Raw genomic sequence first — 57671 nt, 5'->3', positions numbered from 1 at the left:
TCGATCGACGCGGCGGCTCAGGCGCAGGCCGAAGCCGAGTGAGGGGTGGTGGGTCCGCCCCGACGAGGGACGGACCCACCACCCCTCGAAATACGGCTGTCGGCCGGGTGCGGATAAAGGGCAGGGCCCCGGAACCGGCGCAGAGGTTCCGGGGCCCGGTCAGATCGGCGAGGTCCGACGCGCGCGGGGCTCAGACGCGCCGCAGCACCGCCACCACCTTGCCGAGGATCGTCGCGTCGTCGCCGGGGATCGGCTCGTACGCGGAGTTGTGCGGGAGCAGCCAGACGTGGCCGTCCTCGCGCTTGAAGCGCTTGACGGTGGCTTCGCCGTCGAGCATCGCGGCCACGATGTCGCCGTTCTCGGCGACCGGCTGACGGCGGACGGTGACCCAGTCGCCGTCACAGATCGCCGCCTCGATCATCGAGTCCCCGACGACCTTCAGGACGAACAGCTCACCGTCACCGACGAGCTGCCGCGGGAGAGGGAAGACGTCCTCGACGGACTCCTCGGCGAGGATCGGGCCGCCGGCCGCGATCCGGCCGACCAGCGGAACGTACGACGCGGCGGGCTTGCCCGTGGTGTCCGTGGGCTGCACCGAGGCGGCCTGGTCGGAGCCGCGCACCTCGTACGCGCGCGGACGGTGCGGGTCGCGGCGCAGGAAGCCCTTGCGCTCCAGTGCCATCAGCTGGTGTGCGACCGAGGAGGTGCTGGAGAGGCCGACCGCCTGGCCGATCTCCCGCATCGACGGCGGGTAGCCGCGACGCTGCACCGAATCCCTGATGACCTCGATGACTCGGCGCTGCCGGTCGGTCAGTCCCGAGCTGTCGGCGCGGATGCCTGGAGGTCGGCCTGGGAGGGAACGCTTGTGTCCCTCGGGATTCACGGCTTCGTTCATGGCATGCACCGGCTCGAGTCGGCCCTGGGAGCGGTCCTGGGCAGTGATGGTGGCACTGTCTGCGGTGGTGGTCACGTCGGCCCCTCTCGATGGTCTCCCTGCTGGACAACGGTAGTTGCTTTCGAAAGGTTGCGCCAAACACACGTTCGAGTGAAAAACCGCGATTCACCTGACGTGATCATGTGTCTGGGTGTATGGCTAACGCTGCGTCCGGCGGATCGAGAGTCCCTTTGCTGTACTCTTCACCGCCGGGCGACGGCCTCGTGGTGCGTCGCTCCAGTCTGCCATTCGGCGAGTCGTCGGCCGTGACCCGGCCCCCATCTGTGCGGGAGTCCCATGACGCCTCCCTGTGGCGCTCACGGTATCTCCGCATGCGTCACAGCGGTACGGCTGTGCGCGTCCGTGTTGCCGCGGAAGGCGCGGTCCGGCGGTGCCGGCGGCGCGTCGAGAGCTCCGGACCCTTGAGGTCCGGGTGATGTGGGCCGGAGCGGTGGACACGCAGAGGTGCGACACGCGCGCATGGCGTGGATGTGTGAGCCAATCACCACATCTAGTGGTTGGATTGCGGCAGCAGCCCAGAAGTTGTGGTCCCCCGGGTCTCCGGGCCCCCGGCCGTGGCCTATGCTTGAGGCTGCTTCGAGGGGCCCATGAGGCCCTGCGAGGCCATTGAGTCTGCTGTGAGGAGGGTTGGGAGTTCATGCACTGCCCCTTCTGCAGGCACCCCGACAGCCGTGTGGTCGACAGCCGTACGACCGACGACGGCACGTCGATCCGCAGGCGCCGCCAGTGCCCTGACTGCTCACGTCGCTTCACGACCGTGGAGACGTGTTCGCTCATGGTGGTGAAGCGGTCCGGAGTCACCGAACCGTTCAGCCGTACCAAGGTCATCAACGGTGTGCGCAAGGCATGCCAGGGACGGCCTGTCACCGAGGACGCACTCGCCCAGCTCGGCCAGCGGGTCGAAGAGGCGGTGCGGGCCACCGGGAGCGCCGAGCTGACCACCCACGACGTGGGACTGGCCATACTCGGCCCGCTGCAGGAGCTCGACCTCGTCGCCTATCTGCGATTCGCCTCCGTCTACCGGGCGTTCGACTCGCTGGAGGACTTCGAGGCAGCCATCACGGAACTCAGGCAGACGGTTCGCCCCGCCGCGGACGACGAAGACCGCGACGACACGGGCGCGGGACGCCAGGAGGGCGACCGCGGGTCCGGAGGGACTGCACAGGTCCCCGTGCCCGCCAACAACGCCGACTGACCGACGGACCGGAACCGGGGATCCAGGCTCCGGGGCCGGCCGTACGGCGGCGACCGAAGACCTGTTGCGGGCGGCAGCGAGAGATGCCCGCAACACCAGACAGAACACCGTGCCCGGGAACATCGGGGCACTTCAGGGCGTTTTGCCCGTACAGGGAGGCGGCATGACAGAGACGGCGAGCGGTCCGGCACGAGGTGCCCGCGCCAAGGGCACCAAGGCCACCAAGGGCCTGCGCATCGAGCGCATCCACACCACCCCCGGCGTGCACCCGTACGACGAGGTCCAGTGGGAGCGCCGTGACGTCGTCATGACCAACTGGCGCGACGGCTCTGTGAACTTCGAGCAGCGCGGCGTCGAGTTCCCCGACTTCTGGTCGGTGAACGCGGTCAACATCGTCACCAGCAAGTACTTCCGTGGTGCCGTCGGCACCCCGCAGCGCGAGGTGAGCCTGAGGCAGCTCATCGACCGCATCGTGAAGACGTACCGGAAGGCCGGAGAGGACTACAAGTACTTCTCCTCGCCTGCTGACGCCGAGATCTTCGAGCACGAGCTGGCCTATGCCCTCCTGCACCAGATCTTCAGCTTCAACAGCCCCGTCTGGTTCAACGTCGGCACGCCCCAGCCGCAGCAGGTCTCCGCCTGCTTCATCCTCTCCGTCGACGACTCCATGGAGTCGATCCTCGAGTGGTACAAGGAAGAGGGCATGATCTTCAAGGGCGGCTCCGGTGCCGGCCTGAACCTCTCCCGCATCCGCTCCTCCAAGGAGCTGCTGTCCTCCGGCGGCAACGCCTCCGGTCCGGTTTCCTTCATGCGCGGCGCCGACGCGTCGGCCGGAACGATCAAGTCCGGTGGCGCGACCCGCCGCGCGGCCAAGATGGTCATCCTCGACGTCGACCACCCCGACATCGAGGACTTCATCGAGACCAAGGTGAAGGAAGAGGAGAAGATCCGCGCCCTGCGCGACGCGGGCTTCGACATGGACCTGGGCGGCGACGACATCACGTCCGTCCAGTACCAGAACGCCAACAACTCCGTTCGTGTGAACGACGAGTTCATGAAGGCGGTCGAGCAGGGCGGCAAGTTCGGGCTCCGTGCTCGTATGACCGGTGAGGTCATCGAGGAAGTCGACGCCAAGGCACTGTTCCGCAAGATGGCCGAGGCGGCCTGGGCCTGCGCCGACCCGGGCATCCAGTACGACGACACCATCAACCACTGGCACACCTGCCCGGAGTCCGGCCGGATCAACGGCTCGAACCCCTGCAGCGAGTACATGCACCTGGACAACACGTCCTGCAACCTCGCCTCGTTGAACCTGATGAAGTTCCTGAAGGACGACGGCAAGGGCACCCAGTCCTTCGACGCCGAGCGCTTTGCCAAGGTCGTCGAGCTCGTCATCACCGCGATGGACATCTCCATCTGCTTCGCGGACTTCCCGACTCAGAAGATCGGCGAGAACACCCGCGCCTTCCGCCAGCTCGGCATCGGCTACGCCAACCTGGGCGCGCTGCTGATGGCGACCGGCCACGCCTACGACTCCGACGGCGGCCGTGCCCTCGCCGGTGCCATCACCTCCCTGATGACCGGTACCTCGTACCGCCGCTCGGCGGAGCTCGCCGCGGTCGTCGGCCCCTACGACGGCTACGCCCGCAACGCCCAGCCGCACCTGCGGGTCATGAAGCAGCACTCCGACGAGAACACCAAGGCCGTCCGCATGGACGACCTGGACACGCCGATCTGGGCCGCCGCCACGGAGGCCTGGCAGGACGTGCTGCGCCTCGGTGAGAAGAACGGTTTCCGTAACTCCCAGGCGTCCGTCATCGCCCCGACCGGCACCATCGGTCTGGCGATGTCCTGCGACACCACCGGCCTCGAGCCCGACCTCGCCCTGGTCAAGTTCAAGAAGCTGGTCGGCGGCGGCTCGATGCAGATCGTCAACGGCACCGTGCCGCAGGCCCTGCGCCGCCTGGGCTACCAGGAGGAGCAGATCGAGGCGATCGTCGCCCACATCGCCGAGCACGGCAATGTCGTCGACGCCCCCGGCCTCAAGCCGGAGCACTACGAGGTCTTCGACTGCGCCATGGGTGAGCGCTCCATCTCCGCGATGGGCCACGTCCGCATGATGGCCGCGATCCAGCCGTGGATCTCCGGCGCGCTGTCCAAGACGGTCAACATGCCCGAGGCGGCCACCGTCGAAGAGGTCGAGGAGATCTACTTCGAGGCGTGGAAGCTGGGCGTCAAGGCGCTCGCCATCTACCGCGACAACTGCAAGGTCGGCCAGCCCCTCTCCGCGAAGACCAAGGAGAAGGAGAAGACCGAGGTCACGCAGAAGGCCGAGGCGGCCATCCGCGAGACGGTCGAGAAGGTCATCGAGTACCGTCCGGTCCGCAAGCGCCTCCCGAAGGGCCGTCCCGGTATCACCACGTCCTTCACCGTCGGCGGCGCCGAGGGTTACATGACCGCCAACTCCTACCCGGACGACGGTCTCGGCGAGGTCTTCCTGAAGATGTCGAAGCAGGGCTCGACCCTCGCGGGCATGATGGACGCCTTCTCCATCGCGGTTTCCGTCGGCCTCCAGTACGGCGTGCCGCTGGAGACGTACGTCTCGAAGTTCACCAACATGCGCTTCGAGCCGGCCGGCATGACGGACGACCCGGACGTGCGGATGGCGCAGTCGATCGTCGACTACATCTTCCGCCGCCTGGCGCTGGACTTCCTGCCCTTCGAGACGCGCTCCGCGCTCGGCATCCACTCGGCCGAGGAGCGTCAGCGTCACCTGGAGACCGGTTCGTACGAGCCGGCCGACGACGAGGTCGACGTCGAGGGCCTGGCCCAGTCCGCTCCCCGTACCCAGGAGCTGAAGGCCGTCGCCGCGCCGAAGATCGAGGTCGAGGAAGTCAAGCCGGCCCCGAAGCAGGCCCACACCAGCGCCGAGCTGGTGGAGATGCAGCTGGGCATCCAGGCCGACGCCCCGCTGTGCTTCTCCTGCGGCACGAAGATGCAGCGGGCCGGTTCCTGCTACATCTGCGAGGGCTGCGGTTCGACCAGCGGCTGCAGCTGACCGCGGGGCAGGGGAACGTTCCTGCCTGACAGGTAGACCCTGACGAGGAGGGGCACCGACGAATCCGTCGGCGCCCCTCCCTTGTCGTTCGGTGCGGTCAGGCTTGGTGGGCCTTGCCCATGACCCGCGTGAAGACCGCGGGGTCGTCCTCGAAACCGTGGAGCCCCGGGTGGAGGTCCCAACTGCCGTCCTCCTGGCGGGCGAACTCCGCGACGGCGGCCGCGGTGGAGCCCAGGACGCTGCCGAAGTCGTCCGTGACCAGGTCGTTGTGGCCCTCGCGGATGCGCAGACCGGGGTTGGTGACGCTGACGAAAGTGCGGCGCACCGACCGCTGCTGTATGACCACGCCGACCACCACGCGTGCGTACCGGCCGTCGAGCCGGTTGAGCTCCGCCGTCATGACCTCGTCCCAGCCGAAGCCCTTGCCGTCCTTGCTGTCGCGGTTGAGATAGATCGTGCCGTCGGGGGACCGGCTGTCGAAGTGCACGACGAAGGCCGGATCGCCATAGGGATCGCTCGCCAGATAGGTGGCGGCGACGAGATCCAGGTCGGTGGGCGGCTGCCCCGGTTGACTAGGGTCCCATTTCAGTGCGATCTCGACCTTACGGATCCCCTTGTTGAGGCCGTTCACCAGACTCCCCTTCCCCGTTCGCCCTGTGCGTATGACCTGAACTGCCCGACAGAAAAGGCCGATTGCCCATCCTGCCACGCACGCGCATGCCCGCGGCGGGCAGCTCTCGCAGCGAGGGCGGCCGATGGCCCGCCCATGGCCGTACGATGGCGCGGTGCTGGTCAAGTGGATTCGCTGCACCGTGGTGGACCGCCGCGGTTTCGAGCGGGGGCAGCGGAAATGGGCGGGGCTTCTGGGGGAGCCGGGGTTTCGGGGACAGGGCGGCGGCTGGAGCCGGAGCCGATCGGGGGTCGCGCACATCTTCTCCTTCTGGGAGAGCCGGGCCTTCTACGACTCCTTCATGGCGCGCTCGCACGACCGGCTGGCGGCGTCCCAGTCGGGCACGTTCAAGGACACCCAGGTCAAACTCTTCGACTACCGCTTCGACGTGAAGACCGGCTTCGAGCCCCGCTTCACCGACGCCGACCTGCTCCGGGTCGCCCACTGCCGGGTGCACGAGGAGCGCGCCGAGCACTTCACCCTGATGCAGGAAAAGGTGTGGAACCCCGCCATGGCGGGGTCGCCCGGTATGGTCCGCGGCCTGTTCGGCGAGGCGCCGGGCCATGAGTTCCTCGTACTGTCGATGTGGATGTCGGCGGCCGAACACGGCAAGTACCGGACCGAACGCATCGAGCGGCTGGCCCTGCGGGCGCAGACGGAGGCCGACGTGGCAGCCCTGACCGGCGACATAGTGCAGATGGAACCGACCTGGACGGTGTGATCATCACTCCCGTTCCCGGGCGGGCCACTCCGGGAAATATGTGACCTACGCCGTATGGAGCCCGTATGGGTGCTCGATCGGCCGTCACTGGATCTAGGGTTTTGGCATGGCACGACCACGGCGCATCATCCTTGTCCGGCACGGCGAGTCAACCGGCAATGTTGATGACACCGTGTACGAGCGCGAACCCGACCACGCGCTGGCCCTGACGGAGCGGGGCTGGCGGCAGGCCGAGGAGACGGGTAAACGGCTGCGCGAGACACTCGGCCGCGACCCGGTCAGCGTCTACGTCTCGCCCTACCGCCGCACCCACGAGACACTGCGCGCCTTTCACCTGGACCCGGAACTCATACGGGTGCGCGAGGAACCCCGGCTGCGGGAGCAGGACTGGGGAAACTGGCAGGACCCCGACGACGTGCGCCTCCAGAAGGCATACCGGGACGCCTACGGCCACTTCTTCTACCGCTTCGCCCAGGGCGAGTCCGGTGCCGATGTGTACGACCGGGTCGGCGGCTTCCTGGAGAGCCTGTACCGCAGCTTCGAGGCCCCCGACCATCCGCCGAACGTACTTCTGGTGACCCACGGCCTGGCGATGCGCCTGTTCTGCATGCGGTGGTTCCACTGGACGGTCGCGGAATTCGAGTCCCTGTCGAACCCCGGGAACGCGGAGGTGCGCATGCTCGTTCTCGGGGACGACGGCAAGTACGTGCTTGACCGGCCTTTCGAACGCTGGCGAGATCCGGAACCGTACGGAATCACCGGATAGAGTGGCAGAGCGATGACCGCAGATTCCTCACCCGACGGGCGCCTGGAGCGCGCCCTTGCCAGCCTGCGCGGACTGTCGGCGGGCGATGCGCTGGGCTCCCAGTTCTTCGTGCCGGTGAACTACCCGCTGCTCAAGCGCCGCGAGCTGCCGGCCGGATCCTGGCAGTGGACCGACGACACGGAGATGGCCTGTTCCGTGGTCGCCGTCCTCGCCGCCCACCACCGCATCGACCAGGACGCCCTCGCCCGCTCCTTCGCCGAGCACCACGACTTCGACCGCGGATACGGCCCCGCCGTCAACCGCCTGCTGCGGCTGGTCCGGGAGGGCGGCGACTGGCGCGAGCTGGCGGCCGGGCTCTTCAAGGGCCAGGGCTCCTGGGGCAACGGCGCGGCCATGCGGATCGCCCCCCTGGGCGCCTGGTACGCGGACGACCCCGAGCAGGCCACCCACCAGGCCGAGATCTCGGCGTACCCCACGCACCAGCACCGTGAGGCGGTCGTCGGCTCGATGGCGGTCGCCGCCGCCGCGGCGCTTGCCGGTGCGCCCGGCGGGCCGCCCCGTGCGGAGGACCTCCTCGACGGCGTGATCGCGCTTGTTCCCAAGAGCGCCGTGGGCGCGGGGCTGCGCCGGGCCAGGGACATGCTGGACTACGCGGATGCCGCCACCGTCGCGGCCGTGCTGGGGTGCGGCCGCCGGACGACGGCTCATGACACCGTTCCCTTCGCACTGTGGTCCGCGGCGCGCTCCCTGGGCGACTACGAGCAGGCGTTCTGGACCACCGCCCAGGTTGGCGGCGACGTCGACACCACCTGCGCCATCGTGGGCGGCGTGCTGGCCGCCGGTAAGGCGGGGGCTCCGCCGGCCGCGTGGGTGGAGCGGACCGAGGCGCTGCCCGGGTGGGTTCCGCAGGCCTGACGTGGCGGGCTGTCGGGCCTGGCCCGGGCCCGCTGTCCTGCGCTGCACGGGTGGTTCGGGGAGTCCGGGTCGGCCGTTGACGACAGATTCAGAACTCTCTGTGTTCGTCGGGAACTCTCCGTGATGACCCGCTCGTTCTCCCGATATCCGCTGTGTGGTCCATGGACGCATACGGCCGGGGTGCGCAAGGGCTACGGGGGTGGACGGATGGACGTGTACGTGGTGGCAGTGCTGATTCTCGGGGCGCTGGGGTGGGTGCGGACGGCCGGGCCGTCGTTGTCGCCGCCGGTGTCCTGGGCGGGGTCCGGCCGTCCGCTGCCTTGTGCGGTGCCGCGTCGATCAGCCGGCGATCGGGCCGGCCGTCCCCGACAGGGCTTCCAGATCGCTCTTGCGGACCTTGATCACAAACCATGCGGTGGCCAGGGCGAGGACACCCATCGCGGCCGCGGCCACGAAGCCCATCGAGATGCCCTGGGTGAGCACCTCGTGCCCCCACGGAGCGGGCAGTTGCTGCGTCTCGGCGAACTGCGCCTTCTGCTCCGGCGAGGCGTCGGCCATGAACTGTGGCAGTTGCTTCTCCGCCTCGTCCTTGCTGGCCGACCCGAACACCGTGGTCAGGATGGACAGGCCGAGCGATCCGCCGACCTGCTGAGTGGTGTTGAGCAGCCCGGACGCCGCGCCCGCCTCGTGCTGGGCGACACCCGACACCGCGGTGATCGTGAGGGTCACGAAGTTCAGCCCCATGCCGAAGCCGAACAGCAGCATCGGACCCAACACGCCCTCGACGTAGGAGCTGTCGGCGTCGATGAGGGACTGCCAGGCGAGGCCCACCACCACGAGGGCCGAGCCGGTGAGCATGAACGGCTTCGGGCCCAGCACCGGCAGGAACCGCTGCGACAGGCCGGCACCGAGAGCGATCACCACCGTCACCGGGAGGAAGGCGAGACCCGCCTCGATCGGGGTGTACCCCAGTACGTTCTGCACGAAGAGCACGATGTAGAAGAACATGCCGAACATCGCCGCGGCCAGGCTAAGCATGATCACATACGTGCCCGAACGGTTGCGGTCGGCGAACATCCGCAGCGGGGTGATCGGCTCCTTGGCCCGTGTCTCGATGAACGCGAAGGCCAGCAGCAGAGCCACGGCGGCGGCGAAGGACCCGATGGTCAGGCTGTCCCGCCAGCCCTCGTCGGCCGCCCTGATGAACCCGTAGACGAGGGAGGCCATACCCAGGGTCGAGGTCATCGCCCCCGCGATGTCGAAGCGCCCGGTGTGCCGTTCCGACTCGTTGATGTACATCGGGGTGAGTACGGCGATCAGAACACCGATCGGGACGTTGACGAACAACACCCATCGCCAGTCGAGCCACTCGGTCAGCATGCCGCCGGCCAGCAGTCCGATCGCTCCGCCGCCCGCGGAGACGGCGGCGAAGACACCGAAAGCCCTGTTCCGTTCGGGGCCTTCGGGGAACGTCGTGGTGATGAGCGCGAGCGAGGTCGGCGAAGCGATCGCGCCCCCCACGCCCTGGAGCACGCGCGCGGCCAGCAACTGCCAGGGTTCCTGGGCCAGTCCGCCGAGCAGCGAGGCGAAGGTGAAGAGCAGGATGCCGGTCATGAAGACCCGGCGCCGGCCGAGGATGTCTCCGGCTCGTCCGCCGAGCAGCAGCAGACCGCCGAAGGTCAGCGTGTACGAACTGACGACCCAGGTGAGGTCGGTGGTGCTGAACTTGAGCGCGTCTTGAATGTGCGGGAGTGCGATGTTCACAATCGTCGCGTCGAGTACCACCATGAGTTGGCAGGCCGCGATGACGGTGAGAGCTATGCCGGGACGGCCCGGCCGTCGGGCCGCGCCTGGTTTCTGGTCCTGAGTCAACTGAGAGGTTGTCACTATGGGTCCCCCACAAGTGCCTTAGTGAACGCTTGCGTTCACTGTCGCTTCAACGGTAGTGAGTCCGTACTAGTGAACGCAAGCGTTCACTTGGCTTGTCCCCGCGCGGCGCTCCCCGCTTTCGCCGCCGCGCAGTCTCCCCAACTCCCTGAAATACCCGCTCCTTTGCTCGCTGGAGATGCTGATGGTTACCTCGCGCTGGACGGCCGCCCCCGCTCGGGCCGCCTCGCTGCGCCGGCGCGGCGCCGTGCTCGAACGCGCCATCCTCGATGCCGCACTGGAACAGCTCAGTACGGTCGGCTGGAACGGCCTCACGATGGAGGGGGTCGCCGCCGGGGCTCAGACCGGCAAGGCCGCCGTCTATCGCCGCTGGCCCTCCAAGGAGGACCTCGTCGCCGACGCGCTGCAGGCCGGACTGCCCCGTATCGACGGAGTGCCGGACCTGGGCAGTGTGCGGGACGACCTGCTGGCGCTGTGCCGTCTGGCCCGGGAGGCCATGTACTCCCGCCCCGGTTTCGCGCTCCGTGCCGTCATTCACGAGTGCGATCAGCGGCAGGCCGAACGTTTCCACAGTGTGATCTTCAGCGGTGTGGTGGAGCCTACGCTCCGGCTGCTGCGGGAGGTCATAACCCGTGGGATCGAACGGGGTGAGGTGCGGTCCGATGCTGCCAACGGATGTGTCTTCGACGCCATTCCGGCCATGATGATGTACAGGTCAAAGATGTGCGGAAGCGAATGGGGTGACGAGGAGCTGGCAGAGATGATCGATCAGCTCATGCTGCCCCTGCTCAGGCCGAGAGAGGGTTGAGGCCCGGACATGGAGGTGCTGGGGGCGTTGAGGGAAACCGGGGTGTCGCCGGGTGATCCGGGCGGCGTAGGCTATGGGCGCCATGCCGTACGAACCACCCACTCACACCGTCGAGCGCTCACTGCGCGCCACGACCGGAGCGAAGGTCATTGCCGGTGTAGACGAGGTGGGGCGCGGCGCCTGGGCCGGACCCGTCACCGTCTGTGCGGCGGTCACCGGACTGCGCCGGCCCCCCGAAGGACTCACCGATTCCAAGCTGCTCACCGTCAAGCGGCGCACTGTGCTCGCCCAGGAGCTCGAGAAGTGGGTGACGTCATACGCCCTGGGGCATGCCTCGCCCGAGGAGATCGACGAACTGGGGATGACGGCGGCGCTCCGCCTGGCCGCGGTACGGGCTCTGGAGGTGCTGCCGGTCCGGCCGGACGCCGTCATCCTCGACGGCAAGCACGACTACCTCGGCGCACCCTGGCAGGTCCGTACTGTCATCAAGGGTGACCAGTCGTGCGTGGCGGTCGCGGCGGCTTCGGTGATCGCCAAGGTTCAGCGCGACAAAATGATGGCCGAACTGGGTATCGACCATGCAGACTTCGGTTTTGCGGACAATGCCGGGTATCCGTCCCCCGTGCACAAGGCCGCGCTGGAGGAGCGGGGACCCACCCCGTACCACCGGTTGTCGTGGGCGTATCTTGATGCGTTGCCCCAGTGGCGGCATCTCAAGAAGGCCCGCAGCTGGGCGGAGCGGAGCGTTCCGGAGATCGAGGGACAGCTCGGCTTCGACTTCTGACCGTTCCGTTCGCACTCATGTGCCACCCGTTCACGTGAGCCGCACCAACGTTTGATAGATATCAGCCCATGCCTCTCATTCCCGAGGAGCCTCAGATTCACGAGAGTGCCCAGGGTCCCCGCGTCACGCCGGCCAGTGGCCGCACCGCGCCGACCCCCCGTCCCGTACCCGGTCCGCGTCCCGCGGCTCCGTCGCGTCCCGGTCGCCCCGGGCCCCCGCGGCCCACGGCGCCCGTGCAACGCACGCCCCGTGACCTGACCGCAGCCAAGCCCGGACCGTCCGGTCCGGCCGCCGCAGCACCGGTCGCGGCCACCCCGCAGATCCAGCTCATCCCGGCCTCCGCCGAGGGTGCGCTCGACGCTGCCGAGGAGGCCGTGGACCTGCTGCTGGAGTCAGGTCGTACCCCCGGTGACGTCCTGGTGGTCACCACCGGGGAGCAGCACCCGTGGGCCGCCCACGAGCTGTCCTTCGGCGAAGCCTCCTACTGGGCCCAGCACGACGCGGGCGACGACGTCTTCTACGCGGACGCCGCCGTCGCCGGGCGTGCGGCCAAGCGTGCCGTCGTCGTGGTCGCCGTCAACGGCGGGTCCGGCGCAGCCGCGACCGCGCTGCCCCTGGCCCTCGGCCGGGCCGACACCCTGCTGATCGTCTGCGGCGACCCGCAGGAGATAAACTCGGTGCTCGGCGCGGGCGTCTGAGCCGCCTCCGGTTCCTCCGGAGGCGGGCCGACGGCGGTCCATCGCCGCGGCGGTACCAGCACGGTGGGCAATTCGCCCTGCGCGGTCGAATCCCCGTCCGCACGGCGCCGACTCGGCCGACGGTGTCGGCCTCCCCGATGAGGTGTGTCGGCGCGCGAGGCGGTCGGTGTCCGTGGGGCTGCCGGTGTTCCGCGCAGCGCGGCGGGACGTGTGAGCCCCTGGTGTCCTCCGTGACAGCAGGGGGAAACGTTCCGCCAGGGTGGTCTGTGCCAGAGGTTTCAGCGTGCCGCGACGCGGCGCATGAGCTCCGAGGTCGCTCCGCCCGTGCGAGGCAGCGGGGGCGGTGACTCGGAGGTGGCGAAGGGCTCCGGCGTCGAGTCCAGGCTCGGACGCCGGCCGCCACGCCCTTCTCCGAGCACCTGCCAGCCGTCCCTCGTCAGCGTGACGTACGCGCCGCAGCGCAGTCCGTGCAGGGTGCAGGCGTCACGCAGTCCCCACATCCACGCCCCGTCCTCCGGTGTCCAGCGCGCGTCGCCGTCGCGGCAGTACAACAGGACGGCGGTACGCACGGGTGTGCGGCGGCGCAGGTCGTGCGGGATCACCCGGCGCAGCTGGTCGAGGAGGATGTTGCGGAACATCCAGCCGTCGGCCTGCGCCGTGCGGCGCGTGAACGAGGCGCTGGCCCTGATGTGCTCGTCCGGGTCGAGCACGGCCACGATCGCCGTCGCCGGTCTCGGGCGGTGCCGGGAGTGCAGCCCGCTGACGACCTCACGGGGGTTGCGCAGCAGGGGAATTCCGGCGGAGGCCCATTCGGCGGGCTCCAGCATGCGGCCCACTGTGGCGGCGGACGGGTCGGTGGAGGTCGACGTGGATGCCGCGGGGGACGGAGCGAATCCGAAGGTCACGGTCCTCCCTTCGGCTACGCGCCCACACTGAGGGCGGAATGGAATCGGGGGAGCGCGCACCACAGTGGAGCCCTGCCGGACCAAGGGCGAGCCGTGCGGGGAGCGGACTTCAATTCTTCCTGCCGAACTGAGTTGCGGCAACGAGCAATTGGAGTGACTGACCGATACGTGAAGGTATGGGTCTAATATCCCTACCCCGTGTGCCACCTGGGAACGCCTGGGGCGGGGAAGTTGTCTCGCGAGTCGACCCCATGGTGGCGATTGGTCGGTTCTGCCCGCCGCCCGGGTGCTCGGGCCCCGAGGGTCCGGCTGGTGATGACCTGATTCGGTCTACCCCCGGATCCGTACGGTATCCCGATCGAACCGTCGCGATTCGGGATCACCGAAGAACGGTCGCATGTGAACCGAGAGTGACGGCCGCCCCTGCCGGCGGGACGCACCTCGCGCGGGGCGGAGTGGCTGACTGTCAGTGCCATCGGGTTGCATGGAGCCATGGACGAAGTGGAACTCCGCGCCGAAGCCGATGCCATCCTCAGCCAGCTGGTCGGCGCTCCGGAAGGATCTGCGCGCCTGCGAGAGGACCAGTGGCAGGCGGTGGCCGCCCTGGTGCGGGAGCGCCGACGCGCCCTGGTGGTGCAGCGCACGGGCTGGGGCAAGTCGGCCGTGTACTTCGTCGCCACCGCTCTGCTGCGCCGACGCGGCTCCGGCCCCACGGTGATCGTCTCGCCGCTGCTGGCACTCATGCGCAATCAGGTCGAAGCGGCCGGGCGCGCCGGCATCCGGGCGCGCACCATCAACTCCGCCAACCCCGAGGAGTGGGACACCATCCACGAGGAGGTGGAGCGCGGCGAGACCGATGTCCTCCTGGTCAGCCCGGAGCGGCTGAACTCGGTGGACTTCCGTGACCACACGCTCCCCAAACTCGCCGCCACGACCGGACTGCTCGTGGTCGACGAAGCGCACTGCATCTCCGACTGGGGGCACGACTTCCGCCCCGACTACCGCCGGCTGCGGGCGATGCTGGCGGAACTCGCTCCCGGCGTGCCCGTCCTGGCCACCACCGCGACCGCCAACGCGCGTGTCACGGCCGACGTCGCCGAGCAACTCGGCACCGGGGCCGGTGAGGCCCTGGTGCTGCGCGGCCCACTGGACCGGGAGAGCCTGCGGCTCGGCGTGGTCCAACTGCCCGACGCCGCACACCGTCTGGCCTGGCTCGCCGAGCACCTGGACGAACTGCCGGGTTCCGGGATCATCTACGCCCTCACCGTCGCCGCGGCCGAGGAGGCCACCGCCTTCCTCCGGCAGCGAGGCTTCCCGGTCTCCTCCTACACCGGTCGCACGGAGAACGCCGACCGGCTCCAGGCGGAGGAGGACCTGCTCAACAACCGGGTGAAGGCGCTGGTGGCGACCTCCGCCCTCGGGATGGGGTTCGACAAGCCCGACCTGGGCTTCGTGGTGCATCTGGGTTCGCCGTCCTCGCCGATCGCCTACTACCAGCAGGTGGGCCGTGCGGGGCGAGGCGTCGCCCACGCCGACGTCCTGCTGTTGCCGGGCAAGGAGGACGAGGCGATCTGGCGCTACTTCGCCGACACCGCCTTCCCGCCCGAGGCCCAGGTCCGTCAGACCCTGTCGGCCCTCGCCGGAGCCGGACGGCCGCTGTCCGTGCCCGCCCTGGAGGCGGTCGTGGAACTGCGGCGCACCCGGCTGGAGACCATGCTGAAGGTGCTCGACGTCGACGGAGCGGTCAAGCGGGTCAAGGGTGGCTGGATCGCCACGGGAGCGGAGTGGGTCTACGACACCGATCGCTACGCGTGGGTGGCGCGGCAGCGCGCGGCCGAACAGCAGGCTATGCGCGAATACGCCGCCACGGCCGGCTGCCGCATGGAGTTCCTGCGTCGGCAACTGGACGACGAAGGCGCGACCGCGTGCGGCCGCTGTGACAACTGCGCCGGCCCCTGGGCGGACCCGAGCGTCACGGCGGAGGCGCTGACCGGGGCGGCCCAGGAGCTGGACCGGCCCGGTGTGGAGGTCGAACCACGGCGCATGTGGCCCACGGGCATGCCCGCGCTGGGCATCGACGTCAAGGGCCGCATCCCGGCCGGGGAGCAGTGCTCCACCGGACGCGCCCTCGGACGGCTCTCCGACATCGGGTGGGGAAACCGGCTGCGCCCGCTGCTGGCCGAGAACGCGGCGGACGGTCCGGTCCCCGAGGACGTGCTGCGCGCCGCGGTCGCGGTCCTCGCCGACTGGGCACGGTCACCCGGAGGATGGGCGTCCGAGGCGTCGGCGCGGCCCGTCGGGGTCGTGGCGGTGCCGTCCCTGTCACGGCCACAACTGGTGGGCACCCTGGCCCAGGGCGTCGCGGACATCGGGCGGCTGCCCCTGCTCGGCACGCTGACCTACACGGGCCCGGGTGGTGCGCACTCGGTGCGCCGCAGCAACTCGGCGCAACGGCTTCGGGCGCTGTCGGGGGCGTTCAGTGTGTCCGGGGAACTGGCCGGAGCCCTGGCGGACTCTCGCGGTCCGGTGCTGCTCGTGGACGACTTCACCGACTCCGGCTGGACGCTGGCGGTCGCGGCTCGGCTGTTGCGTCAGGCGGGCAGTGGGGAGGTTCTTCCTCTGGTCCTCGCCGCGGCGGGCTGAGCAGCGGGCTGAGCGCTTGCAGCGGGTGCCCGCCGAATCTGCCGTCGCTCTTGAATTGCCATGTCCCTGTTCTGAGTTATCCACAGGCTCAAGCGGAGATTCGCAATCCGCGAGATCGTCTTCGCATGACGAATCACGGCGAAACCGCTGGAAACCCCGAAAACGGAGACATCACAGGGCATCAGGCACACCCTGCGAACCAAGCCGAGTGCACCGCGTACGAAGGCAACGACAAGCGGCAGCAGGTCACGCTGCGCACCCCGGCCGAACTCGCCGACGCGCTCCCGTACCTGCTGGGCTACCGCCCCGAGGACAGCATCGTCCTGGTCGCCCTGCAGGACCGGGACGGACGTGGCCGCTTCGGCGGACGGGCCCGGCTCGGCGTCCCCGCCAACTCCGACGACTGGCCCTCCGCGGCACGACAGTTGGCCCACGGCCTGGTGACGGGCAGCGAACGCCGGGGCGCCCGCCCCGAACAGATCGTGGCCTACGTCTGTCAGGAACCCGCTCGCGGCGAGACCGGCCGACAGGTCGTGGAACGACTGCGCCCGCTGGTCCAGAAGCTGCGCGTCGAATGCGGCCACCTCGACGTACCGGTGATCGAGGCCCTGTGCATCTCCGAAGGCCGCTTCTGGTCCTACTGCTGCGTGGACGAAGGATGTTGCCCGGCCGCCGGCACCCCCATGGGGCTGCCCGGCACCTCGGTGCTGGCCGCGGCCGCCACCTACGCCGGCCTCCAAGTGCGCGGCACCCTGCGGGAACTGCGGGCCCGGCTGCTTCCGTGGGAGACCGGGGCGGCACTGGAACAGGAGGTCGCCCTCGACACCGCGGGCATGGCCCTGGTCCCACGGATCCTCGACGACTCGAGCCGGGCGGACGTCGCGGGGGAGACCCTCGAACTGGCGGAGCGCCTCATGAACCGCCTTGCCGCGGCACGACCGGTGTCCGGCACCCTCACGGCGGACCTCCGCGACGACGACCTGCTCGCCCATGACGAGGCGGCCCGGATCATTCTCGGCCTCCAGGACCGTTCGACCCGCGACCGGGCGGCCGCGTGGATGGAGGGCGACGAGGCTGCCCCGGCCCTGCGCCTGTGGCGAGCCCTGGCCCGCCGCTGCGTCGGTCCCTACAGCGAACACGCCGCGCCGCCGCTCACCCTCGCCGGCTGGGTCGCCTGGTCCATGGGCGACGAACTGGAGGCCCGCGAGGCACTCGCCATGGCCCTTGCTGCGGATCCCGACTACCTGTTCGCCCGTTTGCTCCACCAGGCCTGTAACGAAGGACTCGACCCGGAGTCGGTCCGCCGCTGCCTCCGGGCCGAACGCGCGGCAGAGGGGACGAAGACTCCGCCTGCCGACGGTACCTCTGCCACTGACAGTGCTTCCGGTACGGAGAAGACTGCCGGTACGGAGAAGACTTCCGCCACGGACAGCGCTCCCACCGCGGAAGGTGACCCCTGGTGCCGCACGCAGACCGCCGCTCCGGACACCGCTTCGGACGCCGCACCGAATATCGCCCCGGCCGATGAGCCGTCGAAGGCACCGGCTGACACCTCACTGCCGCGACCTGCCACCGACGCACCCGGGGAACAGAACGGAACCTCGCTGCGGAGGTCCGCGGACCGTCCGAAGGTACGACCGCGCAGCGGGGCCGGCCGTCCCCCCACGGCGAGGGTGCCCCGACCCCGCACACCGGGAGGCAGCACGCGTCCCGGCTCGGTGCGACAGACCCGGACCACGCGCGCACCCAGGGGACGACGTGGCGGCGCATGCCAGGAGGGGACGAATCCCGGATCGGAGGGAGAGGCGTGATCACCGCCCACGTCTCTTCCGACCGCCCCCGTTCGGCGGGGTCGCCCGCTTCCGGGCGTGACCCGGAGCAGGGTCACCCCGTTCACCTGGGTGGCGGAACACCTGGCCGGGCCGCACCGCCGACCCGTTCATGTGCATCCGGACCCCCCCACCCGGCGCCGAACACGCCCCAGGTACGCAGAGCGCAGAGGAAGCCGCCCCATGCACCAGCCGACTCCTCCCTCCGCCACCCACCACGACCGCTCACCCGGCCCCTGGCCCGAACCGTCCTCCGTCCCGGAGCACGCCGAGCCGCGTCGAGGGAGCGCGACCGACGATCCACGTCCGGACGGCAGCCATCGCCCGCCCTCAGGTGTGTCAGGCGCAACAGCCTCCCGGGTCCAACAGGCCCCGGACACGCCCCCGCTCGGCGCGCCGAGCACAACCCCGCCGCCCGCGGCCACGGCCCACCGCACCGCAGCGGCAGCCGTGCCCCCACCACCCCGCCGACCCATCGACCTGCCCCCCACGCACACCGCCCTGATCTGCGTGGCCCTCCCCGCACTCGCCATCTCCACCGAGCAGGGGCAACTGACCGGTCGCGGACTGGAGGGCTTCTACAGAGCGGGACGCCGTGTGCTCGCCCGATGCCAAGTGCGAGTCGCCGGACGCGAACCCGTTCCCGTGCACGCCGGGATGACCGGCGCGGACCGGGCGCGCTTCGTCGGGACGCTCCGAGCCTTCCCGGACGCCGGCCCGGACCCGGACGTCGTCGTCGAGCGTGTCCGGCACGCCGACGGAACCGAGCGGATCACCCTACGCAGCGCGGCCACCCGTCCCCTGCGCCTCCCGGTCGAGGTGGCCCTGGGCACGGACCTGGCCGACCTGGGCACCATCGCCGCCGGCGCCGCCGGTCGCGAACTGCCCGCCAGCGTCCACGACTCCGGCCTGCGCTGGACCGGCGACGCGGTGAGCTCGGCCGTCACGGCCACCCCGCCACCCACCGACGCCCTGGCCTCCGCGGGCCTGCTGCGCTGGGAGTTCGAGCTGCCACCGGGAGGCAGCGCGAGCGTGGAACTGCGCGTGCGGTCCGACGGAACGGGACAAGGCAGGGCGGTGGGCGGTCGTGCTTCGACGCCAAGTGCGTTGGCCTCCGCCCGCGCCTCGGGCGACCACCCCGGCGCACCGGCGCTGCTGCGCACCTCCGTCGAGGACCTCCAAGCCCTGCTGCTGCGCGATCCCGCCCATCCCACCGACACCCACCTCGCCGCGGGAGTGCCCTGGCGCTGTGGACTGGCACCGGCCGACGCGCTCGCCGCGGCCAGGATGATCCTGCCTCTGGGAACCCGGCTCGCCGCGGGCACCATGCGGACGCTGGCCCGCACCCAGCTGGGGGACGCGGGGCCGCGGTCCGGACTGATCCCCGGGCCGCGCCGGGATGCCGGCACGCATCTGCCGGCCGGTTGCACAGCCACGGAAGCCACGCTGCTCTTCCCCGCGCTCCTGGCCGAGGCCCGCCGCTGGGGGCTCCCGGACAAGGAGACGGAGGCGCTGCTCCCCACCGCCGAGCGGTGCCTGACCTGGCTGCGGACGACCGTGGGCGACGGCACCTACCTCCAGGACCCCCACCCCGGCGGACCACAACGGTGCGAGACCCAGGCACACGCCCACCGCGCGGCCCTGCTCGGCGCCGACCTGCTCGACGCCTTCGGCAGGCCCGGCGGGCCCGGACTGCGCCAGTGGGCGAGGACTCTGCGCACCGCCTTCCAGCGGGACTTCTGGATCGACGACCTCGCGGGAGGCAGACCGGCGGTCGCCCGGGCCCCGGACGGACGGCTCGTACCCCACTTCGGCGCGGCCACGGCACACCTCCTCGACACCGGCCTGCTCGGCGGAGGCGAGACGGCACCCGGACTCCTCGACAAGGTGCAGACCGAGCAACTCGCCCGACTCCTCGGTGGCCCGGCGATGGACTCCGGCTGGGGACTGCGCGGCCTGAGCGCGAAGGAGACCGGGTTCAACCCCTTCGGCCACAGAGGCGGAGCCGTCCGCACCCACGAGACGGCCGTCGCCGTGGCCGGCCTGTTCGCCGCCGGATACGAGCGGGAGCCGACCGGACTGCTGCGCGGAGTCCTGGCGGCGGCCGAGGCCTTCGGCCACCGGCTCCCCGAGATGTACGGCGGAGAGCAGCGCACCGAGGGGAGCGCCCCGATTCCCCATCCGGCGGCCTGCAGACCCGCCGCCACCGCCGCTGCCGCCGGCGTGCTCCTGCTGACCTGCCTCGCGGGAATCCGTCCCGACGCCCCCGCGGGCACCGTCGCACTCCGCCCCGCCGCCGGAGCACCCCTCGGCGAGATCGTCCTCACCGGCCTGCGGGTCGCGGGCGCCCCCTTCTCGGTACGGGTCGGCCGCCTGGGAACGGCCATGGTCGAAGAAGCCGCGGACGGACTCCAACTCGGAGTGTGACGCGGACCAACAACCCACGACCAAGCTGCCCTGTGCCGGCACCCACACTCCGCCCCGGCACCCACACTCCGCCCGGCACCCACACCCCGCCCCTGCGTTCACAGCCCCGCCTCCGATCAGGGCCCATCCTCGATCCAAGCCCCGCCGCGCATCCAAGCCGCCCAAGCCAAAACCGACTCGATCACCGGTCGATGCGATCTCGACGAACCAAAGAAGGGAGTGTTTATCGTCAGGAAGACGACTATGATCGCCGCATGCCCTACGACCCGTCAGCGTTTCCGCCCTTCGCCGTAACCGTGGACCTGGTCGTGCTGACCGTGCGCCGCCATGCCCTGTGCGCGCTGGCGGTACGCAGGGGCGAACCGCCTTTCCAGGGGCGCTGGGCCCTGCCCGGCGGATTCGTACGGGAGGACGAGGACCTGTCCCAGGCCGCGGCGCGCGAACTCGCCGAGGAGACCGGCATGCGTGCCCACGACCCCGCCGCACCGGTCCAGGACAACGGTGCGCACCTGGAGCAGCTCGCCACCTATGGCGACCCCAAGCGGGATCCGCGCATGCGCGTCGTCAGCGTCGCGCATCTCGCGCTCGCCCCCGACCTGCCCGCCCCACGCGCCGGCGGCGACGCCAGCAACGCCCGCTGGGCACCGGTCGAGGAACTGCTCCAGCAGAGCGGCTACGGCCGCGACGGCGAACCCCTCGCCCCGCTCGCCTTCGACCACGCTCAGATCCTCGCCGACGGCGTGGAACGGGCCCGATCGAAGATCGAGTACTCGTCGCTGGCCACGGCGTTCTGCTCGACCGAGTTCACCGTCGGCGAGCTCCGCCGCGTCTACGAGGCGGTCTGGGGAGTGGCCCTCGATCCGCGCAACTTCCATCGCAAGGTGACCGGTACGCCGGGTTTCCTCGTCCCCACCGGCGGCACCACCACCCGCCAGGGCGGGCGACCGGCCCAGTTGTTCCGGGCCGGCGGAGCGACCCTCCTCAACCCCCCGATGCTCCGCCCCGAAGTCTGAGACGAACAGCGGCAACCCGCGGGGGCCGAGCCCGGGCGGAAACAGTGAACAGGCGGCCGGGCGCACCGACTGCCGTCCGCCGTAAGGGCCTTGCGCTGCCCGCAAAACCGGACATAGCGCGCTATCTTGCTTCGGGTGATCCAGGCCTTCGGATTGACCAGCGACCCTCGCAAGGAGCTTCCGCCCGCCGTCGACGACGTCTCGTTCGAGGCGCGCGCGGGCCATGTCACCGCGCTGCTCGGAGCAGCCGGAGCCGGCAAGACGACTGCGCTCAGACTCATGCTCGAACTCCAACAGGGCCGTGGGCTCACGCACTTCAGAGGCCGCCCCCTGCATCGCATCGCCCACCCCTCGCGCGAGATCGGCGTCCTGCTCGGTGATGTGCCGGGGCATCCCGCCCGCACGGTCCGCGGTCATCTGCGCATGCTCTGCGCGGCCGCCGGAGTCCCCGTCCGGCGCGCCGACGAAGTCCTCGAAGTGGTCGGCCTGATCAGCCTGCGCGACGAGCGCCTCGGCACCCTCTCCCGCGGCATGGACCGCCGCCTCGGCCTGGCCTGCGCCCTGCTGGCCGACCCGCACACCCTTGTCCTCGACGCCCCGGCCGACAGCCTGTCCGCGCGCGAGAGCCGCTGGCTCCACGGCGTGCTGCGCGCCCACGCCGTCCAGGGCGGCACGGTCCTGCTGACCACGTCCGACCCCAAGGAGGCAGCCCGCACCGCCCACCGCGTGATCACTCTCGACCAGGGACGGCTCGTCGCCGACCAGGACGCCGCCGACTTCTCCCGCACCCGCCTGCGCCCACGCGTCGCCGTCCGCACCCCTCACGCCGCCCGCCTCGCCGCCCTGCTCACCAAGGACGCCCGCACGGCACAGCGTTCCGTGGAGGTCGTCCGGGAGAGCGGCAACCACCTCTCGGTGTACGGCACCACCTGTGCCGACATCGGCGATCTCGCCCATCGCCACGGTGTCCTCGTCCACCAACTCGCCGACGAAATCGGTGACATGGGGCCGGGCGCGGCCACCACCCCGAGCGCGCGGCAGGACACGGAAGCGCAGAACGCGCCCCCCGGCACCGCGCTGGGCGCGGAAGCGGACGCCGCCCAGCAGGGCGCAGCAACGGGCGGCGCCCAACAGGGCGCGGAAGCCGAGGCCGAACTCGGGGCCGCCGCCGAAGAGGCCGCCGACACTCCCGGCTCTCAGGACCCGAGCCCCGGTCCCCCTCCCCCCACCCCCCACCCCTCCCTCCCGCCCCCCATCTCCGTCCGCTCCGCCCCCAGCCCCCTGCGTCCTCTGCGGTACGAACTCCGTCGTGCCGCCGGGATCGGGACCGGGTTCCTCACCGCGGCCACCGTGCTGGTGGTCTCCGCGGTCATGGCCGTGGGGCTCGCCCGCGTCGGGCACACCCCGCAGGCGAGGCTGCTGGCCGCCTGGCCTCGGGAGCTGCCGTTGCCGCCGGCGGCGCTCGGGGCGGGGCTGCTCGGCGCGCTGGCGTTCGGTGACGAGTTCCGTCATCCCGCGCTCGCGGCGGACCGCGGCACGGTGCCCCGGAGGCTGGGGCTGCTGGCGGCCAAGCTCCTGGTCTCCGGGGCGACCGCGCTGGCGCTGGCCGTACTCACGGTGGGGTGTGACGCGGAGGTGCTGTATCTCGTATACGGGCGGGAGCTCGCGGAGGTTCCCGCGGAGTGGCTTTCGCTGGGGGTGAGTTGGGTGGGGCTGGTGGTGGGGTGCGCCTGGGCCGGGGTGCTGGCGGCAGGGGTGTTCCGGTCCACCGCCGCCGGGCTGGCCGCGGTGGTGGCGGTGCCCGTACTTGTCGTACCTGTGGTGCACAAGGTGCTGGAGGGGCCCGAGGTGCGGTCGGCGGCCGGGTTTCCGATGCGGCTCAGGGAAGTGCTGCTGACGCAGTGGCCGTTCGGGGGCGAGCGCTATCTGGCGGCCGCGGCGCGGGTGATCGCCCAACCCGTGGGTGGAGCGCTGACGTTGTCCCTGATGGCATTGCTGTGCGCGTATCTGCTCACTACGGTGCGCGGAAGGGTCAGATGACGACCGTCAATGAGCTTCCTGTACCTCATGTGCACACAACTCCCCTTGGGAAGCCCATTTCTTTCCGATAAGGCGTCAATTGCGACGGGGTGAGCGATCACCCTTTCGTGTGCTTTTCACCAAAGACCTCAAGGGAGTTGAGGAGGACGCCGACAACTGATCCGTGAGTACCCTTGCGCACACCATGATGACCGCCGCCCGCGCCGCCGACTCCGGTCTTGTCGGCCCGGGCGAACTCGACCGCTACCCCTACGCCGAGGCGCCCGTCGCCGACCGCGTCGGACTCCCCGCCTGGGAGGGCGGGGAACCGGAGCTGGGCCGCGTGGGCCGACGTGCGGCCGGCAGCCGTGGACGCGGGCTGCACGGCCAACTCGTCCAGCAGCTCGGACAGATGATCGTCTCCGGCGACCTGGGCGCCGACCGCCCCCTGGTGCCCGAGGAGATCGGACAGCGTTTCGAGGTCTCCCGCACCGTGGTCCGTGAGTCGCTCCGCGTTCTGGAGGCCAAGGGCCTGGTCAGTGCCCGCCCGAACGTCGGCACGCGCGTGCGCCCCGTCAGCGACTGGAACCTCCTCGACCCGGACATCATCGAGTGGCGGGCCTTCGGACCGCAGCGCGACGACCAGCGCCGGGAGCTGAGCGAGCTGCGCTGGACGATCGAACCGCTCGCCGCGCGCCTCGCCGCCGGGCACGGCCGTGAGGACATCCAGCAGCGGCTGGCCGACATGGTCGAGATCATGGGGCACGCCCTGGGGCAGGGCGACGCCCTGACCTTCTCGCGCGCCGACGCCGAGTTCCACTCCCTGCTGCTCCAGGTCGCCGGCAACCGCATGCTGGAACACCTGTCCGGGATCGTCTCGGCAGCGCTCCAGGTCTCCGGCGGTCCGGTCACGGGCTGTGACCGTCCGACCGAGTCCTCGCTGGCGCACCACGCGCGCATCGTCGACGCCCTCGCCGCCGGTGACTCCGGGGCGGCCGAGGCGGCGATGCGGCAGCTTCTCACCGTTCACCCCGAGGTGGAGCGCGTGGTGCCCGCCCCGCGCGAGCACTGACCGCGCCCCACGGGCGGCGCGGCCGGGGATGCCCACCCCCTCCTGTGGCATCGCTCGGCCGACGCACCGCCCCTCGTCGGACCCCGCAGGATCCCGGTGATCCTGCGGGGTCCGAGGGTGCGGCGGGGCGGCGGCGAAGGCGGCGAGCCACCCGGCTCACCTCTCGGCTGAACCCTTATGTCTAGGTCTGACAGTATTTGATCGCTTACGGGGTGTGACTCGGGCCACGCAGATTGGGCGTAACGCTCGTGGAAACAACGCGATGACCTAAGAGGTGACAGCCGCGGAGGGAATACGGACGCCACATCAGGCGCTGTGCATCTTCCCGGCCCCCGCCCGCACCGTCGGCCCATCCCCAGGTCGGTGGTCGGCTCCTGTCCGCTGTGGACGGGGCCGGAAGCCGTTTTCCAACGTTCCGAGAGGTTGTTCGTGTCGGCCAGCACATCCCGTACGCTCCCGCCGGAGATCGCCGAGTCCGTCTCTGTCATGGCGCTCATTGAGCGGGGAAAGGCTGAGGGGCAGATCGCCGGCGATGACGTGCGTCGGGCCTTCGAAGCTGACCAGATTCCGGCCACTCAGTGGAAGAACGTACTGCGCAGCCTCAACCAGATCCTCGAGGAAGAGGGTGTGACGCTGATGGTCAGTGCCGCGGAGCCCAAGCGCACCCGAAAGAGCGTCGCAGCGAAGAGTCCGGCCAAGCGCACCGCCACCAAGACGGTCGCGGCGAAGACGGTGACCACCAAGAAGGCCACCGCCACCGCCACGCCCGCGGCACCCGCGGCCGAGGCCTCCGCCGAGGGCGAGGCGCCCGTGAAGAAGGCCGCCGCCAAGAAGACGGCGACCGCCAAGAAGACCGTCGCCAAGAAGACGGCGGCCAAGAAGACGGCGGCCAAGAAGACCACCGGCAAGGACGACGCCGAGGTCGCCGAGGACGAGGTCCTCGAGGACATCAAGCCCGGCGAAGAGGAAGAGGAGGGCGGCGAGAGCAAGGGCTTCGTCCTCTCCGACGACGACGAGGACGACGCGCCCGCCCAGCAGGTCGCCGTGGCAGGCGCCACCGCCGACCCGGTCAAGGACTACCTCAAGCAGATCGGCAAGGTCCCGCTGCTCAACGCCGAGCAGGAGGTCGAGCTCGCCAAGCGCATCGAGGCCGGTCTGTTCGCCGAGGACAAGCTGGCCAACGCCGACAAGCTCGCCCCCAAGCTCAAGCGCGAGCTGGAGATCATCGCCGAGGACGGCCGCCGCGCCAAGAACCACCTGCTGGAGGCCAACCTCCGACTGGTGGTCTCCCTGGCCAAGCGCTACACCGGCCGCGGCATGCTCTTCCTGGACCTGATCCAGGAGGGCAACCTCGGTCTGATCCGCGCGGTCGAGAAGTTCGACTACACCAAGGGCTACAAGTTCTCCACGTACGCCACCTGGTGGATCCGTCAGGCGATCACCCGCGCCATGGCCGACCAGGCCCGCACCATCCGTATCCCGGTGCACATGGTCGAGGTCATCAACAAGCTCGCGCGCGTGCAGCGCCAGATGCTCCAGGACCTGGGCCGCGAGCCCACCCCGGAGGAGCTGGCCAAGGAACTCGACATGACCCCCGAGAAGGTCATCGAGGTCCAGAAGTACGGCCGCGAGCCCATCTCGCTGCACACCCCGCTGGGCGAGGACGGCGACAGCGAGTTCGGTGACCTCATCGAGGACTCCGAGGCCGTCGTCCCGGCCGACGCGGTCAGCTTCACGCTTCTGCAGGAGCAGCTCCACTCGGTGCTCGACACCCTGTCCGAGCGCGAGGCGGGCGTCGTCTCGATGCGCTTCGGTCTCACCGACGGTCAGCCGAAGACCCTCGACGAGATCGGCAAGGTCTACGGCGTGACGCGTGAGCGGATCCGCCAGATCGAGTCCAAGACCATGTCGAAGCTGCGCCACCCGTCGCGTTCCCAGGTGCTGCGCGACTACCTCGACTAGATCGCGGACGCTTACGACGCCGAAGGCCCGGTTCCCCTCGTGGGGACCGGGCCTTCGTGTTCCGCGCGGGTGCGGGGCGCGGCGGGGTGGATCACTCTGGGTTTCCCACGGCAACCCCTGAGTGAGGAGTCCGTCATGCGTCGTCCCCTGGTCCGGGCGCTGGCCCGGCCGCTGGCCCTGGCCGCCGCCGCGGCCGTCATACCCTTCGCCTCCGCCGCCCCGGCGGCCGCCGACAGCGTCGTCGTCGGCGGTTTCCCGGTCGATGTGGCCGACAGCCCGTGGACGGTGGCGCTGTCCAGCCGTGACCGGTTCGGGGGTACCCGCTCGGGTCAGTTCTGCGGCGGCGTGGCCGTCGGCCCCTCCACGGTCCTCACGGCGGCCCACTGCATGGGCGAGGACGTCCTGGGGGCGCCTCCGGGCCGGGTCGCCGACCTGAGAGTCATCGCGGGCCGCACCGACCTGCGCTCGGACGAGGGCCGGGAGATCGCCGTCCGCGAGACCCGTGTGAACCCCGGGTACGACGCCGACACCAACGCGGGGGACTTCGCCGTGCTCACCCTGGCGGAGCCGCTGCCCCAGGAGGCGGTGATCGAGGCGGCGGCGGCCGGGGACACGGCGTACACGTCGGGGACGGCCGCCATGGTCTACGGCTGGGGGGACGCGACCGGGGGCGGCGACTACGCGTCCGGCCTGCGGGCAGCCCGCGTGCACGTACTGGCCGACGGTCTGTGCGAGCGCGCCTACCCGGGCGGCGGCGACGGCTCCTACCTCGCCGACAGCATGCTGTGCGCCGGTGAGGCGCTCGGCGGCCGGGACGCCTGTCAGGGGGACAGCGGAGGGCCCCTGGTGGCCCAGGGGCGGCTGATCGGGCTGGTCTCCTGGGGCAGCGGCTGTGGCCGTCCGGGCAGCCCAGGGGTGTACACGCGGGTCTCCGACGTGCTGACGAAGCTGGGGTGGGACGGGGCGCCCGAGGCCGCCGAAGGGGCCCGTAGGGCCTCCTGAGCGGTCCACGGCGGCTCGGACACACATGAGGGCGGCTGTCCCTGGAGATCAGGGGCAGCCGCCCTCACGCCGGCCTAATGCCTGGAGCTGGCTCGTCGTGGACGCGAGTGGTCAGCGCTCTTCTTCTTCGGAGGCGTTGGAGGGAACGGTCGTCAGCCGCTCCGTCTCGTCCTGTATCTCAGCGGCGATCTTCTTGAGTCCCGGCTCGAACTTGCGGCCGTGGTGGGCGCAGAAGAGCAGTTCTCCGCCGCTCAGCAGCACGACGCGCAGGTATGCCTGGGCGCCGCAACGGTCGCAACGATCGGCGGCCGTCAGCGGGCTCGCGGGGGTCAGAACAGTAGTCACGTCGCCTCTTCTCTAGCTCGACGAGCTGTCGTACCAGGGTCAACATCCAACCAGCCCGAATTCGTTCCCGCTCGGGGCTTCTCGTTGAAAATTCTTTCCGGGCGGCTGGCTGCTGCCGGTTGGCGGCGAATGTGCCGTATCGCGTGTCTGTGTGTCGTACGGGTTCGCGCTGTGGTCGGTGTCGGTCCGTCCGGCTGGATTGCCGGTTTGTTCATGAGGACGTGCCCGGAGCCTAAATGGTTCATGCCCGGAAGGGAACGTGATATGTACTTCACTCCATCGAGGGATCGAACACCCATACGACACTGGACTAGTCTTCACGGGAGACGAGGGTGGCGTTACATCGGCTCTACCAGGCCTCGGTACCCTCTGAGCGGCGACCGAAGCCGCGCCCTTACCCACAAGGGTGCCAATTGAAATTCAGCGAGGAGCGAACCGCGTGACCGCCGAGACGTCCGTGCCGTCCACTGCGCTGCTGGCAGGAGCAGACCGGGACGGTTCCAACTACACCGCGCGGCACCTGCTCGTCCTCGAGGGGCTCGAGGCCGTACGCAAGCGCCCGGGCATGTACATCGGCTCGACCGACAGCCGCGGCCTGATGCACTGCCTCTGGGAGATCATCGACAACTCCGTGGACGAGGCCCTCGGGGGCTACTGCGACCACATCGACGTCGTCCTCCACGACGACGGCTCGGTCGAGGTCCGGGACAACGGCCGGGGCATCCCCGTCGACGTCGAGCCCAAGACCGGCCTGTCCGGTGTCGAGGTCGTGATGACCAAGCTGCACGCCGGCGGCAAGTTCGGCGGCGGCTCCTACGCGGCCTCCGGCGGCCTGCACGGCGTCGGCGCCTCCGTGGTGAACGCCCTGTCCGCCCGGCTGGACGTCGAGGTGGACCGCGACGGCGGCACCCACGCCATCAGCTTCCGGCGCGGTGTCCCCGGGGCCTTCGCCGGCACCGGGGCCGAGGCCAAGTTCGACGCCACCGGGGGACTGCGCAAGACCAAGCGGATCCCCAAGACCCGCACCGGTACGCGCGTGCGGTACTGGGCCGACCGGCAGATCTTCCTCAAGGACGCCAAGCTCTCCCTGGAGCACCTGCACCAGCGCGCCCGCCAGACCGCCTTCCTGGTCCCCGGCCTCACCATCGTCGTGCGTGACGAACTCGGCCTCGGCCAGGACGGCAGCAAGGGTGAGGAGTCGTTCCGCTTCGACGGTGGCATCAGTGAGTTCTGCGAGTACCTCGCCACCGACAAGCCGGTCAACGACGTCCTCCGCTTCTCCGGTCAGGGCACCTTCCGGGAGACGGTTCCGGTCCTGGACGCGCACGGCCAGATGACGCCGACCCAGGTCACCCGCGAACTCGACGTCGACGTCGCGATGCGCTGGGGCACGGGCTACGACACGACCCTGAAGTCGTTCGTGAACATCATCGCCACCCCCAAGGGCGGCACCCATGTCGCGGGCTTCGAGACGGCCGTCACCAGCACGATCAACGAGGTGCTGCGGGCCAAGAAGATGCTGCGCGTCGCCGAGGACGACATCGTCAAGGACGACGCCCTGGAGGGCCTCACCGCCGTCGTCACCGTGCGTCTGGCCGAACCTCAGTTCGAGGGTCAGACCAAGGAGGTCCTCGGCACCTCGGCCGCCCGGCGCATCGTGAACACCGTGATCACCAAGGAGCTCAAGGGCTTTTTGACCTCCACCAAGCGGGACGCGGCCGCCCAGGCCCGGGTGATCATGGAGAAGGCGGTCGCCGCGGCACGTACGCGGATCGCCGCCCGCCAGCACAAGGACGCGCAGCGCCGCAAGACGGCACTGGAGTCGTCCTCGCTGCCCGCCAAGCTCGCCGACTGCCGCAGTGACGACGTCGGGCGCAGCGAGCTGTTCATCGTCGAGGGCGATTCCGCGCTCGGAACCGCCAAGCTCGCCCGGAACTCGGAGTTCCAGGCGCTGCTGCCGATCCGGGGCAAGATCCTCAACGTCCAGAAGTCGTCCGTGACCGACATGCTGAAGAACGCCGAGTGCGGCGCGATCATCCAGGTCATAGGAGCGGGCTCGGGCCGGACCTTCGACATCGACGCGGCCCGCTACGGCAAGATCGTGATGATGACCGACGCCGATGTGGACGGCTCCCACATCCGCTGCCTGCTGCTGACGCTGTTCCAGCGCTACATGCGGCCCATGGTCGAGGCCGGGCGGGTCTTCGCGGCCGTGCCGCCGCTGCACCGGATCGAGCTGGTCCAGCCCAAGAAGGGCCAGGACAAGTACGTGTACACGTACTCGGACCGCGAGCTGCGCGACAAGCTCATGGAGTTCCAGAGCAAGGGCGTCCGCTACAAGGACTCGATCCAGCGCTACAAGGGCCTCGGCGAGATGGACGCCGACCAGCTGGCCGAGACCACGATGGACCCGCGCCACCGCACCCTGCGCCGGATCAACCTCTCCGACCTGGAAGCGGCCGAACAGGTCTTCGACCTGCTGATGGGCAACGACGTCGCCCCGCGCAAGGAGTTCATCTCCTCCTCGGCGGCGACGCTGGACCGCTCGCGCATCGACGCGTAGTACGTGGGCCGGGGTGGGCACGGCCGGGCAACGGCCGCGCCCACCCCGGCCCGCGCGTGAGCGCGGGGGACACGCCTCCGGAGCGCATATCACCTGATGGGGTGAAGCCGGAAAGGAACAAGAGTCGGGGATCTTCCCGTTCTGTCCATCCTTGGGCATGCACTCAAGCAACGGTCACCTCCGCGCGAGCGAGGGTGGTCCCGACAGCGCGTACCCGGTCGAGGCGCCGGGGAGCGTACGGTACGACGACCCCTGGTACGACGCCCTCGCCGCCGGCTGGGGCGAGTCCGACGACGTTCCCGCACCCGCACCGCCCGCCCGCCCGGAGCAGGTCACGGCCGCGGAGGTCTACCTGGAGGTGCAGCGCAGCGCCGCCTTCCAGGAAGTGCGCAGCCGGTACCGGAGGTTCGTGGTGCCGGCCGTCGCCGGGTTCCTCGCCTGGTACTTCTGCTACATCGTCGCCGCCACCACCGCACCGGGGCTGATGGCCCGGCCCGTGTTCGGCGCGGTCAACGTGGCGATGCTCGCCGGGCTCGGCCAGTTCCTCACCACCTTCCTGCTCACCTGGGCCTACGCCCGCCACGCCCGGCTGCGCCGGGACCGGGCGGCGCTCGAACTGCGCTGGGACACCCAGGAGCTGACCCGCGGCGCGAGAGGCGGCGCCTCGTGACGGGTGATCACCAGACCCTGGCGCTGCTGCTGTTCAGCGCGTTCATCGCCGTCACCCTGGCCATCACCACCTGGGTGAGCCGCCACCGGCAAGGCTCGGCCGAGGAGTTCTACGCCGGCGGCCGGCTCTTCTCGCCGATGGAGAATGGTTTTGCCATCGCCGGTGACTACATGTCGGCCGCGTCCTTCCTCGGCATCTCCGGTCTCATCGCGCTCTACGGCTACGACGGACTGCTGTACTCGGTGGGCTTCCTGGTGGCCTGGCTGGTGGTGCTCTTCCTCGTCGCCGAACTGGTCCGCAACTGCGGCCGGTTCACCCTCGCCGACGTGGTGGCCGCACGCATGAACGAACGGGCCGTGCGGATCGCGGCGGGAACTTCCTCGGTCACTGTGTCCGTTCTGTATCTGGTGGCGCAGATGGTGGGCGCGGGCACCCTGGTCGCGCTCCTCCTCGGCGGTCAGGGCGAGGCCGCGCAGACCTGGACCGTCATCGGCGTCGGCGCGCTCATGGTGATCTATGTGTCGTTGGGAGGGATGCGGGCCACCACCTGGATCCAGATCGTCAAGGCGGTCCTGCTGCTGGGCGGAACCGTCGCGCTGACCGTGCTCGTCCTGGTGCGCTTCCACGGCGACTTCGACCAACTGCTGCTCACCGCCTCCGAACGCAGCGGCCACGGCGAGTCGTTCCTCGCACCCGGGCTCAAGTACGGCGCCGACTGGACGGCACGCTTCGACTTCATCAGCCTCGGAGTCGCCCTGGTGCTCGGCACCGCCGGACTGCCGCACATCCTGTCCCGCTTCTACACCGTGCCCACCGCACGGGCGGCCCGGCGCTCGGTGGTCTGGTCGATCGGCCTGATCGGCGGGTTCTACCTGATGACGATCGTCCTCGGCTTCGGTGCGGCCGCGATCGTCGGCACCGACGAGGTGCGCGCCTCGAACGCCGCCGGGAACACCGCGGTACCGCTGCTCGCGCTCGACCTGGGCGGCGGCGCCGGATCCACCGGGGGGACGGTCCTGTTCGCGGTCGTCGCCGCCGTGGCCTTCGCCACCATCCTCGCCGTGGTCGCCGGCATCACCCTCGCCTCCTCGGCGTCCGTCGCCCACGACCTGTACGCGTCGCTGCGGCGCCGAAAGACCGAGCCGCGCAGCGAGGTCGCCGTCGCCCGTGTCGCCGCGGTCGGGATCGGCGTGGTCGCCATCGCCCTCGGCCTGCTGGCCCGCGACCTCAACGTCGCCTTCCTGGTGGGCCTCGCCTTCGCCGTCGCCGCCTCCGCCAACCTGCCCGTGCTGCTCTACTCGCTGTTCTGGCGGGGTTTCACCACCCGGGGCGCCGTCTGGGCCGTGTACGGCGGTCTCGTCCCGGCCGTGACACTCGTCCTGCTGTCGCCGGTGGTGTCCGGCAGCCCCGAATCCCTCTTCCCCGGCGTCGACTTCCAGTGGTTCCCGCTCCAGAACCCCGGCATCGTCTCCATCCCGCTGGGCTTCGTCGCCGGCTGGCTCGGCACCGTCACCTCCACCGAGGTGCCGGACGAGGCCAAGCACGCGGAGACCGAGGTGCGTTCCCTCACCGGAGCGGGGGCGGCGTAACGGACCGGTGGCCGCCGGAGACAACCGCGCTCCGGATCCGTATCCAGGTACGGGGCCACGGCCGCTTCCCCCGCTCCCACCACCGGCCGTGGTCTCAGGCGCGGGTCGCCCACACGTAACGGTGTTCCGGGCGGCCCGCGTCCCCGTACTTGAGGGTCAGCCGGGCCCGGCCCGTGCGCTCCAGCAGCTTCAGATAGCGCTGCGCGGTCTGCCGGCTGACGCCGGTGCGTTCCGCGATCTCCTGCGCCGACAGCGGGCTCTCGGCATCGATCAGGGCGCGCCGGACCACCTCCGCCGTGGTGGGGGAGTGCCCCTTGGGCAGTCCCGGCTCCGAGGACGCCGACAGCGCGCCGAAGATGCGGTCCACCTCCGCCTGCTCGGCCTCACCTCCGCCGTCGAGGGTGCGGCGCAGTTGCGCGTACGCCTCCAGCTTGACGCGCAGGCCCGCGAAGGCGAACGGCTTGACCAGGTACTGCAGGGCGCCGTGCCGCATCGCCTCCTGCACGGTGGAGACGTCCCGGGCGGCCGTCACCATGATCACGTCGGTCCGGTGGCCGCGCCGGCGCATCTCCCGTACGACCGACAGGCCCGTGTCGTCGGGCAGGTAGTGGTCCATCAGCACCAGGTCCACCCGGGGCAGCTCCTCGACCTGCCGCAGTGCGTCGGCCGCGGTGTGCGCCTCGCCGGCCACATGGAAACCCGGCACCTTCTCGACGTAGGCCGCGTTGACCCGCGCGACCCGTGTGTCGTCGTCCACGACCAGGACCTCGATCATCGCGACTCCTCCTTGACGGTCGGGTGGGCCGTCGGCCCGGTGAGGGCCGGTTCCGCGGCCGGCTCGGTGAGCGCCTCGGGCAGGACGACGGTGAACTCCGCACCGCCGCCGTGCGCCTCGGCCACGGTCGCGGCCCCGCCCTGCCGCTCGGCGAGCCTGCGCACCAGGGGGAGCCCGATGCCGCGCTCGCGGTGCGCCGGAGCCTCCTTCGTGGACCAGCCCTCGGTGAAGATCAACTCGCGGTGCCCGGGCGGAACCCCCGCCCCTGTGTCACGCACGGTGAGCACGACCGTGGCCCCTTCGGCCCGCGCCTCGACCTCCACGCGCGCGTGCCGCGACCCGGCGGCCGCGTCCAGGGCGTTGTCCACCAGGTTGCCGACGATCGTGACGATGCCGCCGGGGTCCACCAGCCGGTCCGGGAGCCGGGTCCGGTCCGACAGCACCAGCGCCACCCCGCGCTCGGCCGCGACGGTCGCCTTTCCGACCAGCAGCGCCGCCAGCAACGGGTCCCGGATCTTGTCCGTGACCTGTTCCGCCGTCTCCCTGTGGTCGCCCACCACCTCGCCCACGAAGTCCATGGCGTCGTCGTACATCTCCAGCTCCAGCAGTCCCAGCAGAGTGTGCATCCGGTTGGCGTGCTCATGGTCCTGGGCACGCAGGGCGTCGATCAGGCCGCGGGTGGAGTCCAGCTCCCTGCCGAGCTGTTCCAGCTCCGTACGGTCACGCAGCGTGGCTACCGCGCCGCCGTCGTCGGTGGGCATCCGGTTGGCGACCAGCACCCGCCGACCGCGCACGGTGAGCAGATCGGTGCCCGTCACCCGGCCGGCCAGCACATCGGTCGTACGGCCCTCGCCGAGCGCCTGGTCCAGCGAACGGCCGACGGCCTCGTCACCGAGGCCGAGCAGCCGGCGCGCCTCGTCGTTGAGCAGCCGGATACGGCCTGCGCGATCCAGGGCGACGACCCCCTCCCGGATGCCGTGCAGCATCGCCTCGCGCTCCGCCAGCAGCGCCGAGATATCAGAGAAGGCCAGGTCACGGGTCTGCCGCTGCACCCGCCGGGAGATCAGCCAGGCCGCCAGCGCACCCACGGCCAGCGCACCGCCCGCATAGGCGAGCAGCTCCGGGATGGCGTGGATCAGCCGGGCCCGCACGCTGTCGTACGCGATGCCGACCGAGACCGCGCCCACGATGTCGCCGTCGCCGTCGCGCAACGGCACCTTGCCGCGGGCCGTGCGGCCCAGGGTGCCGTCGTCGATCTGCATGACCTCGTGGCCGGCCAGCGCCTGTCCCGGGTCCGTGGAGACGGTCCGGCCGATCTCGTCCGGGGTGGGATGCGACCAGCGCACCCCGCGCCAGTCCATCACCACGACGTACTCGGCCCGCGTGGCCGCGCGAATCCGTTCCGCCTCCCGCTGCACCGGCCCGTCGGCCGTCGGAGGCGTGTTCACCACGTCCTGGGCGATCTGCGGATCGACCGCCGTCGTCTCGGCGATGGCGAGCGCCCGGCGCATCGCCTGGTCGTCGAGCTGGTTGCCGAGCGGCGCGAGGAACAGTCCGGTCGCGAGCACCGCGACCCCCGCTGCGATCGCCACCTGCATCAGCAGCACCTGCGAGAACATCCGCCGAGGCAGGCCGAGGCGCAGACGGCGCACGGGGGGAGTGGGGCTCATACCCACGACGGTACGTGGAGGCGACGGCACGACCGAAGGGGGTGTGGGGCGGATCTCCGGATCGGGCGGCCCGCCCGAACGGCTCGGCCGGGGGCCGTCCCGACCGTCCCGGCTCCCCGAGGGGGGCGTCTCGACCGGCACCGCCCCCGTCGCGGCGACCCGCCGCCGATCAGCCGGCGAGGGCGCTCGCGACGCTCAGCTCGCGCACCGCGACCACGTCCATCCGCGCGGGCGACCCCAGCACCGAGGCGCCGCAGCTCTCCGCGCGGGGCGGCGCCGCGGTCTCCTGGGCGACGACGACGTGCCACTGGCGTCCGTCGGTGTGCGCGACGGTCACCGTCCAGCGGGGAGCCGCGCCGATCGTACGGACGACACCGAGCGCGTCCGCCGCGTACTCGCCCACGGCCGCGCGCACCGCCAGCTCGGCGGCCTGCCCCGGCCGCTCCCAGGCGGAGTTCCCACGGCACCCCTCGACGACGATCCGCCCCTCCCGCACCCGGCTCAGGACCTCCTTCACCGCGTGGGCCTCGGCGCGGCCGTACGCGTAGCCGTACGGCAGGACGAGCAGCGTCGGGGAGAAGCGGTGCCCGCCCAGATGGGTGACCTCCCAGATGCCGTCCATGCCCAAGGCGTCGAGCTCGGCGGCGAGCGGGCGGCCCAATAGGGCACAGCAGCGGTCCCGTTTGCCGTTGGTGCACACCAGCGCGAGGGGATCGCCCGTGTGCGGGCCCGCCCGCAGGGCCGTGTCGAAGGTGCGGGGGTCGCCCTGGCCGAGCGCGGCGAAGTCGACGTCGAGCAGTTTGCGCGGGTCGCAGAGCGTGGCGGAGCGCAGCCAGGCGTTCCCCGGGGTGGTGTGCGCGGCGTACACCTGGCGGGCGGTGGACATGCCGCGGTCGGCGTGCCGTCCCGGGCGGCGGATGAGCGCGACGCGCACGCCGGTGTCCTTGGCCGCCGCCTCCAGGGCTCGGCCCAGCACGGGATCCAGATGGCTCGACGTGAGGGCCTTGGCACCCCACGGCCCCGGCTGCTCCAGGAGCAGCCAGGTCCTCGCGGTGGCCGCGGTGCCCGCGAGGGGCTCGTCGAGTTCCCGGGAGTCACTTGAGCAGGTACTCACGAAGGTGAGCCTAACCTGAGTACACCCGGGGCGGCCTCCCGGCCCGCTCGTGTCCCGCTCCGACACGGGTCGCGGCGGCCCGGGCGGCCGCCCGCCGTGCTTCGCCCGGTCTCCCACGGCTCGTATCCTTGACCGGCATCAAGTCTTCGTACGCACGCCGGAACGCGAACCGGCGCAGGCGTCGACGGGAGAGAGGTCGCTCGTTGGTCCGGAGCCGTAACACGCCGCAGATCCCGGTCGTCGTCCTCGCCGGATTCCTCGGCTCCGGCAAGACCACGCTCCTCAACCACCTCCTCCACCGCGGCGGAGGCAGCCGTATCGGGGCGATCGTCAACGACTTCGGGGCCGTGGAGATCGACGCGATGGCCGTGGCGGGCGCCCTCGGGGACTCGACGGTGTCCCTCGGCAACGGCTGCCTGTGCTGCGCCGTCGACGCCGGCGAACTTGACCTCTACCTCGAACGGCTCGCCGCACCCGAGACCGGGATCGACGTCATCGTGATCGAGGCCAGCGGTCTCGCCGAGCCGCAGGAACTGGTCCGCATGGTGCTCGCGAGCGAGCATCCCGCGATCGTCTACGGCGGTCTGGTGGAGGTCGTCGACGCCGCCGAGTTCGAGCGGACCCGGGCCCGGCATCCCGAGATCGACCGGCATCTGGCCCTCGCCGACCTCGTCGTCGTCAACAAACTGGACCGGGCCGCGGACCCGGACGGCGTCGAGACACTCGTCCGCGGGCTCGTCGACGGCGCTGCGGTCGTGACCGCCACCTACGGCCGGATCGACCCCGAGTTCCTCTTCGACTGCCGGCCGAGCGAGGAGCGCGTCGGGCAGCTGTCCTTCGACGACCTGCACGAGCACGGCGGACCCGGCGAGAACGGCGAGCCGCACCCGCACCTGCACACCGGCTACGACAGCGTCTCCTTCGTCTCCGACGTGCCGCTCGACCCGCGCCGGCTGATGGGCTTCCTCGACAGCCGCCCCGAAGGCGTCTACCGGATCAAGGGGTACGTCGACTTCGGCCCGCACGACCGCCACAACCGCTACGCGGTGCACTCCGTCGGACGCTTCCTGCGGTTCCGCCCCGAACCCTGGGCGGGCGGCGACCGGCTCACCCAGCTCGTGCTGATCGGCTCCGGCATCGACACGCCCGCCCTCGCCAAGGAACTCGACGCGTGCAGGAGCGACGCCCCGCACGCCGACGAGTACGGCATGTGGGGCGTCCTGCGCTTCGTACAGGGCTCCGAGGACGAGCCTCAGATGACCTAGACCGGCCCCGCCACCACCGACACCGTCTTCGGCAGCGACACGCCCGAACCGTCGCGGCGCGGGTCCATCTCCGGCAGTTCCGCCGGGGTGCCGTTCTTCTGCGCCGCACGCGCCGGAGCGGGACCCGCCCAGGCCACGGACAGGCAGTCCTCGCCCTTGAGGAACCGCTGGCAGCGCACCCCGCCGGTGGCGCGGCCCTTGCGCGGGTACTGGTCGAACGGGGTCAGCTTGGCCGTCGTCTGGACCGAGTCGTCCAGCGTGCCGCGCGAACCCGCGACGGTGAAGACGACCGCGTCCACCGCCGGGTCCACGGCCGTGAACGAGATGACCTTCGCCCCCTCGGTGAGCTTGATGCCCGCCATACCGCCCGCCGGACGGCCCTGCGGACGCACCTGCGCCGCCTGATAGCGCAGCAGTTGGGCGTCGTCCGTGATGAAGACCAGGTCCTCCTCGCCGGTGCGCAGCTCGATCGCGCCCACGATCCGGTCGCCGTCCTTGAGGGTGATGACCTCCAACTCCTCCTTGTTGGACGGGTAGTCGGGCACCACACGCTTGACGACGCCCTGCTCGGTGCCGAGCGCCAGACCGGGGGAGGACTCGTCGAGGGTCGTCAGACAGACCAGCGTCTCGTCCCCTTCGAGGGAGACGAACTCCGACAGCGGCGCACCGCCCGCGAGATTGGGCGTCGCCGCCGTGTCCGGCAGCGTCGGCAGGTCGACGACGTTGATCCGCAGGAGCCGGCCCCCGGACGTCACCGCGCCCACCTCACCGCGCGCCGTCGCCGGCACCGCCGAGACGATCAGGTCGTGCTTGGTGCGGCGGGCCGCGCCGTCGTCCGCGAAGGGGTCGCCGTTGGCCGTACGCGCCAGCAGACCGGTGGAGGACAGCAGCACCCGGCACGGGTCGTCGGCCACCTGGAGCGGCACCGCAGACGCCGGCACGCCGCCCGCCTCCAGCAGGACCGTACGCCGCTCGGTGCCGAACTTCTTGGACACCGAGGCCAGTTCGGCGGAGACCAGCTTGCGCAGCTCGGCGTCCGAGTCGAGGATCCGGGTCAGCTCCGCGATCTCCTCGTTGAGCCGCTCCTTCTCCGCCTCCAGCTCGATGCGGTCGTACTTGGTGAGCCGGCGCAGCGGGGTGTCCAGGATGTACTGCGTCTGGATCTCCGACAGCGAGAAGCGCTCCATCAGGCGCTCCTTGGCCTGCGCGCTGTTCTCGCTGGAGCGGATCAGCCGGATGACCTCGTCGATGTCGACGAGGGCGGTGATCAGGCCCTCCACCAGGTGCAGCCGGTCGCGCCGCTTGGTGCGACGGAACTCGCTGCGGCGCCGCACGACCTCGAAGCGGTGGTCGAGGTAGACCTCCAGCAGCTCCTTCAGGCCCAGCGTGAGGGGCTGGCCGTCGACCAGGGCGACGTTGTTGATGCCGAAGGACTCCTCCATCGGCGTCAGCTTGTACAGCTGCTCCAGGACGGCCTCCGGGACGAAGCCGTTCTTGATCTCGATGACCAGGCGCAGGCCGTGCTCGCGGTCGGTGAGGTCCTTGACGTCGGCGATGCCCTGGAGCTTCTTCGAGCCGACCAGGTCCTTGATCTTCGCGATCACCTTCTCCGGGCCGACCGTGAAGGGCAGCTCGGTGACGACGAGGCCCTTGCGGCGCGCCGTCACCGTCTCTACCTCGACCGTGGCGCGGATCTTGAAGGTGCCGCGGCCCGACTGGTAGGCGTCGCGGACGCCGGAGAGGCCGACGATCCGGCCGCCCGTGGGCAGATCGGGGCCGGGGATGTACTTCATCAGGGCGTCCAGATCCGCGTTCGGGTAGCGGATCAGGTGGCGGGCGGCCGCGATGACCTCGGAGAGGTTGTGCGGCGGCATGTTGGTGGCCATGCCGACCGCGATCCCGGAGGCGCCGTTGACCAGCAGGTTGGGGAACGCGGCGGGCAGCGCCACCGGCTCCTGCTCCTGGCCGTCGTAGTTGGGCGCGAAGTCGACCGTGTCCTCGTCGATCGACTCGGTCATCAGGCTGGTCGCGGCGGCCTGGCGGCACTCGGTGTACCGCATGGCGGCCGGCGGGTCGTCGTTGCCCAGCGAGCCGAAGTTGCCGTGGCCGTCGACGAGGGGCAGGCGCATCGAGAAGGGCTGCGCCATGCGCACCAGGGCGTCGTAGATCGACGAGTCGCCGTGCGGGTGCAACTTGCCCATGACCTCGCCGACCACGCGCGCGCACTTCACATAGCCGCGGTCGGGACGCAGGCCCATCTCGTTCATCTGGTAGACGATGCGGCGGTGCACCGGCTTGAGGCCGTCACGGGCATCGGGCAGGGCGCGCGAGTAGATGACCGAGTACGCGTACTCGAGGAAGGAGCCCTGCATCTCGTCGACGACGTCGATGTCGAGGATCTTCTCCTCGTACGAGTCGTCGGGCGGCGGGGTCTTCGTGCTGCGGCGGGCCATCGCTGCCAAGGCTCCTTGCTGACGCGTGAACTGGATCTGACGCGGACCATTGTGGACCGCGACACTGACAACCCGGACCAGGACCCGGCGTCGCCCGGTCCGCCCGGTGCGGAGTGGGGGCTCCGCTCACGGCTGCCCGCAGGCTACGCGATCCCCGCCCGGCGTCCGCCCTCGGCGTAGGCGGACCGGGAACTTCACCGGCGCCGCGCACGCTTGCATACAGTGACAGGACCGGCAGGACGACCGCGGTTTGCACGACCGCGTCCGCGATCGAAGGGACGTACATGCCCATGGGTCACACGGCCACAGACCAGGCAGGCACCGGGGGCCTGACAGCGACCGAGCACCGCCTGGCCAACGGCCTGCGCGTGGTGCTCTCGGAGGACCACCTGACCCCGGTGGCGGCGGTCTGCCTCTGGTACGACGTCGGCTCGCGCCACGAGGTCAAGGGCCGTACCGGCCTGGCTCACCTTTTCGAGCACCTGATGTTCCAGGGCTCCGCGCAGGTGCACGGCAACGGCCACTTCGAGCTGGTGCAGGGCGCCGGCGGCTCCCTCAACGGCACCACCAGCTTCGAGCGCACCAACTACTTCGAGACCATGCCCGCCCACCAGCTGGAGCTCGCCCTCTGGCTGGAGGCCGACCGCATGGGCTCGCTGCTCGCCGCCCTGGACGACGAGTCCATGGAGAACCAGCGGGACGTCGTGAAGAACGAGCGCCGCCAGCGCTACGACAACGTCCCCTACGGCACCGCCTTCGAGAAGCTGACCGCCCTCTCCTACCCCGAGGGCCACCCCTACCACCACACGCCCATCGGCTCGATGGCCGACCTGGACGCGGCGACGCTGGAGGACGCGCGCGCGTTCTTCCGCACCTACTACGCCCCGAACAACGCCGTGCTCTCGGTCGTCGGCGACATCGACCCCGAGCGGACGCTCGCCTGGATCGAGCGGTACTTCGGCTCCATCCCCGCCCACGACGGCAAGCCGGCCCCGCGCGACGGCTCGCTGCCGGAGACCATGGGCGAGCAGCTGCGCGAGGTCGTCGAGGAGGAGGTCCCGGCGCGGGCGCTGATGGGCGCCTACCGCCTCCCGCACGACGGCACGCGCGCGTGCGACGCGGCCGACCTCGCCCTGACCGTCCTCGGCGGCGGCGAGTCCTCCCGCCTCTACAACCGCCTCGTCCGCCGCGACCGTACGGCCGTGGCCGCCGGGTTCGGCCTGCTGCGGCTGGCCGGGGCGCCCTCGCTGGGCTGGCTGGACGTGAAGACCTCCGGCGACGTCGAGGTGCCCGTCATCGAGGCCGCCATCGACGAGGAGCTCGCCCGGTTCGCCGAGGAGGGCCCCACGGCGGAGGAAATGGAGCGCGCCCAGGCCCAGTTGGAGCGCGAGTGGCTGGACCGGCTCGGCACCGTCGCGGGCCGCGCCGACGAACTCTGCCGCTACGCCGTGCTGTTCGGCGACCCGCAGCTCGCCCTCACCGCCGTCACACGCGTGCTGGAGGTGACGGCCGAGGAGGTCCGGGAGGTCGCCCAGGCCCGTCTGCGCCCCGACAACCGCGCGGTGCTCGTCTACGAGCCGACCGTCCCCACCGACACCGTGCCGGACGCGGACGCCGAGGACGTGGAGTCCGCGGCCACCGTGGAAGCAAGCGACGACAACGAGGAGACGGCCAAGTGACCGAGCTCGCCCCCATGGACTTCCATCCCCAGCCCCAGGCGGGTGAGCCGAAGGTCTGGGCCTTCCCCGCCCCCACCCGCGGGACCCTCGACAACGGTCTGACCGTCCTGCGCTGCCACCGCCCCGGCCAGCAGGTCGTCGCCGTCGAGGTGATGCTGGACGCCCCCCTGGACGCCGAGCCGGCCGGTCTGGACGGCGTCGCCACGATCATGGCGCGCGCCTTCTCCGAGGGCACCGACAAGCACACGGCCGAGGAGTTCGCCGCCGAGCTGGAGCGCTGCGGCGCCACCCTCGACGCGCACGCCGACCACCCCGGTGTGCGCATCTCCCTCGAAGTGCCGGCCTCCCGGCTGCCCAAGGCGCTCGGCCTGGTCGCCGACGCCCTCAGGGCGCCCGCGTTCGCCGACAGCGAGGTCGAACGCCTGGTGCGCAACCGCCTCGACGAGATCCCGCACGAGCTGGCCAACCCCTCCCGGCGCGCCGCCAAGGAGCTGTCCCGGCAGCTCTTCCCGGCGACCGCGCGCATGTCCCGCCCGCGCCAGGGCACCGAGGAGACCGTCGAGGCCATCGACTCGGCGGCCGTACGCGCCTTCTACGAGCGGCACGTCCGCCCCGCCACGGCCACCGCGGTGGTCGTCGGCGACCTCACCGGCATCGACCTCGACGCGCTGCTCGACGACACCCTCGGCTCCTGGACCGGCTCCGCGGCCGAGCCGCGTCCGGTGCCCCCGGTCACCGCCGACGACACCGGCCGCGTCGTCATCGTGGACCGTCCCGGCGCCGTCCAGACGCAGTTGCTGATCGGCCGCGTCGGACCCGACCGGCACGATGGGGTGTGGCCCGCGCAGGTGCTCGGCACGTACTGCCTCGGCGGCACCCTCACCTCCCGCCTCGACCGCGTCCTGCGCGAGGAGAAGGGCTACACCTACGGCGTGCGCGCCTTCGGGCAGGTGCTGCGCTCCGCCCCGGACGGCACCGGGGCGTCGATGCTCGCCATCAGCGGCTCCATCGACACGCCCAACACCGGACCCGCCCTGCAGGACCTGTGGACGGTGCTGCGCACGCTCGCCGAGGGCGGACTCACCGACGCCGAGCGGGACATCGCCGTGCAGAACCTCGTCGGCGTGGCGCCGCTGAAGTTCGAGACGGCCGCCTCCGTGGCCAACACCCTGGCCGACCAGGTCGAGCAGCACCTGCCCGACGACTTCCAGGCCACGCTGTACCGCCGGCTCGCCGAGACCGGCACCGTGGAGGCCACCGCGGCGGTCGTCAACGCCTTCCCGGTGGACCGTCTGGTGACCGTTCTGGTCGGCGACGCGGCCCAGATCAAGAAGGCCGTCGAGGAGCTCGGCATCGGTGAAGTCACCGTCGTGACGGCCGAGTAGGGACCTCCTCGGATGTGAAGGCGCGGCGACGCGCGCGTGGGGCCCTGGTGACGAAAGCGCCACCAGGGCCCCTTTATGTCCGAATTGAGGGAGAGGCTGCCTGTCTGGCCTGTGGCATGCGCTACAAAAGCCCCGATCCGTTTGAGGATTGAAAGTCGCCCCGCTTAGCGTCGTCCGGGCTGTCCGTCAGGCAGTGCGCCGCGACCGCGGCACCGGACAGTCATCGCCGAGTCCCCACGGCGCGAGCCAGGGGAGCCGGGGACCCACGCAGTCCCTGGGGTGAATCGGACGCCCGCGCTCACGCGAGGGGGTCCGTAGGAGACCTTCCTGCTCCGAACCCGTCAGCTAACCCGGTAGGCGAGAGGGAAGGAAAGGACCACCTACTTGATGGCGTTCACCCGCGCCACCGGGAAGCACCGTCGTCCCGGCCGGATGCAGCGCACCACCGTCCGCGCGGCGGGAGTGGCGGCGCTCGCCACCACCGGCGTCGTCGGCACCCTGGCCGCTCCGGCGCTCGCCGCCGAACCGGCCGCCGAACAGACCGGACTCACCCCGGTGATCACCATCGGCGACTCGGTCGCCGAGCAGATCGACGCCCAGGCCGCCGCCCAGCAGCAGGCGGCCGTCGAGGCGGAGGCCCGGCAGCAGGCCGAGGAGGCCGCGCGCGAGCGGGCCGCCGAGGCGGCCAAGGAGGCCCGGGCGGCCAAGGAGCGCGCCGCCCGCGAGGCCGAGCGCAAGCGCCTCAACACCTTCGTCTCCCCGATCTCGGGCTCCTACGTCTCCACCGGCTACAAGGCCGGCGGAGCGGTCTGGTCCTCCGGCAGCCACACCGGCGTCGACTTCCACGCCTCCAGCGGCACCGCCGTCCGCTCGGTCGGCACCGGCACCGTCGTCGAGGCCGGCTGGGGCGGGGCGTACGGCAACCAGATCGTCATCAAGATGCACGACGGCACGTACACCCAGTACGGTCACCTGTCGTCCATCGGGGTCTCGGTCGGCCAGTCCGTCACCCCCGGCCAGCAGATCGGCCTCTCCGGCGCCACCGGCAACGTCACCGGCGCGCACCTGCACTTCGAGGCCCGTACGAGCATGGAGTACGGCTCGGACCTCGACCCCGTCGCCTATCTGCGCGCGCACGGTGTGAACGTCTGACGCCACCCGCGCCCGCATCCCGTGACCCCGGCTCCCCGAGCCGGGGTTTTCGGCGTTTCGGGGACATCGCTGTCCAAAAAATATCCATGAAATCGGACCCCCCTTCGGAAATTCCGGCTCATTGCAATAGAGTCACTGAACACACGTCAGTCGTCGACGTTTCACGGGGATTAAAGCGGAGGTCGGTCATGCGTGTTCCGGCGCATTCGGTATGCACGGCGATCCGGGACGACATCGTCGCCGGTGTCTACGAGCGCGGCGGCCGGCTCACCGAGGAACTGCTGGCCCGCCGCTACGGCGTCTCGCGCGTCCCCGTCCGGGAGGCCCTGCGCACGCTGGAGGCGGAGGGGTTCGTGGTGACCCGGCGGCACGCGGGCGCGTGCGTCGCGGAACCGACCGAGCAGGAGGCCGCCGACCTGCTGGAGATGCGCACCCTGCTGGAGCCGCTCGGCGCCGCCCGGGCCGCCCAGCGGCGCACCGAGGCCCATCTGAAGGTGCTGCGCGGCCTGGTGCGGCTGGGGCAGGAGCGGGCCAGGCGGGGCAACAGCGAGGATCTGCGCTCCCTGGGCGGCTGGTTCCACGAGACGCTCGCACAGGCCTCCGGCAGCCCCGCGCTGACCTCGGTGCTGACCCAGCTGCGGCACAAGATCGCCTGGATGTACTCGGTGGAGGCGTCGGCCGGGCCGGTGGACGCCTGGGCCGAGCACGGGGCGATCGTGGACGCGGTCGCGCGCGGCGACAGCGAGCGCGCGCGGGCGATCACGGCGGTGCACGTGGAGCGCTCCAGCGGCACGCACCGGCTGCGGTTCCCCGCGGGCGGCGAGCGGCCCGACCGTGTGAGGAATTCGCAACATCCCGTAAACATGCCGAGCCTGCGTCATTAACATGCACGCCGTATACAAAGAGCAGGTAATTCGCGGGGGATTATTTCCGCTGCCCTTGAACGGGAAATGCGAAGGGCCCGGCCGATAATTCGGACGAGCCCTTCGTGGAAGCGGGGAGTGCCGCGACCGGTATTGCCTCAGACGGTCTCGGGGAGTTCCTCGAGGCCCTCGGCGACCACCTTCGCCAGACGGTCGAGGGCGGCGTCCGCGCCCTCGGCGTCGGAGGCGAGCACGATCTCCTCGCCGCCCTGGGCGCCCAGGCCCAGGACCGCCAGCATGGAGGCCGCGTTGACGGGGTTGCCGCCGGCCTTGGCGATCGTCACCGGGACACCGGTGGCCGACGCGGCCCGGACGAAGATGGAGGCGGGGCGGGCGTGGAGGCCCTCGGCCCAGCCGACGTTGACGCGGCGCTCAGCCATGTGATGCTGCCCTTCAGGTGCTCAGGTTGTCTAGACCAGTGTTCCACAAGGTGAAGCGTGTCCGGAACGGACCCGTGACCCGTTCCCCGCGGTCGTCGCGCCGCGGTCCCGGTCCGGCACCCGTCCTCCACAGACTGCCCCGCGCCGTTGTCGTACGCGAGCCGTACTCTGGGGCCCATGCAGAGCGCGTCGGACCGGCACGAGTACCCCGCCCACTGGGAAGCCGACGTGGTGCTGCGCGACGGCGGCACCGCGCGCGTCCGCCCCATCTCCGTCGACGACGCCGAGCGCCTGGTGAGCTTCTACGAGCAGGTCTCGGACGAGTCGAAGTACTACCGCTTCTTCGCGCCCTACCCGCGGCTGTCCGCCAAGGACGTCCACCGCTTCACGCACCACGACTTCGTGGACCGGGTGGGGCTCGCGGCCACGATCGGCGGCGAGTTCATCGCGACCGTGCGCTACGACCGCATCGGGCCCGGCGGCCGGCCCGCCTCCGCGCCCGCCGACGAGGCCGAGGTCGCCTTCCTGGTCCAGGACGCCCATCAGGGGCGCGGGGTCGCCTCCGCCCTGCTGGAACACATCGCGGCCGTCGCGCGGGAGCGCGGGATCCGCCGGTTCGCGGCCGAGGTGCTGCCCGCCAACACCAAGATGATCAAGGTGTTCACGGACGCCGGGTACACCCAGAAGCGCAGCTTCGAGGACGGCGTCGTCCGCCTGGAGTTCGGCCTGGAGCCCACGGACCGCTCGCTCGCCGTGCAGTACGCGCGCGAGCAGCGCGCCGAGGCGCGCTCCGTCCAACGGCTGCTGCTGCCCGGCTCGGTGGCCGTGATCGGCGCCGGACGGACGCCCGGCGGGGTCGGCCGGGGCGTCCTGGACAACATCAGGGAGGGCGGCTTCCGCGGGCCGCTGTACGCCGTGAACCAGGCGTTCCCCGAGGAGCTGAAGGAACTCGCCGGGGTGCCCGCCCACCGCTCGGTGCGCGACATCGACGGACATGTCGACCTCGCCGTGGTGGCCGTGCCCGCCGAGCAGGTCCCCCAGGTCGTCACCGAGTGCGGCGAACACGGCGTGCAGGGGCTGGTCGTGCTCTCCGCCGGCTACGCCGAGAGCGGTCCCGAGGGCAAGGAGCGCCAGCGCGAACTCGTCCGGCACGCACGCGCGTACGGCATGCGCATCATCGGGCCGAACGCCTTCGGCGTCATCAACACCTCCGCGGACGTACGGCTGAACGCCTCGCTCGCGCCCGAGATGCCGAGGCCGGGGCGGATCGGGCTGTTCGCCCAGTCCGGCGCCATCGGCATCGCCCTGCTCTCCCGGCTGCACCGGCGCGGCGGCGGGGTCACCGGCGTCACCGGGGTGTCCACCTTCGTCTCCTCCGGCAACCGTGCCGACGTCTCCGGCAACGACGTGCTCCAGTACTGGTACGACGACCCGGACACCGACGTGGCCCTGATGTACCTGGAGTCCATCGGCAACCCGCGCAAGTTCACCCGGCTGGCCCGCCGGACGGCGGCGGCGAAGCCGCTGGTGGTGGTCCAGGGCGCGCGGCACGGCGGGGCGGCGCCGCAGGGGCATGCCGTACGCGCGACCCGGCTGCCGCACGCCACGGTGTCGGCGCTGCTGCGGCAGGCCGGGGTGATCCGGGTCGACACCATCACCGAACTCGTCGACGCGGGGCTGCTGCTCGCGCGCCAGCCGCTGCCGGCCGGGCCGCGGGTGGCGATCCTCGGCAACTCCGAGTCGCTCGGCCTGCTGACGTACGACGCGTGCCTCTCCGAGGGGCTGCGGCCGTTGCCGCCGCTCGATCTGACGACGGCGGCGAGTGCGGAGGACTTCAGGGCGGCGCTCGCGCGGGCGCTGGCCGACGACGCGTGCGACTCCGTCGTGGTGACCGCGATCCCGGCGATCGGGGAGCGGGCGGCGGGGGTGCCGGACGCGGTGCTGGCGGAGGCGCTGCGGTCTGCGGTGGAGGAGGCGCCGGGGAAGCCGGTGCTGGTGGTGCATGTGGAACTGGGCGGGTTGGCGGAGGCGCTGTCCGCCGCCGTGCGCACGGGGCCCCGGGCCGGTGCGGGGGCGCCCGGGGTTGTGGCTGACGCGGGGCAGGACGCGGTGTCCGGTGCTGACGGGGTGCCGCCCGCGCCCACCCGTGCCGCCCCAGGCGGCACGACTGCCCGCGGCTCGCGTGGCGAAGCGGGTGCCGACCGCTTGGGTGGCGGGGCGGATACGGGCGGCTTGGGTGGCGGCGCGACTGCCGGCGGCTTGGGTGGCGGAGCGGGTGCCCGCGGTTCGGGGGGCGAAGCGGGTGGTGGTGGGGTGCGGCTTATTCCTGCTTATCCTGCCGCGGAGCGGGCCGTGCGGGCTCTTGCCGAGGCCGTGCACTACGCGCAGTGGCGGCGGGAGGCCGCCGAGCCGGGGCGGGTGCCCGAGTACGACGACGTCGACGAGCGGGCCGCCGCAGCCCTCATCGAGGGGCTGCTCGCCCGTGGACAGGGGCTCACCCTCGGCTCCCAGGAGACCTGCGACCTGCTGGGCACCTACGGCATCCACGTCCGGCGCGCCCTGCCCGCCCCCACCGCCGACGACGCCGTGGCAGCGGCCCGCGCCGTCGGCTACCCCGTCGCCCTGAAGGCCACCGCCCCGCACCTGCGCCACCGCGCCGACCTGGGCGGAGTCCGGCTGGACCTGGCGGACGAGGAGCAACTGCGGCGGGCGTACGCCGAGTTGACCGAGCTGTTCGGCAACCCGGTGGAGCTGCGGCCGGTCGTGCAGGCCATGGCGCCGCGCGGCGTCGACACCGTCGTACGCGCGGTGATCGACCCCGCGGCCGGCGCCGTGCTGTCCTTCGCGCTCGCCGGAGCCGCCTCGCAGCTCCTCGGCGACATGTCCCACCGGTTGATCCCGGTCACCGACCGGGAAGCGACCTCGCTCATCCGTTCGATTCGAACCGCGCCACTGCTGTTCGGCTGGCGCGGTTCCACCCCCGTCGACACCCCCGCGCTGGAGGAGCTGCTGCTACGGGTGTCGCGCCTGGTCCACGACCACCCGGAGGTCGTCGCGGTGACCCTGGAGCCGGTCGTCGTCGCCCAGCACGGTCTGACCGTGCTCGGGGCCACCGTACGGCTGGCGCCGCCGCCCGCCCGCGACGACCTCGGCCCACGCACGCTCCCCGCCTACTGACGCCGCGAGCGGTCCCGCGCAGTCAGTGGGCCCCCGTAGGATGGGGGCCATGGCCAAGACCAGTACGACGACCCAGGGGCTGCGAGCGGCGATCGAGCGCAGCGGCTACTACCCGGCCCTCGTGGCCGAGGCGGTGGAGGCCGCCGTGGGCGGCGAGCCCATCCGGTCGTACCTGGTCCACCAGGAGACCACCTTCGACCAGAACGAGGTGCGCCGGCACGTCACCGTGCTGGTCCTGACCGACAACCGCTTCATCGTCAGCCACACCGACGAGCAGGCGGCGGACAGCACCTCCCCGACCCCGTACGCGACGACCTCCACCGAGTCCGTGAAGATCGGCCGGATCTCCTCGGTCGTCCTCAGCCGGGTCGTCGCCAACCCCGAGTCGTACGCGCCGGGCACCCTGCCCCGCGAGGTCGTGCTGACCATCGGCTGGGGCGCGGTCTCCCGGATCGACCTGGAGCCGGCCGCCTGCGGCGACCCCAACTGCGAGGCCGACCACGGCTACACCGGCAGCTCCACCGCCGACGACCTCAGCCTGCGGGTCAGCGAGGCCGGTGACGGCCCGGAGACGGTCCGCCAGGCACTCGCCTTCGCGCAGGCGCTCTCCGAGGCGACCGCGGACACCGGCCACTGATGGCCCAGCCCGCCTGGGAGCACGACCCGCAGCCGCTGCCCCTCGACTCCGCCCCGCTGCCCGAGTACGGCAGCGGCTCGCTCGCCGACCTGCTGCCCACGCTGGCCGCCGGCATGGGCGTCCCCGGCATGACCGCCGCGATCGGCGAGCTGACCCCCGCCGACCGCAACTGCGTGTTCCTGATCGACGGCCTCGGCTGGGAGCAGCTGAAGGCGCACCCCGAGGACGCCCCCTTCATGGCGTCGCTCCTGGCGGGCTCCCGCGGCGGCACGGGCCGCCCCCTCACCGCCGGCTACCCGGCCACCACCGCGACCTCCCTCGCCTCCGTCGGCACCGGTCTGCCGCCCGGCGCGCACGGCCTGCCCGGCTACACCGTGCGCAACCCCGACACCGGCGAGCTGATGAACCAGCTGCGCTGGCAGCCGTGGACCGCGCCCGGGCCCTGGCAGCCGTACCCCACGGTCTTCCAGCTCGCCCACGAGGCGGGTGTGCACGCCGCGCAGGTGTCCTCGCCGACCTTCCAGAACACCCCGCTGACCAAGGTGGCGCTCAGCGGCGGCACCTTCCACGGCCGGCTGACCGGCGAGGAGCGGATGGACTTCGCGGCCCGGCAACTGGCCGCCGGCGACCGCTCCCTGGTGTACACGTACTACGCCGAGGTGGACGGCGCCGGACACCGCTTCGGCGTCGACTCCGACACCTGGCGCGGACAGCTGATGTACGTCGACCGGCTGGTCCAGCGCCTCGCCGAACAACTCCCGCCGCGCACCGCGCTCTACGTCACCGCCGACCACGGCATGATCGACGTGCCCTTCGACGAGCAGCACCGCATCGACTTCGACGAGGACTGGGAGCTGCGCGCCGGGGTCGCCCTGCTGGGCGGCGAGGGCCGCGCCCGCCACGTCTACGCCGTCCCCGGCGCCGAGAACGACGTCCTGACCTGCTGGCGCGAGGTGCTCGGCGAGCAGTTCTGGGTGGCCTCGCGGGACGAGGCGATCGAGGCGGGCTGGTTCGGGCCGCACATCGACGAGCGGGTGTACGCCCGGATCGGCGACGTGGTGGCCGCCGCCTGCGACGACGTGCTGATCATCGCTTCCGAGCGGGAGCCGAAGGAGTCGGCGATGGTCGGCAACCACGGCTCGATGACCCCGGCGGAGCAGCTCGTGCCGCTGCTGGAAGTCCGTTCCTGACCCACCCTCCTCGTACGTCCCTGTTGCCGAAAGGTGCTCGATCCCCCATGCCCGAGCTGGTCTTCTTCTCCGGAACGATGGACTGCGGGAAGTCGACCCTGGCTCTCCAGATCGATCACAACCGGTCCGCGCGCGGCCTGCAGGGCATCAACTTCACCCGCAACGACCGCGCGGGCGAGGGAAAGCTGTCCTCCCGCCTCGGCCTGGTCACGGACGCCGTCGAGGTCACCGAGGGCATGGACCTGTACGGCTACCTGGTCGACCGGCTCTCCAAGGGCGGCAAGGTCGACTACGTGATCGTCGACGAGGCGCAGTTCCTGGACCCGGAGCAGATCGACCAACTGGCGCGCGTCGTGGACGACCTGGGGCTCGACGTCTTCGCCTTCGGCATCACCACCGACTTCCGCACCGAGCTCTTCCCCGGCTCGCGGCGGCTGATGGAGCTGGCCGACCGGATCGAGGCCCTCCAGGTGGAGGCGCTGTGCTGGTGCGGGGCGCGCGCGACGCACAACGCCCGGACCGTGGGCGGCCGGATGGTGGTCGAGGGCGCCCAGGTCGTGGTCGGCGACGTCAACTCCCCGGCGGAGGAGATCGGTTACGAGGTGCTGTGCCGCCGCCACCACGTCCGCCGGATGACCGCCGCCTCCGCCCGGGCGGGCGCGCTCTCCCCCGACGTCCTGCCCGTCACGTCGGCCTGAGCCCGGCCCGGCCCGCCCGCTCAGACCCTGCTCTGCAGCAGGGAGAACCGCGCGCCCTCGGGATCGGCGACGGTCGACATCCGGCCCAGGGCGCTCTCGTGCGGGGCCTCGATGACCCGGCCGCCCAGCCGGACCGCCAGCGAGGTCGACGCGTCGGTGTCCGCCACCTCGAAGAAGGTCATCCAGTGGGGCCCGCGCTCGCGGGGCAGGGACGGGCCCAGGCCCAGGACCGCGGCGATCGTCCGGTCGCCCAGGTGGAGGGTGACGTAGTCGAAGTCCGCCGAGGCCACCACCTGCTGCTCGTGGCCGAAGACCGTCTCGTAGAACTTGGCGACGCTCGCCGTCTCGAAGGTCAGCAGTTCGTTCCAGACCGGCGTGCCGGGAACCCCGGTGAGGGCGATGCCGAGATGCTCGGCCGCCTGCCAGACACCGAAGACCGCGCCCGTGGGGTCGGAGCAGATCGCCAGCCGGCCGGCCTCGCCGGCGTCCAGCGGGCCCACGCCCACCGTGCCGCCGCACAGCCGGACCGTGTCGGCGGTCCGGTCCACGTCCGTCGAGGCGAAGTAGGGCGTCCAGGCGACGGGCAGGTGCCGGTCCGGGGGGAGTTGGCCGATTCCGGCCACTTCCTGACCGTCCAGCAGCGCCCGTACGTACGGGCCGAGCTGCTGCGGTCCGGGACGGAACTCCCAGCCGAACAGCTCGCCGTAGAACTCCTGGGTCGCGGTCGGCGCGTGCGCCATCAGGCTCACCCAGCAGGGTGAACCGGGGGCGTGCCGGGCGTGCGCCTCGCCGTTCGGGCCGGCCGGTCCCCGTGCCTCGGTCATCGTCACTCTCTCCTCGGCCCTCGCGGTGGCCGCGTCGATTCCGCTCTCCGGACCTCCGTGCCGATGCTCGCACCACCCGGGGTGCGTGGCGTCCCGGGCGCGCCGCGGTAAGCCGCGCTGTGCCGGGAGGATGCCCGCTGTGCCGTTCCTGGTGCGGTCCCGCGAAGGTCCACGGGTGGTCGATCGGCTGTACGGCATGTGTCCGATCCCGTACGCCTCGTGATCGGGGCTGTCCGGCCGAGCAGAGTAGCCGGACATGGGCGCGGCGGCCACCCCGTACGCGAGGATGGTGGCCATGAACGCCATCATCTCCGCAACCGAACTCGCCGGCGACCTGGCCGGACCTCGTCCGCCGGTGCTTCTGGACGTCCGCTGGCAGTTGACCGTGGCTCGACCGGCGGGCGAGCCGGCCTTCGACGGCCGGGCCGTGTACGGGGCCGGGCACATCCCCGGCGCGGTCTTCGTCGACCTCGACGAAGAGCTCGCCGCCGCCCCCGGAACGGCCGGCCGCCACCCGCTGCCGGACCTCGCGGAGTTCGGCGCGGCGATGCGCCGTGCGGGTGTCTCGCGGGGCCGTCCGGTGATCGTCTACGACGGTGGACAGGGCTGGGCGGCGGCCCGGGCGTGGTGGCTGCTGCGCTGGACGGGTCACCCGGACGTGCGGGTCCTCGACGGCGGGTTGCCGTCCTGGGAGGGGCCGTTGGAGACCTCGGCGCCGGTACCCGCCGAGGGCGATTTCCGGCCGGATCCGGCTCCGGCCGGGCTGCTCGACGCGGACGGCGCCGCGGCCCTGGCCCGCTCCGGGCTGCTGCTGGACGCCCGCGCGGGGGAGCGGTACCGCGGTGAGGTGGAGCCCATCGACCGGGTGGGCGGTCACATCCCGGGCGCCGTGTCCGCGCCGACCGGCGAGAACGTCGCCGCCGACGGCCGCTTCCTGCCCGCCGAGGAACTGGGCGCCCGCTTCAAGGCGCTCGGCGCCCTCGACGGCACGACGGTCGGGGTCTACTGCGGTTCGGGTGTCTCCGCGGCCCACCAGGTGCTCGCGCTGGCCGTCGCCGGGATCCCGGCCGCGCTCTATGTGGGCTCCTGGTCGGAGTGGTCCTCGGACCCGTCCCGCCCGGTCGCCGTGGGCCCGGACCCCCAGTAGGCGTCCCCCACGCACGGCGAAGGGGCCCGCACCGACCGGTGCGGGCCCCTTCGCCGATTCGGGGCCCGGCTACTCCTGCTTCTTGCGGCGGGTGCCGAAGACGATCTCGTCCCAGCTGGGGACGGCCGCCCGGCGGCCCGGGCGGACGCCGTCGGCCTCGGCCTGGCGGTCGGTAGAGCCGATGAGCCGGTCCCGGTGGCTGCCCACCGAGCGGGGCATCAGCACGTCGGCGTAGGCGGCACCGGCGCCGGCCGACGCCGCCGGTGCCGGTGGTTCCTCGGCCTCGGACTCGACGGGCGGCTCCTCCGCGACGGCGGGGGACTCCGAGGGGCGCTCGGGCACGACGAGGTCGCCGCGGAAACTCGGCACCGCTTCCAACAGGCTTGTCAGCGAGTCCCGTTCGCTCGCGGTGACGGTCTCGTCGACCGGCTCGGCGGCGGGCAGGCTGGGCCGCTCCCGGTCGAGCGGGCGGTCCAGCGAGCGCTCCAGCGCACGGTCCAACGGCCGGTCGCGCGGCAGCCGGGCGATGCGCGGGACGAAGGGAAAGCTGGGCTCCGGCGCGGCGAGGTCGTCGGACTCGCCGATCAGTGAGCGCGCCTCGTTGTCGACGGCCTGGACAAGCCGCCGGGGCGGGTCGTACGTCCAGCTCGCCGAGTGGGGTTCGCCCGCGACCCGGTAGACCAGCAGGACCTCCCAGGTGCCGTCGTCGCGGCGCCAGGAGTCCCACTGCACGGTGTCCTTCTCGGCACCGCGCAGCAGCAGTCGCTCCTGGACGGCCTCGCCGAGCTGGGGTCCCGCGTTCTCGCCGGGGCGGCGGACCGGGGTCTTGCGGGCGCGTTCGGCCATGAAGGCGCGCTCGGCCAGCACAGGGCCCTCGAACCGACGGACACGGTCGACGGGGATGCCCGCCATCTGCGCGACTTCCTCAGCCGTGGCACCCGCGCGTATACGCGCCTGGATGTCGCGGGGGCGGAGATGGCTCTCCACCTCGATCTCGATCTGGCCGAGGCGGGGGCGGTCGCCCCGCACGGCGGCACGGAGCCGCTCATCAATCGGAAGCGTGTACTCCGTGCTGTCCGCAGCCTTCAGCACCAGCCGTGTGCCGTCATTGGAGACGGCCACGACACGCAGTTCGGGCATGGGGACCTCCCGGGTGGTGCCTGCCGACGTCACGTGCGTCGCTGCTTCCGCTAGTCGAGTGTGGCCTGCCCGGGTGCAGCCTGCCACAACCTTGCCGAGTTGCCCGGCGTGTCGGGCGTGGGCCCGAGGTCGCCGTTATGACACGGTTACCTATTCGCAACGCTAAGTGACCAACTCCGTCACCCTGTGCAACTAGCCCCCTCCCGGCGGCCCTTGAAGGTCCGGACACCCTGGAGGGAGACCGGACCCAGGGCTCGCAACAGTACTCCATTTGGGCCACAGGTGTGGATTGGCACGCCGCCCGAGTTGGCGCAAGGAGCCCGACTCGGCCGCACCCGGCGGGAGTTCGGGGTTCCCGACAGTGGCGCACTTCACGCAAACCCGAAGAACGGAACCAATGGCGACGAGCAAGACGCTTTCGTTCCGTACGAGTTCACGTCCGGCGCCTCCCCCCGGCCGCTACGGCCCCAGGACCCTGCGCAGGTAGTCGTTCTGGAACAGCCGGTCCGGGTCCAGCCGGTCCCGCAGCGCGGTGAACTCGGCGAAGCGGGGGTAGGCGCCCGCGAAGTACTCGGCGTCCCGCGTGTGCACCTTGCCCCAGTGCGGCCGGCCCTCGTGCGCGGTGAAGATCCGTTCGGCGGCGGTGAAGTACCGCTGGAACGGGGTGCCCTTGGCCATGTGGACGGCGATGTACGCGCTGTCCCGGCCGGAGGCGGTGGACAGGGCGATGTCGTCGGCCGGGGCCGTGCGGACCTCCACGGGGAAGCTGACCCTCAGGTCCGAGGCGTCGACCATCGACTTCAGCTCGCGCAGCGCCTCGACGACCGCCCCGCGCGGGAGGGCGTACTCCATCTCCACGAAACGCACCCGGCGCGGCGACGTGAAGACCTTGTAGGGGATGTCCGTGTACGTCCGCGCGGACAGGGCCTTGCTGGAGACCTGCGCGATGGCCGGGATCGTGGCGGGCACCGCCCGGCCGACCCACTGCGCGGCCTGGAAGACGCCGTTGGAGAGGAACTCGTCCTCGAACCAGGCCTTGGCCTGTCCCACCGGACGCTGCGGGCCCGCACTGCGGTTGTTGCGCTTGGTGTTGGCGTTCCCGGTGTGCGGGAACCAGTAGAACTCGAAGTGCTCGTTCTCGGCCCACAACTCGTCGAAGTCGCTCGTGACCCGGTCGAAGGTCATCGGCTCCTCGCGGGCCGTCAGCAGGAAGACCGGCTCCACGGCGAAGGTGATGGCCGTGACCACGCCGAGCGCGCCGAGACCGATCCGGGCGGCCGCGAAGACGTCCGGGTTCTCCTCGGCGGAGCAGGTGAGCACCGAACCGTCGGCGGTCACCAGCTCCAGCGCCGTGATCTGGGCGGCTATGGAGGCGGAGTCGCGGCCGGTGCCGTGGGTGCCGGTGCTGGTGGCCCCCGACACCGTCTGCTCCATGATGTCGCCCATGTTGGTCAGCGACAGGCCCTCGCGGGCCAGGGCCACGTTGAGCCGCTTGAGCGGGGTGCCGGCCTCGACCGTGACGGTCATGGCCGTCCGGTCGATGTCGCGGATGCCGGTCAGCAGCTGGGGCCGGATCAGCACACCGTCGGTGGCGGCGATCGAGGTGAAGGAGTGCCCGGTGCCGACGGCCTTCACCTTCAGACCGTCCTCGGCCGCCTTGCGCACGGCGGCCGCGAGTTCCTCGGCCGAGGCCGGCACGACCTCCCGCGCGGGGCGGGCCGAGACGTTTCCGCCCCAGTTACGCCACGTGCCGTTCTTCCCGCTCACTGTGGTGCTCAACGGTGCCTCCCCGACCCGGCGCCGGCCTGCTGAGCCGGCGGTACCCGAGGAAACCGACCGCGACCGCGACGGCCCCGGAGACTGCCGGAACCCCGTACCCGGCCCGCGCACCGGCTGCGTCGATCACCCAGCCGGCCACGGAGGAGCCGAGCGCGACCCCGACCGCGAGCCCGGTGCTCACCCAGGTCATGCCCTCGGTCAGTTGCGCGCGTGGTACGTGCTGCTCGATGAGGGACATCGTGGTGATCATCGTGGGAGCGATGCAGAGCCCCGCAAGGAACAGCGCCACGGCCAGAAACGGCAAGTTTCCGACCAGTAGGAGGGGGATCATACTCACGGCCATCGCGCATACGCCCAGCAGCCAGCGAGGTTCGGGCGCCCCCTTGAGGTGCAGCAGCCCGAAGACGGCTCCCGCCGCGCAGGAACCGGCCGCGTACACCGCCAGGACCACGCTCGCGGCGCCCTTGTGGCCCTGCTCCTCGGCGAAGGCCACGGTGACCACGTCGACCGCACCGAAGATCGCCCCGGTCGCCACGAAGGTGGCCACCAGGACCTGGAGGCCGGCCGAGCGCAGGGCGCTGTCGCGGCGCCCCTCGTGCCGCTCGCGCGGGTGCGGCTCCGGCTCGGTGGCGCGCTGCGCGGTCAGCCAGAAGACGCCGGCGGCGAGGAAGCAGGCAGCCAGCAGCGGACCGGCCTCCGGGAACCAGGCCGTGGAGAGCCCGATGGACAGGATCGGCCCGAAGATGAAGCAGATCTCGTCCACCACGGACTCGAAGGAGTACGCGGTGTGCAGCTGCGGAGTACCCCGGTACAGCGCCGCCCAGCGGGCCCGGATCATCGCGCCGACACTGGGCACGCACCCGATCCCGGCGCTGAAGACGAACAGCGTCCAGTCCGGCCAGCGGTAGTGCGCGGCGACCAGCAGTCCGGCGGCCGCGGCGAGCGAGACCAGCGTCGCCGGGCGCAGCACGCGCCGCTGGCCGTACTGGTCCACCCAGCGCGAGACCTGCGGCCCCGCCACCGCAGCGGCCAGCGCGATGGTGGCAGACAGGGCGCCGGCCAGGCCGTAGCGGCCGGTCAGCTGGGACACCATGGTCACCACGCCGATGCCCATCATCGACAGCGGCATCCGGCCGAGGAGGCCGGCGGCGGAGAAGCCCTTGGAGCCTGGGGCGTCGAACAGGGCGCGGTAGGGGCTGGGCACGGGTTCTCCGGTCGCTGGGCGGGGCGGCGCTCCGGGCGCCGGCGTAAGGCGTGTACGTGGCCGATACAGCTTACGAGTTAGGTGACCCTAACGCACTCGTTCGGCGGGATGGCAACGCGGGCCGGCACCCCGCCGTTCCACGGCTGTCGGTGCAGGGTGGCAGGATCGGAGTCATGCCAGACGCGCTCGATGCCAGCCCCTATGACGCTTTGCTCCTGCTCTCCTTCGGCGGCCCCGAAGGCCCGGACGACGTGGTCCCGTTCCTGGAGAACGTGACCCGGGGGCGGGGCATCCCCAAGGAACGGCTCAAGGAGGTCGGGCAGCACTACTTCCTGTTCGGCGGGGTCAGCCCGATCAACGGACAGAACCGCGAGCTGCTCGACGCCCTGCGCAAGGACTTCGCCGACCACGGCCTGGACCTGCCGGTCTACTGGGGCAACCGCAACTGGGCCCCGTACCTGACCGACACCCTGCGCGAGATGGTGCGCGACGGCCGCCGCCGCGTCCTGGTCCTGGCGACCAGCGCCTACGCCTCGTACTCGGGCTGCCGCCAGTACCGCGAGAACCTCGCCGACTCATTGGA

45 protein-coding genes and 1 riboswitch (1 of these 46 running past the window's edge) are annotated in these 57671 nt (G+C 71.3%); of the genes, 31 read left to right on the top strand and 14 right to left on the bottom strand.

The window, feature by feature from the left end:
• On the top strand, positions 1-42 hold the 3' portion of the coding sequence (locus ABT296_RS24265; RefSeq protein ID WP_351930714.1) for an ATP-dependent DNA helicase. Its footprint begins 1938 nt before the window's first position; 42 of the gene's 1980 nt are visible here — the last part of the coding sequence; the start codon falls outside the window, past its left edge; its stop codon occupies positions 40-42.
• Positions 43-190: 148 nt separating this feature from the next.
• Here ABT296_RS24265 and lexA read toward each other — a convergent pair whose 3' ends face one another.
• Positions 191-970, bottom strand: coding sequence for a transcriptional repressor LexA (gene lexA, locus ABT296_RS24260; protein WP_351930712.1), 780 nt, complete (start codon positions 968-970; stop codon positions 191-193).
• Between the two features lie 622 nt (positions 971-1592).
• Between lexA and nrdR the strand changes: the two genes are divergently transcribed.
• Both nrdR and ABT296_RS24250 read left to right on the top strand, forming a co-directional pair.
• A complete protein-coding gene (nrdR, locus tag ABT296_RS24255) occupies positions 1593-2150 on the top strand; it encodes a transcriptional regulator NrdR (protein ID WP_351930710.1) in 558 nt (185 codons plus the stop codon).
• A gap of 163 nt (positions 2151-2313) precedes the next feature.
• A complete protein-coding gene (locus tag ABT296_RS24250; protein WP_351930708.1) occupies positions 2314-5208 on the top strand; it encodes a vitamin B12-dependent ribonucleotide reductase in 2895 nt (964 codons plus the stop codon).
• A gap of 97 nt (positions 5209-5305) precedes the next feature.
• On the opposite strand, the gene ABT296_RS24245 is transcribed toward ABT296_RS24250, so the two are convergent.
• Entirely contained in the window at positions 5306-5839 is a 534-nt protein-coding gene (locus ABT296_RS24245) for a TerD family protein (protein ID WP_351930706.1), read from the bottom strand.
• Between the two features lie 154 nt (positions 5840-5993).
• On the opposite strand from ABT296_RS24245, the gene ABT296_RS24240 reads away from it, so the two are divergent.
• The 3 genes from ABT296_RS24240 to ABT296_RS24230 all read left to right on the top strand — a co-directional run bounded on the left by ABT296_RS24240 (position 5994) and on the right by ABT296_RS24230 (position 8280).
• On the top strand, positions 5994-6599 hold the full coding sequence (locus ABT296_RS24240) for a YdbC family protein (RefSeq protein ID WP_351930704.1): 606 nt from the start codon (positions 5994-5996) through the stop codon (positions 6597-6599).
• A 106-nt stretch (positions 6600-6705) separates the two neighbouring features.
• The gene (locus tag ABT296_RS24235; protein WP_351930702.1) at positions 6706-7365 is read left to right on the top strand and encodes a histidine phosphatase family protein; all 660 of its coding nucleotides are present in this window, start codon (positions 6706-6708) and stop codon (positions 7363-7365) included.
• A gap of 12 nt (positions 7366-7377) precedes the next feature.
• Positions 7378-8280, top strand: coding sequence for an ADP-ribosylglycohydrolase family protein (locus tag ABT296_RS24230; protein ID WP_351930700.1), 903 nt, complete (start codon positions 7378-7380; stop codon positions 8278-8280).
• Between the two features lie 339 nt (positions 8281-8619).
• On the opposite strand, the gene ABT296_RS24225 is transcribed toward ABT296_RS24230, so the two are convergent.
• Complete coding sequence (locus ABT296_RS24225) at positions 8620-10167, bottom strand: MFS transporter (protein WP_351930699.1); 1548 nt, start codon at positions 10165-10167, stop codon at positions 8620-8622.
• Positions 10168-10351: 184 nt separating this feature from the next.
• Between ABT296_RS24225 and ABT296_RS24220 the strand changes: the two genes are divergently transcribed.
• The 3 genes from ABT296_RS24220 (at position 10352) to ABT296_RS24210 (ending at position 12457) form a co-directional block, all read left to right on the top strand.
• A complete protein-coding gene (locus tag ABT296_RS24220) occupies positions 10352-10975 on the top strand; it encodes a TetR/AcrR family transcriptional regulator (protein ID WP_351930786.1) in 624 nt (207 codons plus the stop codon).
• Positions 10976-11057: 82 nt separating this feature from the next.
• Positions 11058-11759 carry a ribonuclease HII gene (rnhB, locus tag ABT296_RS24215; protein ID WP_351930785.1) on the top strand — a complete coding sequence of 234 codons (702 nt, stop codon included), beginning with the start codon at positions 11058-11060 and terminating at the stop codon, positions 11757-11759.
• A gap of 68 nt (positions 11760-11827) precedes the next feature.
• Complete coding sequence (locus ABT296_RS24210) at positions 11828-12457, top strand: hypothetical protein (protein WP_351930697.1); 630 nt, start codon at positions 11828-11830, stop codon at positions 12455-12457.
• Positions 12458-12735: 278 nt separating this feature from the next.
• Here the strand turns inward: ABT296_RS24210 and ABT296_RS24205 are convergent, their stop codons facing one another.
• Positions 12736-13362: a hypothetical protein gene (locus ABT296_RS24205; protein ID WP_351930695.1), complete on the bottom strand. Its 627-nt coding sequence runs from the start codon at positions 13360-13362 to the stop codon at positions 12736-12738.
• Positions 13363-13854: 492 nt separating this feature from the next.
• Here ABT296_RS24205 and ABT296_RS24200 point away from each other — a divergent pair, with 492 nt between their 5' ends.
• From ABT296_RS24200 to ABT296_RS24165, 8 genes are all read left to right on the top strand, one after another.
• The gene (locus ABT296_RS24200; RefSeq protein WP_351930693.1) at positions 13855-16005 is read left to right on the top strand and encodes a RecQ family ATP-dependent DNA helicase; all 2151 of its coding nucleotides are present in this window, start codon (positions 13855-13857) and stop codon (positions 16003-16005) included.
• Positions 16006-16130: 125 nt separating this feature from the next.
• Positions 16131-17816 carry a DUF4192 domain-containing protein gene (locus ABT296_RS24195; protein ID WP_351930691.1) on the top strand — a complete coding sequence of 562 codons (1686 nt, stop codon included), beginning with the start codon at positions 16131-16133 and terminating at the stop codon, positions 17814-17816.
• Positions 17817-18017: 201 nt separating this feature from the next.
• Positions 18018-20261, top strand: coding sequence for an amylo-alpha-1,6-glucosidase (locus tag ABT296_RS24190; protein WP_351930689.1), 2244 nt, complete (start codon positions 18018-18020; stop codon positions 20259-20261).
• Positions 20262-20515: 254 nt separating this feature from the next.
• Positions 20516-21274 carry an NUDIX hydrolase gene (locus ABT296_RS24185; RefSeq protein WP_351930687.1) on the top strand — a complete coding sequence of 253 codons (759 nt, stop codon included), beginning with the start codon at positions 20516-20518 and terminating at the stop codon, positions 21272-21274.
• A 135-nt stretch (positions 21275-21409) separates the two neighbouring features.
• Positions 21410-23314 carry an ATP-binding cassette domain-containing protein gene (locus ABT296_RS24180; protein WP_351930685.1) on the top strand — a complete coding sequence of 635 codons (1905 nt, stop codon included), beginning with the start codon at positions 21410-21412 and terminating at the stop codon, positions 23312-23314.
• A 163-nt stretch (positions 23315-23477) separates the two neighbouring features.
• A complete protein-coding gene (locus ABT296_RS24175; protein ID WP_351930683.1) occupies positions 23478-24365 on the top strand; it encodes a FadR/GntR family transcriptional regulator in 888 nt (295 codons plus the stop codon).
• Positions 24366-24794: 429 nt separating this feature from the next.
• Positions 24795-26327 carry an RNA polymerase sigma factor gene (locus tag ABT296_RS24170; RefSeq protein ID WP_351930681.1) on the top strand — a complete coding sequence of 511 codons (1533 nt, stop codon included), beginning with the start codon at positions 24795-24797 and terminating at the stop codon, positions 26325-26327.
• A gap of 135 nt (positions 26328-26462) precedes the next feature.
• A complete protein-coding gene (locus ABT296_RS24165) occupies positions 26463-27329 on the top strand; it encodes a serine protease (RefSeq protein ID WP_351930679.1) in 867 nt (288 codons plus the stop codon).
• Between the two features lie 111 nt (positions 27330-27440).
• Here ABT296_RS24165 and ABT296_RS24160 read toward each other — a convergent pair whose 3' ends face one another.
• Positions 27441-27674 carry a DUF7455 domain-containing protein gene (locus tag ABT296_RS24160; protein WP_351930677.1) on the bottom strand — a complete coding sequence of 78 codons (234 nt, stop codon included), beginning with the start codon at positions 27672-27674 and terminating at the stop codon, positions 27441-27443.
• Between the two features lie 439 nt (positions 27675-28113).
• Here ABT296_RS24160 and ABT296_RS24155 point away from each other — a divergent pair, with 439 nt between their 5' ends.
• The 3 genes from ABT296_RS24155 (at position 28114) to ABT296_RS24145 (ending at position 32496) form a co-directional block, all read left to right on the top strand.
• Positions 28114-30237: a DNA gyrase/topoisomerase IV subunit B gene (locus ABT296_RS24155; protein WP_351930675.1), complete on the top strand. Its 2124-nt coding sequence runs from the start codon at positions 28114-28116 to the stop codon at positions 30235-30237.
• Positions 30238-30394: 157 nt separating this feature from the next.
• Positions 30395-30907, top strand: coding sequence for a DUF485 domain-containing protein (locus tag ABT296_RS24150; protein WP_351930673.1), 513 nt, complete (start codon positions 30395-30397; stop codon positions 30905-30907).
• On the top strand, positions 30904-32496 hold the full coding sequence (locus tag ABT296_RS24145) for a monocarboxylic acid transporter (RefSeq protein ID WP_351930671.1): 1593 nt from the start codon (positions 30904-30906) through the stop codon (positions 32494-32496). The genes ABT296_RS24150 and ABT296_RS24145 overlap by 4 nt, the downstream gene beginning before the upstream one ends.
• A 94-nt stretch (positions 32497-32590) precedes the next feature.
• On the opposite strand, the gene ABT296_RS24140 is transcribed toward ABT296_RS24145, so the two are convergent.
• From ABT296_RS24140 to ABT296_RS24130, 3 genes are all read right to left on the bottom strand, one after another.
• Entirely contained in the window at positions 32591-33271 is a 681-nt protein-coding gene (locus tag ABT296_RS24140) for a response regulator (protein WP_351930669.1), read from the bottom strand.
• Positions 33268-34941, bottom strand: a complete 1674-nt coding sequence (locus ABT296_RS24135) for a sensor histidine kinase (protein ID WP_351930667.1) — start codon at positions 34939-34941, stop codon at positions 33268-33270. The genes ABT296_RS24140 and ABT296_RS24135 overlap by 4 nt, the downstream gene beginning before the upstream one ends.
• 169 nt (positions 34942-35110) lie before the next feature.
• Positions 35111-36055 (bottom strand): ferredoxin family protein, encoded by a 945-nt coding sequence (locus ABT296_RS24130; RefSeq protein WP_351930665.1) that lies wholly within the window; start codon positions 36053-36055, stop codon positions 35111-35113.
• Between the two features lie 203 nt (positions 36056-36258).
• On the opposite strand from ABT296_RS24130, the gene ABT296_RS24125 reads away from it, so the two are divergent.
• Entirely contained in the window at positions 36259-37320 is a 1062-nt protein-coding gene (locus ABT296_RS24125) for a CobW family GTP-binding protein (RefSeq protein ID WP_351930663.1), read from the top strand.
• Here the strand turns inward: ABT296_RS24125 and ABT296_RS24120 are convergent.
• A complete protein-coding gene (locus ABT296_RS24120) occupies positions 37317-39773 on the bottom strand; it encodes a DNA gyrase/topoisomerase IV subunit A (RefSeq protein WP_351930661.1) in 2457 nt (818 codons plus the stop codon). The genes ABT296_RS24125 and ABT296_RS24120 overlap by 4 nt on opposite strands.
• A 284-nt stretch (positions 39774-40057) precedes the next feature.
• On the opposite strand from ABT296_RS24120, the gene ABT296_RS24115 reads away from it, so the two are divergent.
• The 4 genes from ABT296_RS24115 to ABT296_RS24100 all read left to right on the top strand — a co-directional run bounded on the left by ABT296_RS24115 (position 40058) and on the right by ABT296_RS24100 (position 44873).
• The gene (locus ABT296_RS24115) at positions 40058-41452 is read left to right on the top strand and encodes a M16 family metallopeptidase (RefSeq protein WP_351930659.1); all 1395 of its coding nucleotides are present in this window, start codon (positions 40058-40060) and stop codon (positions 41450-41452) included.
• The gene (locus ABT296_RS24110; protein WP_351930656.1) at positions 41449-42837 is read left to right on the top strand and encodes a M16 family metallopeptidase; all 1389 of its coding nucleotides are present in this window, start codon (positions 41449-41451) and stop codon (positions 42835-42837) included. The genes ABT296_RS24115 and ABT296_RS24110 overlap by 4 nt, the downstream gene beginning before the upstream one ends.
• A 214-nt stretch (positions 42838-43051) precedes the next feature.
• A riboswitch (cyclic di-AMP (ydaO/yuaA leader) is annotated at positions 43052-43212 on the top strand.
• Positions 43213-43224: 12 nt separating this feature from the next.
• Positions 43225-43989, top strand: coding sequence for a M23 family metallopeptidase (locus tag ABT296_RS24105; RefSeq protein ID WP_351930654.1), 765 nt, complete (start codon positions 43225-43227; stop codon positions 43987-43989).
• A 188-nt stretch (positions 43990-44177) separates the two neighbouring features.
• Positions 44178-44873 carry a GntR family transcriptional regulator gene (locus ABT296_RS24100; RefSeq protein ID WP_351930652.1) on the top strand — a complete coding sequence of 232 codons (696 nt, stop codon included), beginning with the start codon at positions 44178-44180 and terminating at the stop codon, positions 44871-44873.
• 137 nt (positions 44874-45010) lie between these two features.
• On the opposite strand, the gene ABT296_RS24095 is transcribed toward ABT296_RS24100, so the two are convergent.
• Positions 45011-45292: an HPr family phosphocarrier protein gene (locus ABT296_RS24095; RefSeq protein ID WP_351930650.1), complete on the bottom strand. Its 282-nt coding sequence runs from the start codon at positions 45290-45292 to the stop codon at positions 45011-45013.
• 177 nt (positions 45293-45469) lie between these two features.
• Between ABT296_RS24095 and ABT296_RS24090 the strand changes: the two genes are divergently transcribed.
• Genes ABT296_RS24090 through ABT296_RS24075 form a run of 4 tightly spaced genes read left to right on the top strand, consistent with a single transcriptional unit; the run spans position 45470 to position 50994 of the window.
• Complete coding sequence (locus ABT296_RS24090) at positions 45470-48469, top strand: bifunctional acetate--CoA ligase family protein/GNAT family N-acetyltransferase (RefSeq protein WP_351930648.1); 3000 nt, start codon at positions 45470-45472, stop codon at positions 48467-48469.
• Between the two features lie 40 nt (positions 48470-48509).
• Positions 48510-49106, top strand: a complete 597-nt coding sequence (locus ABT296_RS24085) for a DUF5998 family protein (RefSeq protein WP_351930646.1) — start codon at positions 48510-48512, stop codon at positions 49104-49106.
• Positions 49106-50296: an alkaline phosphatase family protein gene (locus ABT296_RS24080; RefSeq protein WP_351930644.1), complete on the top strand. Its 1191-nt coding sequence runs from the start codon at positions 49106-49108 to the stop codon at positions 50294-50296. Before ABT296_RS24085 ends, ABT296_RS24080 begins: the two co-directional genes overlap by 1 nt.
• 47 nt (positions 50297-50343) lie before the next feature.
• Positions 50344-50994: a thymidine kinase gene (locus ABT296_RS24075; RefSeq protein ID WP_351930642.1), complete on the top strand. Its 651-nt coding sequence runs from the start codon at positions 50344-50346 to the stop codon at positions 50992-50994.
• A gap of 20 nt (positions 50995-51014) precedes the next feature.
• Here the strand turns inward: ABT296_RS24075 and ABT296_RS24070 are convergent, their stop codons facing one another.
• On the bottom strand, positions 51015-51818 hold the full coding sequence (locus ABT296_RS24070) for a VOC family protein (RefSeq protein ID WP_351930640.1): 804 nt from the start codon (positions 51816-51818) through the stop codon (positions 51015-51017).
• Between the two features lie 295 nt (positions 51819-52113).
• On the opposite strand from ABT296_RS24070, the gene ABT296_RS24065 reads away from it, so the two are divergent.
• A complete protein-coding gene (locus tag ABT296_RS24065; protein WP_351930638.1) occupies positions 52114-52965 on the top strand; it encodes a sulfurtransferase in 852 nt (283 codons plus the stop codon).
• 69 nt (positions 52966-53034) lie between these two features.
• On the opposite strand, the gene sepH is transcribed toward ABT296_RS24065, so the two are convergent.
• The 3 genes from sepH to ABT296_RS24050 all read right to left on the bottom strand — a co-directional run bounded on the left by sepH (position 53035) and on the right by ABT296_RS24050 (position 57088).
• Positions 53035-54105, bottom strand: a complete 1071-nt coding sequence (gene sepH, locus ABT296_RS24060; protein ID WP_351930636.1) for a septation protein SepH — start codon at positions 54103-54105, stop codon at positions 53035-53037.
• Positions 54106-54564: 459 nt separating this feature from the next.
• Positions 54565-55884, bottom strand: coding sequence for a D-arabinono-1,4-lactone oxidase (locus ABT296_RS24055; protein ID WP_351930634.1), 1320 nt, complete (start codon positions 55882-55884; stop codon positions 54565-54567).
• Entirely contained in the window at positions 55844-57088 is a 1245-nt protein-coding gene (locus ABT296_RS24050) for an MFS transporter (protein WP_351930632.1), read from the bottom strand. The genes ABT296_RS24055 and ABT296_RS24050 overlap by 41 nt, the downstream gene beginning before the upstream one ends.
• A gap of 173 nt (positions 57089-57261) precedes the next feature.
• Here ABT296_RS24050 and ABT296_RS24045 point away from each other — a divergent pair.
• Positions 57262-57671: ferrochelatase (locus ABT296_RS24045; protein WP_351930630.1), on the top strand; the 410-nt coding region annotated here is incomplete at its 3' end.

It is taken from the genome of Streptomyces sp. NPDC000983, assembly GCF_040299205.1.
Lineage (GTDB): Bacteria > Actinomycetota > Actinomycetes > Streptomycetales > Streptomycetaceae > Streptomyces.
This window is presented reverse-complemented; position numbering and strand designations above follow the sequence as displayed.

Bases quoted from the DNA above. Each gene is read 5' to 3' on its own strand.
- ABT296_RS24095 (WP_351930650.1), bottom strand. From the start codon at position 45,292: ATGGCTGAGCGCCGCGTCAACGTCGGCTGGGCCGAGGGCCTCCACGCC.
- ABT296_RS24080 (WP_351930644.1), top strand. From the start codon at position 49,106: ATGGCCCAGCCCGCCTGGGAGCACGACCCGCAGCCGCTGCCCCTCGAC.
- ABT296_RS24075 (WP_351930642.1), top strand. From the start codon at position 50,344: ATGCCCGAGCTGGTCTTCTTCTCCGGAACGATGGACTGCGGGAAGTCG.
- ABT296_RS24085 (WP_351930646.1), top strand. From the start codon at position 48,510: ATGGGGGCCATGGCCAAGACCAGTACGACGACCCAGGGGCTGCGAGCG.
- ABT296_RS24115 (WP_351930659.1), top strand. From the start codon at position 40,058: ATGCCCATGGGTCACACGGCCACAGACCAGGCAGGCACCGGGGGCCTG.
- ABT296_RS24105 (WP_351930654.1), top strand. From the start codon at position 43,225: ATGGCGTTCACCCGCGCCACCGGGAAGCACCGTCGTCCCGGCCGGATG.
- ABT296_RS24135 (WP_351930667.1), bottom strand. From the start codon at position 34,941: ATGAGCCCCACTCCCCCCGTGCGCCGTCTGCGCCTCGGCCTGCCTCGG.
- ABT296_RS24185 (WP_351930687.1), top strand. From the start codon at position 20,516: ATGCCCTACGACCCGTCAGCGTTTCCGCCCTTCGCCGTAACCGTGGAC.
- ABT296_RS24150 (WP_351930673.1), top strand. From the start codon at position 30,395: ATGCACTCAAGCAACGGTCACCTCCGCGCGAGCGAGGGTGGTCCCGAC.
- rnhB (WP_351930785.1), top strand. From the start codon at position 11,058: ATGCCGTACGAACCACCCACTCACACCGTCGAGCGCTCACTGCGCGCC.
- ABT296_RS24235 (WP_351930702.1), top strand. From the start codon at position 6,706: ATGGCACGACCACGGCGCATCATCCTTGTCCGGCACGGCGAGTCAACC.
- ABT296_RS24250 (WP_351930708.1), top strand. From the start codon at position 2,314: ATGACAGAGACGGCGAGCGGTCCGGCACGAGGTGCCCGCGCCAAGGGC.
- ABT296_RS24100 (WP_351930652.1), top strand. From the start codon at position 44,178: ATGCGTGTTCCGGCGCATTCGGTATGCACGGCGATCCGGGACGACATC.
- ABT296_RS24120 (WP_351930661.1), bottom strand. From the start codon at position 39,773: ATGGCCCGCCGCAGCACGAAGACCCCGCCGCCCGACGACTCGTACGAG.
- ABT296_RS24190 (WP_351930689.1), top strand. From the start codon at position 18,018: ATGCACCAGCCGACTCCTCCCTCCGCCACCCACCACGACCGCTCACCC.
- ABT296_RS24065 (WP_351930638.1), top strand. From the start codon at position 52,114: ATGAACGCCATCATCTCCGCAACCGAACTCGCCGGCGACCTGGCCGGA.
- ABT296_RS24200 (WP_351930693.1), top strand. From the start codon at position 13,855: ATGGACGAAGTGGAACTCCGCGCCGAAGCCGATGCCATCCTCAGCCAG.
- ABT296_RS24165 (WP_351930679.1), top strand. From the start codon at position 26,463: ATGCGTCGTCCCCTGGTCCGGGCGCTGGCCCGGCCGCTGGCCCTGGCC.
- ABT296_RS24070 (WP_351930640.1), bottom strand. From the start codon at position 51,818: ATGACCGAGGCACGGGGACCGGCCGGCCCGAACGGCGAGGCGCACGCC.
- ABT296_RS24230 (WP_351930700.1), top strand. From the start codon at position 7,378: ATGACCGCAGATTCCTCACCCGACGGGCGCCTGGAGCGCGCCCTTGCC.
- ABT296_RS24140 (WP_351930669.1), bottom strand. From the start codon at position 33,271: ATGATCGAGGTCCTGGTCGTGGACGACGACACACGGGTCGCGCGGGTC.
- ABT296_RS24090 (WP_351930648.1), top strand. From the start codon at position 45,470: ATGCAGAGCGCGTCGGACCGGCACGAGTACCCCGCCCACTGGGAAGCC.
- sepH (WP_351930636.1), bottom strand. From the start codon at position 54,105: ATGCCCGAACTGCGTGTCGTGGCCGTCTCCAATGACGGCACACGGCTG.
- ABT296_RS24220 (WP_351930786.1), top strand. From the start codon at position 10,352: ATGGTTACCTCGCGCTGGACGGCCGCCCCCGCTCGGGCCGCCTCGCTG.
- ABT296_RS24210 (WP_351930697.1), top strand. From the start codon at position 11,828: ATGCCTCTCATTCCCGAGGAGCCTCAGATTCACGAGAGTGCCCAGGGT.
- ABT296_RS24195 (WP_351930691.1), top strand. From the start codon at position 16,131: ATGACGAATCACGGCGAAACCGCTGGAAACCCCGAAAACGGAGACATC.
- nrdR (WP_351930710.1), top strand. From the start codon at position 1,593: ATGCACTGCCCCTTCTGCAGGCACCCCGACAGCCGTGTGGTCGACAGC.